The sequence below is a fragment of the Novosphingobium sp. genome (genome assembly GCF_041905565.1).
Classification (GTDB): domain Bacteria; phylum Pseudomonadota; class Alphaproteobacteria; order Sphingomonadales; family Sphingomonadaceae; genus Novosphingobium.
Genome location: NZ_JAYRKX010000013.1, coordinates 1 through 56,774, shown reverse-complemented (window position 1 = coordinate 56,774; position 56,774 = coordinate 1). Strand labels below are relative to the sequence as shown.

Sequence of the window (56,774 nt, the reverse complement as noted above, 5' to 3'; positions counted from 1 at the left end):
TCAGCAGGTGCCTGATCAGCAGTTCCTGCTTGCTGGGCATGGACACCGGCTCGACCTGTTCCAGCGGGAAGGGCAGGGTCTTCAGATCGCCGCGCGTCAGTCCCTCGGCCAGCAACTTGCCCATCAGCGGCGCCATGACGTTGCCCCAGGCGTTGAAGTACATCAGCCCATAGACCCCGCTGTTCAGTTCGAACACGCCGGGGAACTGGCGGTCGCGCATCGCGACGCGGCCGGTCCAGTAGCTTTCCCGGTCGATTTTCAAGCCGCGCGTTACCGGCCAGGTGCGGTGCAGCCAGCGCAATTGCGAGCGGAAGTGCCAGTCGGCATCGTGCGCGCCGCCGACCCGCGGAATCGACGAAAGGATCAGTCGGCCATGCCGGTCACGCACCATCGGGTTCAGGTCGACGGGCGCCTGGGCAAAGGTTCCGCCGCCGGGTAGCACATGGCCCAGCGCTTCGGGGGGCAACGGACTGGTGGTGATGGCATAGGCAGTGAGCGGGTAGAACGCCTGGCGCAAGGACGGGACGACCGCGCCGGGATAGGCATTGGTGCAGAATACCACGCGGTCGGCCACCACGCTGCCCCGGGCGGTGCGCACCCGCCAGCGCGCGTCCAGTCGTTCAAGCGTAAGGACTTCGCTCTGGCCGTGGACCTGCGCCCCAAGCTGCGCCGCCGCCGCGATCATCCCGGTGGTGAACAGGTAGGGATTGACCCGTCCGCCGTCCTCGAACAGCACCCCGTGCGGATAGGCATCGGTGCCCAGGCGCTGACGCATCTCTTCGGGCGAAAGCGGCACCGAGCGCTGGATTCCGGCCCGTTCCAGATAGGCGTGCTGGCGCATGAACGCGGCCTGCGCGCGAGTGCTGCGCATTCCGTGGACATAGCCCGATCGCACCGCATCGCAATCGATCCCGTGGCGGGCCGACAGATCGTAGGGGATCGTCAGGTGCTGGCGGAATAACTCGATAAAGGCCCGGCCTTCATCAGGAAAGTGCGCCATCGCCCCCAGATCGCGCAGGATCGGCAGGACATGCCCGGCATTGCGGCCCGAAGCCCCCCAGCCGGGCTGGCGCGCTTCGAGCACGGTCACCGCCACGCCGGCTTCGGCCAGGTGCAGCGCCAGCGACGCGCCAGCCAGGCCCGCGCCAACCACGACTACATCGGTGGCAGCATCGGCTTCAAGCGCCGGCCATTGCCGGGCGGCGCCCTGCGGCTTGGTCCAGCCGCTCAGTTCGACAGGCACTTCGCCGCGTTCGAACTCGGCTTTCGCTGGCATCGGGAAACTCCTGGAAGGTTGATTCATGGGGCAGGCTGGCGGGCGGGGCGGGGGACGATCAGCAGGCAGGCCAGGGCCGTCGCCAGCAGCAGGACGGTAAACAGGGTGAATGGCAGCTTGTAACTGCCGCCAAGTTCATACAGCCAGCCGGTCAGGCCAGGGGCCACGGCCCCAAGGAAGCCGTTGATCGTGAACACGATGCCGAGCAAGGTGCCATAGCTGCGGCGGCCGACCAGTTCGACCAGCAGCAGCGAGCCCGATTGTGCCGGCAGGCCCGCCACCCCGCCCCACAGGCCGACAAAGGCGATGGTCGCGGCGAGGCCGGCGGCGCTGTCCAGTTCCACCCCCAGCAAGGCCAGGGTGCCGATGGCCTGCATGGCGATGATCGCGGCCAGCATCCGGCGCGCGCTGAGCCGGTCCGACAGGTGGCCGCCCACCAGCAAGCCGGGCAGGCTCATGAAATTGGTCAGGCTGTAAAGCTGGATCGCGGTATCATGCTCGACGCCGTGCTTGCCGAGGAAAGCGATGGTGTTGAACATCACCCCGTTCATGCACAGCTGGCTGACGGTCAGCACCGCGGTCAAGAGCCAGAACGCCGGCAGCCGCAGTGCGGCGGCGCGCGCCAATCCGCCGCCATGGGCCTGATCCGCCGGGGCGCCTGGATCCGCCGTGGCCAGTCCGGCGGGCAGCAACAGGAACAGCACCGGGACCAGGCAGGCCGCCGCCACGGCCACGATGCGGAACGCGCCGCGCCAACCCGCCCCGTCAATCAGATGGCCGGTGGCGATCGGCATGGTCGTCGCCGCCAGCGAGCAACTGGCGATGAACAGGGCGATGGCCAGCCCGGGGCGCTGGTGGAAGGCGCTGGTCAACAAGGCAATGCCGGGCACGATCGTGGCAATGCCCGCACCCAGTCCGGCAATGCCCATCACGATCGCGAATTGCCACAGATTGGCGATCGATCCCGCGGCCAGCCAGCCTGCCGCCGCCAGAGCGCAGCCTGCCGCGAATGTGCCGCGCACGCCCAGCCGCTGCATGGCCGGTCCCACCATCAGGTTGCCGATGCTCATGCCCAGCAGCAGCGCCACCGGCCCTGCGCCCAGTTCGGTCTCGCTCCAGCCGAACGCGGCCTGCATCGCCGCGCCATAGACCGACAGCGAAGTCAGCATGGCCCCGATCATCACGAAGTCCGCCAGCGAAAGCGGCGCCAGCAGCAGCCAGGGATCGCGGCCCGGGCCGGGCTGCGCAGTCATTGCCGGTTGGTTCATGTCAGGCCTTCTCCCGTCGGCGCAGGGCATCGGTCGCGGCGCGGCGATGGTGGCACGGCAGGCCTTGTCGGGTCCAGCCGATGGTGGTTAAGAGCCGGCCATGGCACGTGGTAACATCAGGCCCGGTGGCCGCACAGAACGGGTAAGGCAGGTGGTTGCCGCCACAGTGCTGCAATTCATCAAGGACGGGACGAGCGACTTCACGATGAGCGACGTGTCCGAACGGTCGGGCATCGCGCGTTCGACGATCCATGCGCGCTGGCCCACGCGCGACGCGTTGCTGGCGGAAGCCTTGCGGGCGCACAATTCCCAGTTCCAGGTCGAGCGGTGCAGCGATTGGCGCGAGGACCTTCACCACCTTGCCCGGGCGTTCCGCGACTTTGCGGCCCGCCCCGACGAGATGGCGATCAATGCCCTGACCGCCTATCTGGGGCCGGGCTTCCTGTCGGAGGAAACCTATCGCCAATGGCAGTCGATCAGCGACGAAATGGCCGCCCCCCTGCGCGCCGCGCAGGCGGCAGGGGAAGTCAGGCCGGGCGTGAATCCGACGCTGGTCATCTCCACGCTGTTTTCCTCGATCACCGCATTGATCCTGATTGCCAAGGAAGCCCCGTCCGACCGCCACCTGGAGCAGCTCGTCGACCTGCTCATCCAGGGGTGCGACGCGCGGAAGTAGCGGCCGGCCGAATGCTTCCGATGCCATGCTGATCAGTAGGTGATCCGCGCATCGACGCCAAAGGTGCGCGACTTCTTGAACGAGGCGCTGGCGTAACCCAGGCCGCCGAAGTCGATCCCGAAGTCGATGTTGCGCTGGTCGGTCAGGTTGTCACCCCACAGCCCCACGGCCAGGCGGCTCTTGCCCAGCGCGATGTCGTCGAGCGCAATCCGCGCGCGCAGGTTGTGGTCGGGCCGCGAATGGATCTCCCGGTTGAATTGGCTGAGCCGGTCCAGCGTGAACCAGTAGACGGTGCTGCGATAGGAATAGTCGCTGCGCAGCGACAGCTTGCCGAAGCCCAGGTCGCGTTCGTACTGCATGCCCACGTGCGCATTGAACCGGGCGGCCTGCGACATGCGGGCTTCGCTGGCGATATTGCTCACCGCATCGGTGACCGGATCGACGAACAGGTAGGTCTTGTACTTCGGCGTGGTATAGCCAAGCGAGCCGTCGAAGGTCAGGTTCGGCGTCAACAGGGCCGTCAGTTCGGCCTCGATGCCGCGGTAGCGCACCTTGCCGGCGTTCACGATGGCGGAGGTGGCCCCGCCCGTTCCGGCCAGGAACTGCGACAGTTGCAGGTCGCGGTAATCGACGTTGAACACGGCCAGGTTCGTACGCAGGCGGCGGCCGAACCATTCGGCCTTCACGCCCGCTTCATAGGACAGGACCTTTTCCGGCGCGAACACGTTGATCCGCGAGGCGGCCGGATTGATCCCGCCAGCGCGGTAGCCGCTCGACACGCGGGCATAGCCCATCAGGTCCTGGCTGAACTTGTAGCTGGCCGAAACCAGCCACGACACGTTGTTATAGCTGACCTTGCCGTCCAGGCTGGGCTGGACGTCGCCGGCCAGGGTCAGCCACTTGCGGTCGTGCGTATAGCGCAGGCCGCCGGTCAGCTCGAAATCGCCGTTGCCGGGCGCATAGCTGAGCTGGCCGAACAGCGCCTGGGACCGCGCCTTGCCGTTGAAGGCCTGCACCGGCGCCAGATTGACGGCCGCAAAGCCGCCGGGCAGCACATAGGACAGGGTCTGGTAGTTCCCTTCGGACGACTTTTCGTCGAAGTAGAAGGCGCCCGCGACGTAATTGAACGCCCCCACATCGCCCAGCAGTTGCAGTTCCTGCGAATACTGCCGCTGGCGCTGGGTGGTATAGTTCTCGAACAGGTTCACCGGCTGCACCCCGGTCGGCACCACTTTGCCGGTGACGAACAGGATCGGGCTGAGCGTGAAACCGCGCAGATCACCGTTGCCCGCCAGACCATTCGCGCCATCCTGGCGATAGCTGCGGTAGGCGCTGATCGACTTGATCGTCAGGTGCGGGCTGACCTGCCAGGCCAGGGTCAGCGAATGACCCAGCACGCGGGCCTTGACGCTGAAGGTGGACTGCCCGGACGGGCTGACCGAGGGAACCTGCGCGCCCTGCCGCAGGCTGCTGGAGGAAAGCTGGAACGGGGCGCCGCCAAACGCCGCCGATTGCCCGAAATAGTCGCGCACGTCGCTGGTTGCCGCCACCGTCTGGAAGAAGGCCGGCACACCTTCGCGGTCGTTGTAGTCGAAGGCATAGTTGGCGGTCAGGTTGCCAAGATCGGCCTGCACGGCCGCGGTCACCGCATCGCTGCGCAGCGCTCCGGGATCGCGGTTCGACGGGGCCAGGGTGTTGTCGAAATAGCCATTGCGCTGGCGGTGGACGTAGGCAACCGACGCGCGCAGCGGGGTGTTGCCCAGCGTGCCGGTATCCAGCCGTGCCCGGGCGAACCAGTCATCGAACGTGCCGTAACCCATCTTGGCTTCGGCCCCCAGCGTCGCGGCGGGCTTGCGCGAGACCAGCTGGATCGCGCCGCCCACGCTGTTGCGGCCGAACAGGGTGCCTTGCGGGCCGCGCAGCACTTCGATCCGCTCCAGATCGACCAGGTCGAAAATCGCGCCGGCCGAACGGGCGATGTAGACCCCGTCGAGGTAGATCCCGACGCCCTGCTCGGACACCGCGCTGGGCGAGGCATTGCCGATGCCGCGGATGTAGACCGATGCCGCAGTGATCGAGGCGGGCTGCGCACTGATGACGAGGTTGGGAGTGAACTGCGCCGTGGCCACCACATCGCGCAGGTTCAGCTTGCTCAGCAATTCGCCCGAGAGGGCGGTAACCGCCACTGGCGTCGACTGCAGGTTTTCACGGGTACGCCGCGCTTCGACCACGATTTCCCCCAGCTGGGCGCTGTCTGCGGCCGCATCCGGCTTTGGCGCGGAATCCACGGTTTGCGCGTGGGCGATCCCGCTCGCCGCGATCCACGCCGCACCTGTCAGCAATCCCAACCGAATGATCTTTCCCGTCGCCATGAACTCGCTCCCTGCTGCCTGTTATCTGGCGGAAATCTGGCGTCCTGACCGCCGCTCCCAGGCCGGCTTATGACAGAACTCTTTCGCTCTAACAATACAGCTTGTAGCGTTAAGTGCTGTGCGGTACCATCGGGCGAGTAACCAGGATCGGAAGTCGGAAATGAGTGAACTGCCCATGGAAACCGCGAATTCCAGCCTGTGCGAAGCGCGCGAGATGGGGGGCTGGCTGTTCTGTTCCGGACAGATCGGCCTCAATCCTGACGGCACAGTTCCGGCGGATCCCGCCGCCCAGTTCGATGCGGCCTTTGCCGCGCTGACAAGGGTGCTGGAGCAGCACGGCTGCACGATGCAGGATGTCGCCGACCTGACCTCGTTCCATGTCGGCTACCCCGCGCACATGGACCTGTTCATGGCATCGCGGGCCAAGGCGATGACCGGCGCGCCCGCGGCATGGACCGCGATTGGCGTTGCCGCACTCGGCTATCCCGGCTCGCTGGTCGAGGTGAAGGCGATAGCCCGGTTACCCGAGCTTCGGGCCGATTTGACGACCGACGATTAACTGCAAGGCTGAAGCCGGAGCACTATCGGCAACCGCCGACCCAACGGTCATTTGGGCGCCCGGCGCTGCTGCCTGGAACTCGCCCTACGTTAATTGCCCGGTCGCTTCGAACATTGCGGGTCCATGCTAATCGGTCAACCATTCGGCTGTGATCTCGCCGCTATGCCCCTCGGGCGCCAGCGCGGCGCGCAGGGCTTCCAGCAGAGGCGGGAGCGCCTGCGTGAAGGCGTAGGGCGGGTTGACGATAAACAGCCCCGCGCCGTTATAGATGCCGGGCTGATCGCGATCGTACAACCAATGCTCCACCCCCAGCAATTTCGGGATGCCGAGCTTGCGTAACTGCTCCTTCCATCGCCAATGCGTGGCGCGGTCTTTCAGCGGAAACCAGATCACCGTCACGCCATGCGCCCATTTGCGGTGCGCAGCGGCGAGGGTCGCCGTGATGCGGGCGCGTTCGTCCGTCTGCTCATAGGGTGGGTCGACTACCACGACGCCGCGCGGCGTTCGGGTCGGCAGCATCGCCAGCCAGAACTCGTAGGCGTCGCGCTCATGCACGGCAGCGGATGTACCGCGCATCACGCCGCGCAGGGCATAGGCGTCCTCGGGATGCTTTTCGTTCAGGATCAGGAAATCCTGCGGACGCACAAGCTGCGCCAGAATCCGCGGCGAGCCGGGATAGAGGTGCGGCTCGGCCCCGTCATTCACCGCCTGCACAGCGGCGCGGTAGTCGTTCAGCAAGGGGTTCGCATCGGCAAAGGCCCGCAGCACGCCCTGCGTGGCCTCGCCGGTGCGTTGGGCTTGCTCACCGCGCAGGTCGTACAGCCCGCAGCCCGCATGAGTGTCGATCAGGGTCAGCGCGCTCTGCTTGTGCTGCAAGGCCCGCACGAGCGCGATCAGCAGACTGTGCTTCACGACATCGGCGCTATTGCCCGCATGGAAGGAATGGCGATAATTCATTGAAATTCAGAATCCTGACGACCTGCCTTTGGACGGGCTGCCGGGCGCGAAAGCCGCGCGCGCGGCGATTGAAGTGACCAATCCGGCGTTCGTACAGAGTCGGACGGAAAGCTTCAAAGCACTTCTGCGCAAGGCATCAAGCTCCGTGCGCATCAGGGGCGTTACGGAGAGAGATAATATGTGAGCCGTGATTCAATTGAGTCATGACTCAAATAAGCTATTGCTCAGATCATTCGCCCGTGCGATAGGCAGGGCATGGGAAAGGCTGACAGAATCGAATCTGCCGCAATGACCCCCGCCAAGGGCCGGGTCCGCGGTGTGTCGAAGAACTCTGCCGAGGCGCGGCGCAAGATCCTCGATTCGGCCACGCTGATCTTCGGTCGGCAGGGATTTGCCAGAACCAAGACCGATGAGATCGCTGATCATGCCGGCTATGGCCAGGCCACGGTCTTCTTCCATTTCAAGACCAAGGCCGGATTGCTCGAAGCCTGCCTGGAAGATGCGCTGGCCCGGGCAAAGGCCAGTCTGGTCCCCGCCGAGGGTTCGGGAACGCTGGACCTGATGCAGCGGCTTGACCGGGCGTTCGACAATTCGCCCACTGCCGACCTGTTCGCGCGGATGCTGGCCGAGTTCGGCGAAGATTCGGCCATCCATCCGCTCTATGCCGACTTTCACGAGCATCTGCGCCAGCTGATCGCGGCCGAACTGGCCCGCGAAACCGGCACAAGCGGGACAAGACCCTATCTTGCGGCGGCCGCCATCCTTTCGATGATGGTGGGTGTCCATGCCGAACAACGACTGGAAACCAAGCGCATCGATCGCGGCCAGTTCAGGGCACTTCTGATGGCCATAACGCGGCTGGTGATGGCCGATCTGGGCAAGCCCGACGGGGCAGGGTCATGAATTAATAATCTGATTTAACACGCATTATTGTCAATCAATCACTCGCCGCTTTGGCGGGAACGGGAAGGTTTTGTCTATGGCACAGGTCAAGTTGAAGCTTGCGCAGGCAAGCGGCATGGCAATCGCGGTGGCGCTCATGGCGCCGGCAGCAATGGCGCAGGACGCGCCCGCCGAAGATGGCGGTCTGGAAGAAATCGTCGTGACCGCGCAGCGGCGCGAACAGTCGCTTCAGGATGTGCCGATGGCCATCTCGGCGGTTTCCGGCGATACGCTGCGCGACGCCGGAGCCATCGGGATCGACGGCTTGGCAGCGATGATCCCGTCGCTGGCAACAGTCGCCAACAACCAGCCGCTTGCGCAGAGCTATCGCATCCGCGGCCTTGGCACCGACCCCAACATCCCGACGTTTGAACCCAGCGTCGCGCTGTTCATCGACGGTGTCTACATGCCTCGCACTGGCCTTGGCGTCGACGATCTGGTCGATATCGCCCGCATCGAAGTGCTCAAGGGACCGCAGTCCACGCTCTATGGCAAGAACGCGACGGCTGGCGTGATCAGCGTCGTCTCGGCGCGTCCGGCGAGCCAGTTTGGCGGCAGCGCCGAAGCCTCGCTCTCGGTCATCAAGGGCGGACGCAATGCCGTGGCCAAGCGCTTTGCCGGTTCGCTGACCGGCCCGCTGGGTGACCGGGTCCGCGTGCGCCTGACCGGCGTCTACTACGATGCCGAGCCGAGCTTTCGCAACCTGACGGCGGGCGCCGAACAACCCAACGAGATGAAGCGCTATGCTCTGCGCGGGCAGGTCGAGTTCGACGTCAGCGAGCAGGTGACCGTCAACCTTGCCGCCGCACGCAGCGAAGTGCTGGCCAGCAATGGCACGAATTCCGACTGGACGCGCGGCGTTGCCCCCGAACCGAGCTTCCTGCTCGACAACAACCCGGCGCTCAACGCCCGCTTCGGGGTGAGCGCGTGCCCGGACAACAACCCGTCCAACCGCGTCATCTGCACCACCGACCCCAACCGTTCGGACAGCAAGTTTGACACGGCCTCAGCCACGCTTAACGCCGATCTCGGCATGGCCACGCTCACGGCGATCACCGGCTGGTCGCAGTACAAGAGCAGCCTGCTGGCCACCGATATCGATCAGGTCTCCCTGCCGCTGTTCACGTTCCGCGATACGCAGCAAGGGGAGTCCTTCTCGCAGGAAGTGCGCCTGGTTTCCCCGACCGGGGGTGCATTCGAATGGCTGCTGGGTGGCTACTATCTCGACACCACCTTCGAGCGCGGCGATCGCGGCCGGACGGCGATGTTCGAAGTTCAGCAGGCCGCTCCGCTGTTTTCCATTCCCGGCGCGCCTTCACCGCTGATCGTCTATGGCCAGAACGGCGACAAGGGCTTCCTCGATTCCCGTTCCAGCTCGAAGTATTTCGCGGCGTTCGGACAGACGACCTATCGCTTCAGCGATCTGTTCGCCCTGACCGGCGGGCTGCGCTGGCAGACCGAAACCAAGAAGGCTTCGATCAACAACCGGGCGACCTTTACGCCCAATCCGAACCTGCCCGTCGGCCATCCGCTCGCGGGCCTCAATTTCCTGACCGCGGTCCTCGTTCCGGCGGCCACCTTCCCGGCGGGCGTGCCGATCAACGGCAACCTGCCCGACGTGAAGGATGACGGCTTTACCTGGAACGTCACGGCCAATGTCACGCCCAACGACGATACCTTGATCTATGCGAGCTATGCGCGCGGGACCAAGTCCGGCGGGCACAACATCGGCTTCGGCAATGCCGTGCCTGCCCAGCGCGGGTTTGGCGCGGAAATGGTCGACAACTGGGAGCTGGGCGGCAAGTTCGACCTGGCCGATCGCCGGGCGCGCATCGCGGTCAGCCTGTTCCGGTCCGACTATACCAACTACCAGAACGCCGGGTTCGTCGGCCTGCAATACCTGGTGAACAATGCCGACAAGGTGCGGGTCTCCGGGGTCGAAGCCGAAGGCACTTTCCGCCTCGCCCAGGGGCTGACGGTGAACCTTGGCGCCGCTTACATCGACGCCAAGTTCCGCAAGTACACCGGCGGGGCCTGCTGGTTCGGGCGCGCCCCCGATGCCAACCCCACGGCGACCGGGGCCTTCACCAGCTGCGACCTTTCGGGCCAGCAACTGCCGCTGGCACCCAAGTGGCGCATGACCGGCGGGCTGCAGTACGAGCACTCGGTCAGTGCCGGCGAGCTTTACGTCCGCACCGACATCAACTGGCAGGACAAGGCCAACACCAACACCGCCAGCCTTGATCCGCGCAACATGCAGGGGGCCTATGCCCTGCTGAACGCGCGCCTGGGGCTGCGGCTCGACAACGGACTCGACGTTTCGCTGTGGGCGACGAACCTGACCAACAAGACCGTGGTCAACCAGTCGGGCGTGCTCAGCTTCTTCGGCACGACTTCCGGCTACCAGAACTATCTGGGCGCGCCCCGCCAGTTCGGCATGACCGCGCGACTGGGCTTCTGAGCGATGCGCGGCGGAAAGACACGGGGCCGTAGCAGCCGATTGCTCCAGGCCGCCATGCTTTCCGCCCGCGATCCTGGCACCTATTGACAGCAAGGAACCAGACCCATGGCTATCATCGATTTCTTCGACCGCGGCTGGGACATGAACGGTCAGGCCGCCGCCTATATCCAGGGCGAACGCACGTTTACCTTCGATGAGGTCGGCGAACTGTCCTGCCGGGTCGCCAACACCCTGCTGGCGCTGGGTCTGCCCAAGGAGACCAAGGGCGCGGTCTGGTCGGGCAACGACGTGATGGCCTGGGCCTGCACGCTGGGCCTGTGGCGCGCGAACATGGTCTGGATCCCGGTCAATCCGCGCAACGCGGCGGATGACAACGCCTTCATCCTCGACGCCTTCGACTGCGAGGTGCTGTTCTTCCAGCAGGCTTACAGCGAAACCATTGCCGCCCTGCGCCCCGCCCTGCCAAAGGTGAGGCACTGGATCTGCATCGATGCCGACCTGCCGGACACCCCCGGCCTGGCGGCATGGTGCGGCAGCCAACCGGCCACCAAACCCGCTGTCGTCGCCGGGCTGGACGATGTCTTCATCATCATGCCGACGGGCGGCACCACCGGCGCGCCCAAGGGCGTGATGAACACCCACCGCGCGGCGCAGACCACGTTCGTCCATTTCATGCTGACCTGCACCTACCGCGACGGCACCCGCCCGGTGAACCTCGCTGCTGCGCCGATGACCCACACCGCCGGACTGCTTTCCCTGCCCTGCACGGCACAGGGCGGGACAGTGGTTGTGCTGGCGAAGCCTGACCCGATGCTGCTGGTGCAGGCGATCGGCCGGCACCGCGTGACCGAATTCTTCCTGCCGCCGACCGTGATCTATGCCCTGCTGGAAGCGCCGGGCATCGAGCAGGTCGATTTTTCCAGCGTGCGCTATCTGCTCTACGGCGCGGCGCCGATGTCGGTCGAGAAGCTCAAGAAGGCGATCGCGCTGTGGGGGCCGGTGCTGACCGAATCCTATGGCCAGAGCGAGGCGATGGGGTCCATCGCCACCCTGCGCGCGGACGAGCACATCGAGGCAGGCCAGCTTGCCAGTGATGAACGTCTGGCATCGGTTGGCCGTCCCAATCCGCTGGTCCGGGTCGAGATCATGGATGAGCAGAACCGCATTCTCCCGCGCGGCGAAACCGGCGAAATCTGCGTGCGCGGTGATCTGATCATGAAGGGCTATTACAAGGCGCCCGAAAAGACCGCTGAAACGATCATCGACGGCTGGCTGCACACCGGAGACATCGGCCACATCGACGCCGCAGGCTATCTCCACCTGACCGACCGCAAGAAGGACATGATCATCACGGGCGGGTTCAACGTTTACCCGGCCACGGTCGAGCAGGTGATCTGGAGCCATTCGGCGGTGCAGGACTGCGCCGTGATCGGCGTGCCCGATGCCAAGTGGGGCGAGGCGGTGAAAGCCGTGGTGGAACTCAACCCCGGCCAGAGTGTGACGGCGGAAGAGATCATTGCGCTGTGCAAGGCGCAACTTGGCAGCGTGATGGCGCCCAAGAGCGTCGATTTCGTGCCTTCGCTGCCACGCAGCCCGGTGGGCAAGGTGCTCAAGAAAGATCTGCGCGCTGCCTACTGGCAGGGCCATGAAAAGAAAATCTGAGAGGACGGGACATGACTGACATCTACATCGCGGGAATATCGATGACCGTCTTCGGTCGCCACTTCGAACGCAGTCTGGAGGACCTGGCGCGCGAGGCCGTGGATGGCGCGCTGAAAGACGCAGGCTGCGCCAAGGAAGACCTGGGCACAGCCTTCTACGCCGGGATCACCAACGGTCCGCTGCAGGGCCAGTTCGCCATTCCCGGCCAGGTCGTGCTGACCAAGCTGGGGATCGAAGGCATCCCGGTCTACAACATCGACAACGGCTGCGCGGCGGGGTCATCGGCATTTGCGCTGGCCGTGCAGAGCCTCAAGGCCGGTGTCACCGACGTCGCCCTCGCGCTGGGCGCGGAGAAGATGAACGTCGAGGACAAGCTCTCGGTCCTCAAGCTGATGGAAGCCGGCTGGGATGTCAGCCGGGTCGAGGAAAACTACGCCCGGCTGGTGAAGCTGGGCGAAGGGATTGTTCCGCCGGAAGGGTCGGAATCGGACAAGCCCTATTCCAAGTTCATGTCGATCTATGCCGCGCTGTGCCGCAATCACATGGGTAAATGGGGCACCACCCAGCGCCAGATCGCGGCGGTTTCGGCCAAGAACCACCAGCATTCGGTGCACAACCCCTGGTCGCAGTTCCGCAAGCCCTTCACCATCGACGAAGTGCTGGCCGCGCCGCCGATCACCTATCCGCTGACCCTGCCGATGTGTGCGCCGGTCACCGATGGCGCCGCTGCCGCGATCATCTGCACCGAAGAGGGCCTGAAGCGGATTGGCGCGGACCGCAACCGCTGCATCCGCGTGGCGGCCAGCGTGGTTCGCTCCGCCTCCAGCCGCAGCATCGACCAGCACGAGCTGAACCTCGCCCGTCTGGCCGCCAACCAGGCCTACGAGATTGCCGGCCTGGGTCCGAACGACATGCATGTCGCCGAAGTTCACGACGCCGCCGCCATGGGCGAGATCATCCAGGTTGAAAACCTGGGCTTCGTCGCGATGGGTGAAGGTGGCCCGGCGGCAGAGCGCGGCGATTTCACCATCGGCGGACGCCTTCCGGTTAACCCGTCGGGCGGGTTGGAATCCAAGGGCCATCCGCTGGGCGCGACCGGCATCGGCCAGCTGTACGAGCTGGTCACCCAGCTGCGCGGCGAGGCCGGCGCGCGGCAGGTTGAAGGCGCGCGCCACGCGATCCAGGAGAACGGCGGCGGCAATATCGGCGTCGAAGAAGCGGCAGTTGCCGTCCATATCCTCAGCAAGTGAACGGAGCAGACCATGCGCTTGATTGACCTGACCGTTCTGCTTGATCCCGCCAACCGCGAGAAACTGCCGCCCGCCCTGCAACACGCCGCCGGGGTGGTGGCGCCGCGGATCGATTACAACAACCCGGCTGAACAGGCGGGCAAGGACGAGTTCTGCGCCAGCCTGGGTTGCACCCATGCCGACCTGCCCGATGGCGAGGGCTGGGGCAGCGAGCACCTCAACGACTTCAACTCGCACTGCGGCACTCATGTCGATGCGCCGCTGCATTCCGGCTCGCACTGCGAAGGCAGACCGGCGCGCACGATCGACCAGATCGACCTCAACGAGCTCTACCGCCCCGGCATGGTGCTTGATCTGCGCCCCTGGGCCAGGGGCGGCGAATACATCACGCCGGACATGCTGGATCGCGCGATTGCAGCTGTCGGGCGGCCTGTCCAGCCGGGCGATGCCGTGTTGCTGCGCACCGGGCAGGAAGCGTTCACCATGGACGATCCGCAGTTCTACAATCAGCCCGGCATGTCGGCGGAAGCGACGCTGCATCTGACGGCGATGGGCGCCACGATCCTGGGGACGGATGCGGTTGGCTGGGACCTGCCCTTCCGCCTGATGAACGCCAGATGGCAGGAACAGGGCGACAAGGCCTTGCTGTGGGACGGGCACAAGGCGATCACTCGGCGCGAGGCCTTCATCGTCCAGCAGCTCTGCAACCTGGCCGCTCTTCCGCCCACGGGCTTCCACGTCGGGTTCTTCCCGATCAAGCTGGCCCGCTGCAGCGCTGCCCCATCGCGCGTCGTCGCCTTCGTTCCCGATTGAACCGGAGAAGCCCCGTGACCATTCCCCACATCCTGATCGACCTCGGTCACGGCCTGCGCTTCACCGAAAGCCCGCGCTGGCGCGGTGACCGGCTGTGGTTCATCGACATCCACGACAATGCGATCAAGTCGGTCAGCCTGGCCGGGGACCTGCGCACCGAACTCTCCCTTCCGTTCAAGCCCAATGGCCTGGGCTTCCTGCCCGATGGCTCGGTGGTGTTCAGCGATGCGCTGAGCCTCATGATGAAGCGCTGGGACGGCAGCATGGTGCAGGATCATGCCCACCTGACAGCGACCTCGGTGTTCTGCCTCAGCGATGCGATCACCGACGGCCAGGGCCGGACCTGGGTGGGAGACATCGGCTACAACTTCTGGAACCCCGATGCCCCGCCGGTGGACACCTGCACAATCGCGCGGATCGACCCGGATGGCACGGTGGCAAGGGCTGCGGCTGGCCTCGAATTCCCCAATGGAATGATCATGACGCCCGATGGCGGGACGCTGATTGTCGCGGAGACCAACGCCTTCCGGTTGACCGCCTATGACGTGGGCGCCGATGGCAGCCTGTCCCGTCGCCGGACCTTCGCGGACCTGCCCGCAGGTGTGCAGCCCGACGGCATCTGCCTTGATGCGGAAGGCGCCGTATGGCTCGCCAACCCGGCCGGCAGCCCCGCCGTGCTGCGCGTGCGCGAAGGCGGCGAGGTAACCGACACCATTGCGCTCGGCAGCCACGCCTATGCGGTCATGCTGGGCGGCCCGGAACGCCGCCACCTGTTCATCTGCACCTCGGCCAGCCACGATCCGGCCGAGATCGCCGCCAGCCCGAGCGCGCGCCTGCTGGTTGCCGAAGTCGCGGTGCCGGGTGCCGGCACGCCCTGATCCCTGATCGGCAAGAACGGACCCGCGCAGGCTGCGAGGGGCGCGCTGGATCCAGCTAGATCGCTAGAAGTCGCCGGTACCGAAGATCGCGGAGCTGATCGTCGGCGCGCCGGGGCCGCCGGCCAGCAGGCAGGTCCGCGCATCAGGCACGGGATTGGCCGATTCCCCGCGCAGCACCCGTACCGCCTCGACCGCGCAGCCGATCCCGTGCACGAAGCCCTGCGCAAAGTTGCCGCCCGAGGTGTTGACCGGCAGCTTGCCGCCCGGCGCGACCAGGTTGTCGAAACGGATCACTTCGGCGACGTTCTCGTAAGTGCAGAAGCCATGGTCGATCAGCGAGGCGACGCCCTGGGCGCTGAAATTCTCGTACAACTGGACCACGTCTATGTCCTGCGGGGTCAGGCCCGCCTGGCCATAGAGCCGCTCGCGGATCGCGCCGAAACCGGCGGTCGGATAAAGGTCCGCATCGTCGTTTTCGAGCAGGTCGCCCCACCCCTTCTGCGTGCCCTGCGCCACGGATAGCAGCTTGACCGGCGGTTTGCGCAGGTCCTTGGCCAGCTCGGACGAGACGAGGAGCAGCGCCCCGGCGCCGTCGTTTTCGCGGCTGCAATCGAACAGGCGGAAGGGTTCGGCGATCCACCGCGAGGTACGCGCTTGCGCGATATCGAACGGCTTGCCATAGGCGATCGCCTCGGGATTGCGGCTGCCGTGGAAGTAGTTGGCGCGGATCAGTTCCTCGCAGACCGACTGCGGAACGCCGTGGTATTCGAACAATCGCTGGGCGCGCATGGCGCAGATTTGCGCGGGTGCAACCAGCCCGGCGGAGACCATGTGGTCGTTGAGGTGGTGGGCCATGACCGCGGCGGAAAGGCGGCCGCTGCTGCCTTCGACCAGGGCGCGGAACACCACGACGGCGCGGGCCTGGCCGGTGAGGATCGCGGCAGAGGCGAGGCCGAAGGCCCCGGCCACCCCGCCGCCGCCGCCGCCCCAGACCTGGGCGGACCAGTTGAGTTCCTTTGTGCCGAGGTCGGGCATGAGGCGGACGGGTTCGTTCTTGTCATCGCCGTAGGAGACGAAACCGTCGATCAGCGCGGGGTCGAATCCGGCATCTTCGCAAGCATCCACAATGGTTTGGACCAGAACGCCGCGTTCCGGCAAGGGCGCGCTGCCGCGCTTGTACTGGCGGTAGCCGAGCCCGGCCACGGCAACTTTTCCGCGCGGGTCGATCATGCGCCAAGCCTCCAGCGAATGGCGGGAATCCGCGCCTCTCCGAACATGGTATGGTCAATCCGCCCGGTCACCGGCGCACCGATCCTGAGGCCGGTTTCATCGCCTTCGACCACGCCGATCAAACGCACCGAGAGGCCGTTCAAAGTGACCAAGGCGGTGCTGAACGGCAGCGGGAAGTGTTCAAGCCCGCCAAAGCGGTGGTGCGTGCGGGTATGGCTGAACACCTCGCCCGCAAGCTCGCGTTCCAGCCATTCGTGGTCCCACGAACCGCACATCCCGCAGCGCCACACCGCCGGCCAGTGCCAGGCCCCGCAGTGTGTGCAGCGCGGCAGCAGCAGCTTGCCCGCGAGCAACCCGTCCCAATAGGGCCCTTCCGCCCCGATCGGGCCGGTCGCCGTCTGATAGGTCGAATGGGACATCAGGCCGGGTCCCACTCCAGCGGCAAGGATTCGATCGCGATCACCGTGCCGATGCGAAAGCCGTGGCGCACGCCGGGCACGGCGCGGAAGGTGGGCACGCGCTTGAGCCATTCTTCCGCCAGGATACGCATTTCGGCGCGGGCCAGCGCGTGGCCCAGGCACAGGTGCGGCCCGGTGCTGAAATTGTAATGCGGCATGTCCGTGCGATCGATGTCGAAGCGGTCGGGATCGTCGAGCTTGGCCGGGTCACGCCCGCTTTGCCACAGCGCGCAGAGCACCATCTCGCCCGAGCGGAACGAGACGCCGTGCGCGTCGAAATCCTGCACCACCAGGCGCGGCGTGCCGATCACCCCGAACATCCGCAGCCCTTCCTCGGCAAAGCGCGGCATCAATTCGGGCTGCGCGGCCAGACGCGCCTGCAAGGCCGGATCGCCGGCGAGGTGTTGGAAGGTAAAGGCGGTGACATTGGTCACCGTGTCCATCCCGCCCAGGAACAGCACGAAGCACATCGCCAGGATCTCGTCCTGGCTGAGCTGGCGGCGACCGCCCATGTCGACGGTGAGGAAATGGGTGATCAGGTCATCGCCCGGCGTCTCGCGGCGATAGGCGATCAGTTCGTTGAAGATGCCGAAGATCTGCTGCGAACTGGCCTGGATCGCCTCGCTGGTGCGGGCCTTGAAATAGGTATCGGCGATGGCCCGGAATTCATGCAGCTTGTCCAGCGGCAGGCCCATCACTTCCATGAACACCGAGACCGGAAAGCGCGCCGCGACATCGTGGACGAAATCGCAGCTGCCCTTGTCCACGACGCTGGCGACGATATCCGCCGCCAGCGCGCGCATCCTGCCTTCCATTTCCGCCACCGCGCGGGGGCTGAACTTGGGCATCAGCACGTGGCGATAGGGCACGTTTTCGGGCGGATCGACGCTGAGCGGGATGAAGAACGGCGGATTTTCCACCCGCGGGATCTGCATTTCCCGCGCCGAGAACACCGCCGGGTTCTTGACCACTTCGGCGATCAGATCGTGGCGCTGGACCACCCAGTGCCCGCCGTTGCGCGGGCTCCAGAAGATGTCCGGCGCGCCCTTGAGCGCGGCGGAATAGGTCCCCTGCACGTCATCGCCGATGCGCGGATCGGCATAGATGTCGAAATCGAACACCTGTTCGGGGCGGACATGCGCGGGAATGACGGGGGCGAGGCTGGCCATGACGGTCCTTCTGCTCAACGAACCTTGGGAAGGGTGAGATGCGCGTCGCGGTATTCCTCACGCAGCGCGGGTTTGGAAATCTTGGCCGTGGCGAGGCGCGGCAGCGGTTCATCCCGCACGGCGACGTAACGCGGCACCTTGTAATCGGCGAGGCGGCGGTTGCAGTGCGCGATCAGCGCCGGAACATCGACCGGCTGCCGGGCATAGACCACCGCCAGCGGGGTTTCCTGGAAGCGGTCGTCATGCGCGGCGATCACCGCGACTTCCTCGATCCCCGGAAATTCCAGCACCGCGCGCTCGATCTCGGCAGCGGAAATGTTGAGGCCGCCCGACACGATGATGTCCTTCAGCCGGTCGATGAAAGTGATCAGCCCCAGCTCGTCGATCGTGCCGATATCGCCGCTGTGCAGCCAGCCATCGCGGATCGTTTCGGCGGTGGCCTGCGGGTTGTTCCAGTAACCCAGCATCATGCCGGGGCCGCGGATCAGGATTTCACCTTCCACACCGTGCGGCACGTCATTGCCCGCGCCGTCGACCACGCGGTGGTGGGTGAACATCCCGCCCCAGCCGACCTTTTCCGGGAACTGCCCGGCGAATTTCGCCGGCATCACCGTGGAATTGCCCCCGGCTTCGGTCTGGCCATAGGTCTGGCGGATGATCAGGCCCTTGGCCGCCCAGGTATCGAACAGCTTGCGCGTCACCCGCGCGCCGCCGGCCATGACCACCTTGATGTGCGACAGGTCGGCCTCGGCAAAGCCGGGGCATTCGGCGATCCGCTCGAAAAAGGCGGGCGCCCCGGCAAAGCTGACGATCGGTTCACTGGTCAGGATGTCGAGGAACCGCTGCGCCACGAACACCGGTTCGAGGTACAGCGTGCAGCCCAGCGCGGTGTAATGGACCACCTGCACCATGCCCGCCGAAGTCGCCAGCGGGGCAACAATGATCACCCCGCCGCCGTCGCGCATCGCGCCGTCTTCCATCGCGGAGGCCATGGCATAGTCCAGCATGGTGCGGTGCGAGAACATCACCCCCTTGGGTTTGGCGGTCGACCCGCTGGTCGAAATGATCACCACGCAGTTGTCGGGCGAAATATCGCGCACGGGGTGCGTCGCCCGGCTGTGGCGCAGCGCCGTGACCTCGTCGATTGCGTGAACGGGCACGCCGCAGTCCGCGAACTTTTCCGCCTGCGCGGCATCGGCAAAGATCAGCCGCGAGCCGTGGTCGGCGACGATTTCCGCCAGCTCGTGCGCGGTGAAGCGGGTGTTGAGCGGGGCCATGATCGCCCCGGCGCGCATCGCCGCAAAGGCCAGCACGACATATTCGATCGAATTGGCGGCGCAGGTGTTGATCCGGTCACCCGTTTCCACCCCGAGTTCGATCAGCCGGGCGGCCACCCGGTCGACCCAGGGGGTCAGCTCGGCATAGGTCAGCCGGTCCTCCCCCAGCACCAGCGCGGGGGTATCCGGGCGGCTTTTGGCCCACCATTGCAAGGCGCTGGGGATCGTCAGCATGGGCGCGCGCTCACTTTTCCAGCACGCCGTCGAGGATGTCGTAGTAAAGCGGGATCGTCGCTTCGAGCCCGGAATAGACCACCTCGTCGATTGCCCCGGTGCGCAGCCCGGCATGGCTGATTTCGGCCGCGTAGAAATCCTCGCCGCCGAACACGCCGATGATCATCTCGTAGCTTTTCCTGTAAAGTTCCGCGCCCTTGGGATTGTCGGGCGGACGGCGGGTGAGCATGAAATAGTCGACCGTGGTCTTGTCCGGCGCGGTCGGCATCAGGAACATCACCGAGATGTAATAGGGGCTGGTGACGATCACGCAGTTGGGGAACACGTTATAGGCGTGAGTGACCGAGGCGTGGATATTCTCGCCCGGAATGTCGAGGCAATCGGGCGTGAACTGCATCTTGCCCGAGATCTGCCGGATGTTGAGCCCGAGCCTATCGACCACGTTGGGCACGTCGGCAAACAGCGGGCCGACCGTGCGGGCGTGCAGCCGCTGGACGTGATAGCCTTCGAGGAAGGGTTCGAGCACCAGCTTCCAGTTGGCATTGAGGTGGAACTGCTTGTGCCCGTAAACGTGCAGATCGGGCAGCTCGAAGGCAGCGAAATCGGCGGCAAGCTGTTCGTCCACCCCGCTGAAATCAGGCTCGGCATGGCGGTCCAGCATCGCCCAGATGATCCCGCCGGCTTCGCGGCTGGGCAACTCGGCCAGGCCCCGCGCGCCCTTGTCTAGATTGACGAAGGTTTCGGGCCGCGCCGCACCGATCAGCTTGCCATCGGTGCCGAAGGTCCAGGCGTGATAGGGGCAGGTCAGGCGGTTGCCCTTGGCCACTTCGCAGCCGTCGAGCAGCTTGGCGCCCTTGTGGGTGCAGGCGTTGAGGAAAACGTGGGCCGCCCCGTCCTTGTCGCGGGTGACCAGCAGCGGCACGCCGTAGCCATCGTGGGCCACGCTGCTGCCGGGTTCGGCAATCCGGGCGGAAATGGTGATCGGCACGGCCTGGCGGCGGAACAGGCGTTCCTGCTCAAGCTGGAAGAACGCATCGCCGGTGAACATCGCGACCGGGCGGCGCGCCTCGATCGCGGGGACGTGGGCCTGGTCGTGCGGGGCGATGGCGCGGATCGCGCGCTGCTGGCTGGCGGTCAGCATGTCGATGGTCTGGAACAGCGGACGCTGGACCGGACTGGCGGCGGCGGTTGCGTTCATGGATTCGTTCCTTCTCCCGATGGCCCGAGCGTAACAGGCGGTTTATCTATTGCCAATAGATTTTATCAGCGCTGGCTGGGCGGGGTGGTGACCTCCAGTCCGTCGAGTTCGGGCGTGACCGTGATCTGGCACGACAGGCGCGAAGTGGGCCGGGGGTGGCGGGTATATTCCACCATCTCCGCCTCCATCGCGCTGGCGGGGGGCAGGCGCTCGACCCAGTCGGGCGCGACATAGACCTGGCAGGTGGCGCAGACCATCGAGCCGCCGCATTCGGCCTCGATCCCGGCGATGCCGGCGGCCTTGGCGCTTTCCATCAGCGATTGCCCGGCGCGCGCCTCGATCTCGGCCGCATTGCCCGCGTCATCGCGGAACACTATCCGTACCATCCATCCGCTCCTTTCCCTGTGCGTCACGGTTGCGCGCGCGTATTATCTATGTCAATTAGATAATGACCGCGAGGGATATGCGGCGCTGGAGAGGTGCATGGCTGATTACGATTACATCATCGCCGGGTCCGGCGCGGCGGGCTGCGTGCTGGCCTATCGCCTGTCGGAAGATCCGGCCAACCGCGTGCTGGTGCTGGAAGCCGGGCCGGCGGACCGCCATCCGCTGATCCACATGCCCAAGGGCATCGCCAAGGTGATGGCCGATCCCAGCCACATCTGGCCGCACGAGAGCCGCGCCGAAGCCAGCACCGCCAACAAGCCCGAGTACTGGGTGCGCGGCAAGGTGCTGGGCGGATCGACCTCGATCAACGGGATGATGTACGTGCGCGGGATGCCCGCCGATTTCGACGGGATCGCGGAACTGTCGAGCGAGGACTGGGGCTGGGAGCATATCGGCCAGGCCTATGCCGCGCTCGAGCATCACGAGCTGGGCGCGGCAGAAACGCGCGGCGGGGCCGGGCCGATCCGCATCACCCTGCCGACCCACCGCGACGCGCTCAGCGAGGCGCAGATTGCCGCCGGCCATGCGCTCGGCTGGGGCAGCAAGCTCGACATGAACGAGCCCGATGACGCAGTGGCGATCGGCTATGCCCCGCGCACGGTCTACAAGGGCAAGCGGCAAAGCGCGGCAACCGCCTTCCTGAAACCCGCGATGGCGCGCCCCAACCTGACCGTGCTGACCGGCGCCACGGTCGACAAGGTGCTGTTCGAGGGCAAGCGCGCCGTCGGCGTGCGGGCCATGGTAGACGGCCAGCCGCGCGAGATTGCCTGTGATGGCGAGGTGATCCTGTGCGGCGGGGCGCTGGCCAGTCCGGCGATCCTGGAGCGCTCTGGCGTGGGCGATCCGGCGCTGCTCGAACGCCTCGGCATTCCGCTGGTCCATGCCAATCCCCAGGTCGGCGAGAACCTGATCGAGCACCGCGCGATCCTGATCCAGAGCCGGCTGAAGGCGGACATCTCGCACAACAAGCAGTACGGCGGCTGGCGCGTGGTGAAGAACGCGCTCAAGTACTTCCTCGGCCTCGACGGGCTGATGTCGGCGGCGAGCTACGAAATCGTCGGCTGGCTCAAGACCGATCCGGGGCAGAACCGCCCCAACGCGCAGATCCTGGTCGCGCCGTTCAGCTTCAACATGGAAGATCGCACCCAGGTGGAAAAAGTGCCGGGGATGCACGTGACGGCCTATACCCTGCGGCCGACGTCGAAGGGCTCCATCCACATCTCGACGACCGATCCCGAGGCGGCGGCCAGCCTTTCGGCCAACCACCACGCCACCCAGCAGGACCGCGACGAAATGGTCGCGCTGGTCCGCGCGGTGCGGCGCTATCTGGCGACCGAGCCGCTCGCCTCGCTGATCGCCGAGGAGACCTCGCCCGGCCCGGCCTACCAGAGCGACGACGAGATCCTCGCCGCCTATGACCAGTTCGGGACCTGCGGCTATCATGCCGTGGGCAGCTGCCGCATGGGCAAGGACGAAGCCTCGGTGGTCGATCCGGCGCTGCGGGTGCGCGGGGTGGAGGGCCTGCGCGTGATGGACACCGCGATCATGCCGGTGATCCCGTCGGGCAACACCAACGGCCCGACCATGGCCATGGCCTGGCGTGCCGCCGACCTGATCCTGCGGGACCGGGCCGGCGGCTGATCCCGAGGGCTATTCGGCGGCCTTGGCCATCACGCTTTCGATCCCTTCGTAGAACTGCGGGATCGGCGCTTCCATGCCGCAGTAGATCACGTCCGGCACCGCGCCCGAAGCGAGGCCGCGGTGGCACAACTCGCTCGCCTTGAAGTCCTCGTTGCCGAACACGTCCTGGATGATCGCGAAGGACTTGGCGTAGAGTTCCTCGGCCTTGGGATTGTCCGGCGCGCCTTCGGTCAGCATGTAATAGTCGACCCGGCTGTGACCCTCGTCCACCGGCATGATCACCATGACGCTGGTGTAGTAGGGGCTGGTGATCACCACCGTGTTGGGGAACAGGTTGTAGGCGTGGGTGATGTAGCTGCGCACGTTGATGTCGGGATCATCCAGCACTTCCGGCGCATAGTTGCCCCGGCCCGAGGTCTGCCGGGTGTGCAGCCCGAACCGGTCCACGACGGAAACCACATCGGCGAACATGTCCATCCCCTGCGGCCCGATCGAGTTCACGTGCAGCCGCTGGACGTGGTAGCCTTCGAGGAACGGCTCCATCACCAGCTTCCAGTTGGCGTTCAGATCGAACCGGCGATGACCGTAAACGTGCCAGTCCGGCAGGCCGAGATGCTCGAAATCGCTGGCGATCTGATCGTCGAGGATCGACCAGTCGGCTTCGGCTTTGGGATCGAGGACGCCCCAGATCAGCCCGCCGCTTTCCCGGCACGGCAGGCGGGTCAGCGGGCGCGTGCCCTTGTCGAAATCGGCGTAGGTTTCCTCGCGCGGGACGCCGATCAGGCGGCCGTCGAGGCCGAAGGTCCAGGCGTGGTAGGGGCAGGAAATCGTGCTCCACTTCTTGACCACGCAGTCCTCGATCAGGGCCGCGCCCTTGTGGGTGCAGGCGTTGAGGAACAGGTGGACCTGGCCCTTCTTGTCGCGGCTGATCAGCAGCGGAATGCCATAACCATCGTGCGCCACGACCATGCCCGGATCGGGCAGCCGGGCGGACGGCGCGACCACCACCGGCTTGGCGCGAAAGATCTGCGCCTTTTCCATCTGCCAGTAATCGCCCGACAGGAAGATATCGACCGGGCGGCGCTCCAGCATGCGCGGCGGCTTGGCCTGGTCATGGCGCGGAATGCGGCGAATCGCGTCGATCTGGCTCTCGCTCAGGGCGCTGAGCGGAATGCCATAGCGGCGGCGCGGCTGGTCTTGCGAATCGGTCATGCGGACGGTCCTTTCCCTGCGGGACGGGTTCCGCCCGGCCCTGGCAGCTTTATCTAATAGTGATAGATAAAGGCCCGTCCTTGACCGTGATCAAATCGCCCCGGCGCCGGTTCAGCCGTCCAGCCGGCCGCGCCGCGCGAGGTGGAAATTCTCGCTGCCGAAGCTGCGTTCGATCACCGTGGCGCGCTTGAAATAGTGCCCGATCGCCAGTTCATCGGTCATGCCCATGCCGCCGTGCAGCTGCACCGCGTTCTGGCCGATGAAGCGGCAGGCCTGCGCCGTGGTGATCCGGGCAGCCGAAGCCGCACGGGCCCGCGCCGCGCTATCGCCGTCCAGCGACTGGCAGGCGAGCAGCGCGGCCGAACGGACCAGTTCCAGCTGCAGGTGCATGTCGACCATGCGGTGCTGCAGCGCCTGGAACGAGCCGATCTTCTGCCCGAACTGTTCGCGCTGCCGGGCATAGGCAACCGTATCGTCGACCAGCCGTTCAAGCAGCCCGCTGGCTTCGGCGCTGGCGGCGGCAACCGCGCGGTCGCGCCATTCGTCCAGCAGCGCCAACGCGCCACCTTCCGGCCCGATCAGGGCATCCGCGCCGACCTGCACCCCGGCAAAGGTCACGTCGGCGGCGCGCCGTTCGTCCAGCATGCGGTATTCGTGCAGCGTCAGCCCGCTGGCATCCACCGGGACCACGAATAGCGACAGGCCCTGCGCATCGCCCGCCGCGCCCCCGGTCCGCACCGGCACCAGCAAATGGGTGGCCCAGGGGGCGGCAACCACCACCTGCTTTTCGCCGGTCAGCGTCCATCCGTCCGCGTTGCGCATCGCCGGCATGGCGATGGCCGCCAGATCATCGCGCAGCCCCGCTTCGCCCAGCGCCATGGCCAGCCGCACATCGCCCGCGATCACCTCGGCCGCCAGCGCCTGCGCCGCCGCGCCGCCATGGCCAAGCAGCGGAGCGCACTGGAACAGCGTTTCCGCCAGCGGTTCGGGCAGCAGCGCGCGCCCTGCCGCTTCCATCACCACCAGCTGGTCAAATCCGCCGCCGAATCCGCCCAGCGTTTCGGGCAGGCCCACGCCCAGCACGCCCAGGTCCTGCGCCAGCCGCTGCCACAGCTCGGGCCGCCAGCCCGGTTCGCCGCGCAGGGTGGCGGTGCGGGCCGCCAGATCATTGGCCTGGGCCAGCAGGCGGTCGAGCCCGCTGCGCAATTGCTGCTGTTCTTCGCCCGCTTCGAATTGCATAACCCGTCCCATCGGTGTGTTTGACCTCTTTATCTAATGCTATAAGATAAACTGCGTGGCAATCAAAGGGAGGGCGTGATGGATCTGGCATGGAGTGACGAGGATCGCCGCTTTGCGCAAGAGGTGCGTGCGTTTCTCGATACGGAACTGACTGACGAGCTGCGGGCCGCCGGGCAGTGGATGACCAGTGTCTATGCCGATCACGAAGCCGGGATGGAATGGCAGCGGCGGCTGCACGCGCGCGGCTGGGCGGCAATCAACTGGCCCAAGGCGCACGGCGGGGCGCAGCTCAGCGTGACCCAGCGGTTCATCTTCGCGCGCGAATGCGCGCTGGCCGGGGCGCCGCCGCTTTCGCCGATGGGCATTGCGATGTGCGGCCCGGCGCTGATCGGGCACGGCAGCGCAGAACAAAAGGCCCATTACCTGCCCCGCATCCTGACGGGTGAGCATTTCTGGTGCCAGGGCTACAGCGAACCCCATGCCGGATCGGACCTGGCCCCGCTGAAGATGAAGGCGGTGCGCGACGGCGATCACCTGGTCTGCACCGGCACCAAGATCTGGACCACCCACGCCAATGTCGCCAACTGGATCTTCTGCCTGGTCCGCACCGGGCAGTATGACCGCCCGCAGCTGGGCATCACTTTCCTGCTGATCCCGATGGACAGTCCCGGCGTCACCGTGCGTCCGATCGTGATGACATCGGGCGAGCATATCCAGAACCAGATCTTCTTCGACGAAGTGCGCGTGCCGCTCGCCAATGTGGTGGGCGAAATCGACCAGGGCTGGACCGTGGCCAAGTACCTGCTGGAATTCGAACGCGGCGGCAGCGCCTATGCCCCGGGGCTGCAGGTCCGGCTGGCCCGGATCCGCGAGATTGCCAGGAAAAGCGGGCTGCTGGACGACCCGCTGTTCGCCGCGCAGGTGGCCGCAGCCCAGGTCAGGGTCGACGTGCTCGAAGTCTATGAACTGCGCGCGCTGACCGCTGCCGCGCGCGGTGGGCGTCCGGGGCTGAGCGGGTCGGTGATGAAGATCCTGGGGACCGAGCTCAGCCAGCACCTGACCGAACTGGCGCTCGAAGCGGCCGGTCCCTATGGCCTGGCGTTCCAGCCAGAAGCCGGGGCGGCGGGCGGGCCCAACCTGATCCCGCACACGCCGGGCCTGCGCGGAACGCGCGAAGCGGCGATTGCCCCGCTCAAGTACTTGAACGACCGGGCCGGCTCAATCTATGCCGGTTCGAACGAAATCCAGCGCAACATCATTGCCAAGGCCCAGTTGGGCCTGTGACAGTCTAGGGGAACCACAGTGCCGGCAACCAGGCAGCAACGCACCCGCGCGGGCCGGCCGCTCAAGCCGCTGATCACGCGCGAAGCCGCCGTGGCCGCGGCGATGGCCGTGATCGACCGCGACGGGCTGGAAGCGCTGAGCGTGCAATCGGTGGCGCGGGCGATGAAGGTGTCGGCCCCGTCGCTCTACTATCATTTCAAGGACAAGGACGAGCTGCTGCAACTGGTCGCGCGCGAGCTGCTGCGCCAGATCGGCAAGAGCACCAGCCCCGAGGCGAGCTGGGAAGAACGGATGATCGGCCTGTCGGTCGCCACGCTGCGGGTGATCCTGGAACATGCCAATGCCGCGCCGCTGATGCTGCGCTTCTTCCCGCGTTCGCTGATGCTCTCGGCCTATGAAAACTCGCTGGTCGACACGCCCTATGCGGCGGAACACCAGATGGTGGTGGTCGAAGCGATCGAGAAGCTGACCTACGGCACCGCGCTGTTCGCGGCGGCGGCGGAAACCTATCACCTGCCGGCGATGCCGGCCTTCGACGTGGAACGCTATCCGCGCCTGGCCAAGGCGCTGCAGGCCGGACCGCAAGACCAGCTGGCGATGTTCGAGGAATCGCTGCGCGCACTGCTCGACGGGTTCAAGACGCGCTACGGCTGAACGGCAAGGTCGCCCCACCCCTTGCGTCATCCCGGGCTTGACCCGGGATCCAGCTGTTCTTCAGCGACGCTGCCCTTCCCCGAACGGCCGAGCAGGCAGCTGGCCCCCGGATCAAGTCCGGGGTGACGAGGTATTCTTGCAGGCCGCATCGCACGTTCAATGAAACGCTGCGCGCCACGGCGAGGTAACGCCGGTCAGGCCAGCGTGACGTAGATTTCCGCCTCGATCACCCAGTCGCCGCTGGCCGACTGGCGCCACTTGGCCGAATAGTCACCCGCGGCGATTACCTCTCCGCTGGCGCTGGAGGTGCCGTGCCACTTGCCCTGTTCCAGCGCGATCGGCTCCACCGCCGATACGGTGATGCTGTCCGGAATGCGCGCATAGATCAGGCGCGGGCTGGCGGCGAAATCGCGCTTCCACACCTGCAGCTGCGCCTTGCGGCCGGAAAGCACCGCGCTGTCGGTGCCCGTGACCAGCACCGCGCCCGGCGCCAGCAGCGGGCCGATCGCGGCGAGGTCAGCCTCGGCCAGCGCGCGGTTGAATGCGGCGCGGCGCAGGCGGATGGCAAGATCGGGTGACGTGGTCATGGCCGCTCATGGCCAGAGCGGGGCCGGGGCGTCAATGCCCCCGGCGTCCGAACAAGAAAGGGGCGCGGACGGCCTCGCCATCCGCGCCCTTGCATGGGGTGGGTGATCAGAACTTGAAGCCGACCTCGACGAACACTTCGCGCGGGTTCTCGACGAAGGCCGACATGTCGGCCAGCACGCCGGTCCCGGCGGTGCCGGTGCCCGTGCCGCCGGCGAAGGGAATGTCGTTGGCGGCGGTCACGACCAGCTTGTTGGTCAGGTTGCGGCCGATCAGCGACACGCTCCAGCGATCGTCCGGGCCCTTCAGGCGCAGCGCGGCGTCGAACTTGGTGAAGGCCGCCTGGACCGCATCGGGCCGCAGCGTATCGGTGAAGTTGTAGCGCGACGTGTGGGTCATGTCGCCCGACAGGGTCAGGCTCATGCCGTTGTCGGCCAGCGGCATTTCATAGGCAAAGCCCAGCGCGCCGCCGAACCGGGGCGCCTTGGGCGGGGTGCGGCCGCTGTAGTCCTGGCTGGTGAAGGCGCCGCTGGCCGCTTTCAGCAGGTTGCAGCCCGCCGCCACGGTCTGCCCGCCATAGCACTGGCCGACATAGCCGTGGTAGGTCGCCTTGTTATAGGCCGCCGCGCCGTGGAAGCTGAGGCCCGAGAGGCCCGGCACCTTCAGCGTGAAGTCCGCTTCGACCCCCTGGGTGCGCAGCTTGCCGGCGTTGGCCACGACCTGGCCGATCGTCACCGGATCGAAGTTCTGCACCTGCAGGCCGATGTAGTCATAGAGATAGGCCGTGGCGTTGAACGCCAGCGCGCCATCCAGCAGGATCGAGCGCAGCCCCACTTCGCCGCCCTTGGCCTCTTCCGAGCCATAGTGCGCGGCGGCGACCGTCGCGGCGGCGGTCAGCGTCTGCGAGATGTTGAACCCGCCCGACTTGAAGCCCTGCTTGTAGGCGGCATAGACCGTCAGGTCGCGCGACGGCTTGTAGCGCAGCGTGACTTCGGGCGAGAGGTTGGTGTCGCGGAAACGGTCCTGCAGGCGCATGTTGCCCGGGAAGGCGGCGGCGAAGGCGAGGTGCCCCGGCAGCGACTGCTGGAACGAATTGCGCGATTCCACGCTGTAACGCGCGCCGCCCGACAGTTCGAGCTGCTCGGTCACCGCGGCGGTCAGCTGGAGGAAGGCCGACATCGAATCCGAGCTGAAGCCGTTGTCGCGCTTGAAAGTGGTATAGGTGTTGGTCACCGGGCTGATCGGCACCGGGAAGATGTAGGCATCCGTGTTGAACACGAACTTGCCGTGCGAATAGAACACCCCGAACAGCGCATTCAGCGCGCCGTCGAACTTGGTCTGGAAGCGCAGTTCCTCGCCGAACTGGCGGTAATCGGCCAGCTGGCTGAAGGTTGCCGGATAGGCTTCGCCCGAGACGTTGTTGAGGTCGTTCTGCTTGAAGCGGTAGTACGAGGTGATCGAGTTGACGTCCATCACGTCGCTCGTCAGCTTGGCGTTGAGCACCGCGAAGCCCGACTTCAGCCGCGAATACATGTGCCCATCGCCGGCATAGCGGTAATTGGCAGCGGCGACCGCCGTGGGGATGGTCGAGCTGTCCGAGCGGCCATCGATCTTGCAGTCCGCGTTCGGGCTGGGCGGAATGCCGTTGGCAGTAAAGGGCACGAGCCGTCCGCCGCCGCAGATCCGTTCGAGCGAGTCGGTCGGGCCGCCGTCCTTCTGGTCGGTGTAGCCGGTCTTGAGCACGAAGCTGAGGCTGTCGGTCGGCGACCAGTCAAGCGTCACGCGGCCGCTCAGCGTGCGCCCGCCGCCGCGCCGGTCGGAATTGCGCTGGCGGGTCATGCCGAGCGGATCGGTATAGCTGGGGGCGGCGGTGTTGGTGAAGGCGCCGTCGCTGTCCGACACGCGGAACGCAAGGCGCGCCTTGAGCGTGTCGCCGAGCGGGCCGGAAATGTAGCCATCGGCATACTTGTCGCGCGCTTCGAAGCCATAGCCGCCGCGCAGGCCGGCCTCGAACTGGTCGGTGGGGTTGTTGGTCGACACGCTGATCAGGCCGCCGGTGGTGTTCTTGCCGAAGAACAGCGCCTGCGGGCCTTTCAGCACTTCGACGCGCTGGACGTCATACTGGCTCAGGCCGATTTCGCGCCCCCGGCTCATCGGCATGCCATCGACCACGAACGAGACCGACTGGTCGAACCCGGCGCTGAGCGCGGTCGAGCCGACCCCGCGCAGGAAGATGCTGGCCGAGGAACCCGACGCCGCCTTGCCCGCGATCATGGTCGGCACCTGGGTGGCGATGTCGGAAAAGCGGGTGATCGCCTTGTCTTCCAGCTGCGCCCCGCCAATCGCGGTGATCGCAACCGGCGCATCGACCAGGCGTTCGTCCTTGCGGCGGGCGCTGACGATGATCTCGGCCTGGTTGTCGGCAGTGACCTCGTCCGCCGGCGCCGCCTCGGCCCAGGCCGTGACCGGCGTGAACAGCGAAGTGGACAGGGCGAAAGCGGCAATCTTCAGGCGCAGCGACATATATCCCTCCCGGTTCCGGCCGTGCTCCGGCCGCTCGGCGCCGGCCGCATCGCGCGGTCCGGTCACCATGATCCTCTTGTGCCGCGATGTTCCCCGGAACATTTTCTAATGTCAATAGATAATCCGCGCTGGCGCCGATAGGGCCTTTCAAGCCGCTGTTTTATCGTGATTATTGGCAAGGCCGTGAATCAATGGTCGTTAGGCAAATGGGCTCGCACCGCGATCGCGCCAGCGCGGCTGACGGGGGCAAACGCAAACCGGGGGCCAGCGCGGCGCGCTGGCCCCCGGCTGTCCGGCGGGCTCCAGGATCAGGAAAATAGGGTCAGGCCCCCTTGGCCACACCTTCGAGGCGGCAGAATGGCGAACAGATCGGACGGAAATTCCCGCCGGGAAGGCTGGTTGCCTTTCTAAGGGAATTTCCGTTCGAGATGGAAGCCATTCTGCCGTCCCGCAGGGATTTGGCCAAAATGGCCTCTCGCAGCGTCAAGAAGTCTTGAAATATCGACATATTCCTGCGCCTTCTCTCCTCGCGACAGGCCATTTTGACTCAAACCTCGAAGGTGCGGCCAAGGGGGCCTGACCCTATAGCCGAGTCCGGACCATCAGCCGCACCTGCTGGCCGCCCAGCGTGTGCAGGCTCATCCCCGATGTGCCGTATTCGATGCTGATCGAGACCCCGCCCGTCAGGGCTTCGAGCCCGGCGGTCAGCGCCACGTTGTCCGCTTCGTTGCTGGCGCGAACCAGCTGGTACAGCGTGCCCGGGGTATCGCTGTAGGCGATCGCCTGGTCATAGCTGCCGTTGAAGCGGTGGCGGTATTCGGCGCGCAGCTTGGGCCGCAGGATGCCCCAGCTTTGCGCATAGTCGCGTTCCGCCCGCAGCCCCAGCACCGCAACCTCGCGCTTCTGCTGCGACTTGGCGAAAGTCAGCGCGAAGGGATTGGTCCCCACTTCGCTGAACCCGTCGAGGTTGATGTCGTAGTAATCGAACCGGGCGTAACCGGCGAGCAAGACTTCCCGCAGGCGGGTTTCGCCGGTCAGCGCCACCGACAGGAAGCCGACGTCACCCTTGCGCTTGCTGGCGAGGATGTTGCCGTTGACGGTGACATAGCGGCGGTTGTCGAGCTCGACCCACGAGTAGCCGCCCAGCGCATCGAGATAGAGCGAACCGACCGGGTTGAAGCTGGCATAGGCCAGGGCCGTGGTCGCATCGCCCTTGGCATGGGTGCCGTTGAGGCCAACCCGTTCGTCCGAGAAGCCGAGGCCGAAACCGGCGCCCAGGATCAGGCGGTCGGACAGCTTGGCATCTAGCCCCAGGGTGATCGCTTCGCTGTCGAACCGGTTCGAACCGTTGCGGTCGAAGTCGATCGCACCGGCCGCCCACAGCCGCAGGCCGTGGTCGCAGGTGGCCTTGTCCTTGGCGTCTTCAGCCTTGGTGCCGGCATTCACCGCGCCGCCATTGGCCGCGTTCGGATCGCCCACCGACTGGCCCGGCAGGCGCCGACCAGTGGTGTCCTGGGTGACGCGCAGCTGGTTGTCGATGCTGCAATCGAAGGCCGAGTGCAGGCTTTCCATGTGCCGCATGACATTGTTGACCTGACCTTCGGCAAAGCGGTTGGCCTGGCCGAACTGGGCGTCGATCAGGCCGATCACTTCCCGGTCCTTCGACGGGTCGGGACGGGCCGAGATCGCCAGGGTGTAGACCCGGTTGCCGTAGTTGCCGAGCGAATCGACCGCACCGATGGTGACCACGAAGGCCCCCGTCACGCGCGGCGTCCCGCTGATCACGCCACTCGCGGTGTTGAGCGACAAGCCGGTGGGCAGCGCCCCGCCCAGCACCGCGTAGGTGTAGGGCGCGACCCCGCCGCTGGCAACGACCGTGACCGAATAGGGCACGTTCACCATGCCCCCAGGCAGGGTCGGCGGATTGATCGCCAGCACCGCACCCGGATCGATATGCAGGGTATAGGCGCGCAGCCCGGTGTTACCGGCCGAATCGGTGGCCGTGACAGTCAGGTTGAAATCCCCGGTCGCATTGGGCGAACCCGACATGATCCCGCCGCTGGTCATGGTCAGCCCGGCCGGCAGCGCCCCCGCGGTGATTGCGAAGGTATAGCCGGTGCCGGTGCCGCCCACGGCAGTGACGGTGGCGCTGTAGGGGGTGTGCCAGTAACCGAACGGCAGCTCGGTGGGCAGCACGGTCAGCACCTGGCCGGCATTGATCGCCACCGTATAGGCGCGGGTGCCGGTGTCGCCATCGACGTCGGTGGCGGTCACGGTGAAGCCGTAGGTGCCAACCGAAGTCGGCGTGCCCGAGAGCACCCCGGCGGCGCTGAAGGTCAGCCCCGGGGGAACCGTGCCGGCCGTCACAGCATAGGCATAGGGCGCCGCGCCGCCCGAGGCCGTGACGGTCTGCGGGGCATAGGGCGTGCCGTTGGTGCCATCGGGCAGGGTGGCCGGATCGATCGTCAGCGTGTGGCCGACGATCTTGACCACATAGGCCTGGGTCGCGGTGTGAGCGCCCGAATCCTGCACCTGGACGGTGAAGGAGAAGGTGCCGCGCGCACTGGGCGTGCCCGCCAGCACGCCGGTATCGGCCGCCAGCGTCAGGCCGGTGGGCAGCGCGCCCGCGGCCACGGTGAACTGATAGCCCGTACCAGTCCCGCCGGTGGCCGAAATGGTCTGCGAATAGGCCGTCAGGATCGTGCCGTCAGGCAGGGTGGGCGGGCTGATCACGATGGCGCCGATCGGCTGGATCACCAGCGTATAATCGCGGGTGCCGGTGTTGCCGGCGGAATCGGTGGCCTTGACGGTGAAGGTATAGGTGCCGGGCGTGGTCGGCGTGCCGGCCAGCGCGCCCGAGGCGGCCAGCGTGATCCCGGCCGGCAGGGTGCCGGTGGTCACCACGAAGCTGTAGCCCGTGCCCGTGCCGCCGCTGGCGGTGATGGTCTGGGCATAGGGCGAATCCTCGACCCCATTGGGCAGGACCGGCGGCGCGACAGTCAGCACCGCGCCCGGCTGGACCACCAGGGTATAGGCCCTGAAGCCCTTGTTACCGCCCGAATCCGTGGCCGTGACAGTGAAGCCATAGGTGCCCGCCGTGGTCGGCGTGCCGGTGAGCGCGCCCGAAGTGGCCAGCGTCAGGCCCGGAGGCGGGGCACCGGCGGTCACGGCAAAGGTATAGCCGGTGCCGGTGCCGCCCGTGGCGCTGATGTTCGCCGTATAGGGGGTGCCGTTGGTGGCTGGCGGCAGCGTGGGCGGATTGACCACGATGGGCGGCACGCCGATCGTGACGGTATAGGTCCGCACCCCGGTGTTGCCCGCCGAATCGGTCGCCAGGACGGTGAAGGTATAGGGGCCCGCCGTGGTCGGCGTGCCGCTCAGCGTGCCGCTCGCGCTCATCGAAACGCCGGCCGGCAGGCTGCCGCTGGCCAGGGTGAAGACGTAGCCGCTACCGGTACCGCCAACCGCGCCGATCGTCGCGCCATAGGTGATCCCGACCGTCCCGGTGGTGGGGATGTCGCCCAGCGTGATCACGCAGTTGCCGTTGCCCCCGGTGGAGGTCATGTTCATCTGGAAGTGGGCCTGGCCCGTAAAGTCGGCGACTGCCCCGCCGGCGGCCGTGATGCGGACATCGAAATTGTGCGATCCGTTGGTGTGTTCGCAGCTCGCCCCGGTGACCAGCCCTGTTGGTGACAGGGTCAGCCCCAGTGGCAGCGCCCCTCCGGTCAGCTGGAAGGTGTATGGCCCCGCCGCCGTGCCGGTGCCGCTGGGCTGGATCTGGAAGCTGTAGGGCGACCCGTTCTGCCCATTGGGCAGGATCGTGGCCACGGTGATGCCGTTGATCGTGTGCTCGCCCGCGGCATGGGCCGCCGCAGACCAGGCAAACATCGACAGGAACAGGATCAGTACCTGGACCAGGGCACTCAAGCGCTTGCGGAACATCGCCGTCTCCAGAGGCTGTCTGGCGAGCCTGGCAACGGGGCAAACGGGGCAAACGGGGCTGCCCACGCCGGAACACGTCCGGCATGGCAAGCCGCGTCCATCCTCTCCCGAAGACAGGCGCACCTTACGGATTGACCTGATGCTGGGGATGCAGGGTTAACGCGGCAGCAACAATTTCGTGAATCTACGCAAGCACCGCCGGGCGGGCCGCTCCGGCCCGGCCTGGCTCCCCTGTAGTTCTACGAGGGCGGCCGGTGGGCCGGGGGTCAGCCCGCCGTGGGCTCGGGCCGGGCCAGCGCGCTGACCAGCAGCTTGTCGATCTTGCGCCCGTCCATATCGACCACTTCGAAGCGCCAATCCTGATCGGCGAAATACTCGCCTTCCTTGGGCAGGCGTTTCAGCACCGACAGGGCAAAGCCGGCGGCGGTGGCATAGTCGCGGTCGCCCGGCAGCTCGATCCCCAGGCGGTCGGCCAGCAGATCCGCCGGCATCGCGCCGGACACCAGCAGCGAACCGTCCTCGCGCTCGACCAGCATCGGCGAATCGCCCGCGTCCTGGTGGCTGGCGAAATTGCCGACGATCGCCGCCAGCAGGTCGGCCGGGGTGACCACCCCTTCGAGGTGGCCGTATTCATCATGGACCAGCGCCATCGACACGCCCGACTGCTGCAGGATGCGCAGCGCGTCCATCGCGTCGAGCTGGTCGGGGATGATTTCGGCCTTCTTCATCAGCCGCCCGATCTGCAGCCGCTTGCCCGCCAGCAGCACCGCCAGCACTTCCTTGACCTTGACCACGCCGACGATGTTGTCCGGGCTGCCATCGGCCACCGGCAGCAGCGAATGCGGGCTGTCCTTGATCGCGGCGCGGACTTCGTCCTCGCTCGCCTTGCGGTCGATCGTGTCAAGCTCGGTGCGCGGGGTCATCAGCTCGCGCACCGGGCGGTCGGCCAGCCGCATGATCCCGGTCATGATCGCGCGCTCGTCCTCCTCGATCACGCCGGACCGGGTCGCCTCGGCGAAGACGACCTGCAATTCCTCGGCCGTGAGGGCGTGTTCGCCCTTGTGCCGCACTCCCATCAGCCGCAGCAGCAACGCGGAGGAGGTGTCGAGCAGCCAGACGAACGGCGCGGTGACCCGCGCGACCACGGCCATCGGCACGGCGGCGGTCACCGCGATTCCTTCGGCCGCGCGCAGGGCAACCTGCTTGGGCACCAGTTCGCCCACCACCAGGCTGGCATAAGTGGTGATCGCGATGACCACGGCAAAGCCGGCTTCGGGCGCCCAGTGCGGCGGCAGGCCCAGCGCTTCCAGCCGCTCACCCGTGGGGCCGCCCAGGCTGGCGCCGGAATAGGCGCCGGCGATGATGCCGACCAGGGTGATGCCGATTTGCACGGTCGAGAGGAACTTGCCCGGATCGGACGCCAGCTCCATCGCGGTGCGCGCGCCCTTGCTGCCGCGTTCAGCCAGCACTTTCAGCCGCGCCGGGCGCGCCGAAACGATCGCCAGTTCCGACATCGAGAACAGGCCATTGAGCAGGATCAGGCCTGCGATGATGATAACGTCGGTCCAGGGAAACGGGTTCACCCGGCGGGCGATAGCAGATTCCTGCGCCAAGGCGAAGGGGGCGCGGGCCGGAACGTGGCCAAGCTATTGACAGGACAAGCGGTCAAGATTCTGTTCAGGTTACCGGGCCCACAGCTTCCGGCAAGTGCTGTACTGGAAAGGGGATCGCATCATGGCTTTCAACAAATCGCGCTGGCTCGTCTCGGGCTTTGCCGCCGCTTCGCTGCTGACGGTGTCGGCCTGCGTGACCGACCCGAACACGGGTGAGAAGAAAGTGTCGCGCACCGCGATCGGCGGGGTTGGCGGGGCCGTGGTCGGCGGCCTGCTGGGCGGGCTGATCGGCGGCAAGACGGGCCGCATCGTCGGTGCCGGGATCGGCGGCGTGGCCGGCGGCGTGGTCGGCTACAAGATGGACCAGCAGATCAAGACGCTGAAGGAACAGACCGCCGGCAGCGGCGTGGACGTGTCCGAAACCGATGGCGGCAAGGCGATTCTGGTCAACCTGCCCGACGGCGTGACCTTCGACGTCGGCAGCGCCAGCCTCAAGCCCGAGTTCCGCGCCACGCTCGACAAGGTGGCGCAAAGCCTCAAGGACTATCCCGACAGCCTGGTCGACGTTTACGGCCACACCGATTCGACCGGATCGGACGCCTTCAACCAGACCCTGTCGGAAAGCCGCGCCCGCACGGTGATGAACTACCTGATCACCCAGGGCGTGCCCGCCGCGCGGCTGCGCAGCCAGGGCTTTGGCGAAACCATGCCGGTCGCGTCGAACGACACGCCCGATGGCCGCGCCAAGAACCGCCGCGTCGAAATCAAGATCGTGCCGGTCACGGTCGAGGAAGTGCAGGCCGCACGCTCCAACTGATCCCGCTCGCCGCCCCGGGCGCTTGTCCGGGGCGGCGGCGCTCAGCCTTCGGCGGACAGTTCGCGGGCGCGGTCCGCCAGCCGGTCGACCGCCGCCTGGTGGATGCCGGGCGACGAGACCAGCACGCCAAAGGCGCGCGGATCGCGCTTGTTGTAATTGAGCGGGCCGCCGAACACATCGGTCACCGCCGCCCCCGCCTCGCGCGCGATCAGCGCGGCGGCGCCGATGTCCCATTCATAGCCCCAGCGCAAAGTCGCCACCAGGTCGGCCTCGTCGGCGGCGACCATCGCCATGCGCAGCGCGATCGAATTGGGCCGGGCGACCGGCACCAGGTCGGCATCGCCGTGGGGCACCGCCTCGGCCGGAACGCGCGCGCCGGGCAGCACGGTGCGCCGGCTGGCCACCAGCCGCACGCCGTTGCGCCAGCTGCCCCGCCCGGCCTCGCCCTGCCAGAATTCCTCGCGCGCGGGGGCCGCCAGCATGCCGAGCAAGGGCCGCCCGCTGCTGACCAGCGCGACCGACACTGCCCAGCCCGCCCGGCCGCGGATGAAATCGCGCGTCCCGTCGATCGGGTCGACCAGCCAGATCAGCCCGCCTTCCAGCCGTTCGGGCGCATCGACCGTTTCTTCCGACAGCCAGCCCGCCGCCGGCAGCAGCAGCCCCAGCTCGCGCTTCAAAAAGCCGTCAACCTCCAGATCGGCCGCGCTCACCGGGTTGCCCGGGTCCTTTTCCCAGGTGTGCAGCGCATGGCCATGACCCGGCCAGCGCGACAGGGCGATTCGCCCCGCCTCGCGGACGATCGCTTCCAGGCGGTCCCGGTCAATCAAGGGAACCGTTCAGGCCATTTTGCCGAATACCTGCGAACAGCTCGCAACTAGCGTTCATATTTCTATCCTAGGACCCCCATCGGGGCCTTTTCAAGCCTGTCACTCTATGCTTATGCGGCGGCGCACAAAGGCCTTGCGGCCGCTTTTCCCCTGCGGAGTCCTGAACAGATGAACATTCACGAATACCAGGCCAAGGAACTGCTGGCCAAGTTCGGCATCGCCATTCCCACGGGCATCCCCGCCCTGTCGGTCGAAGAAGCCGTCGCCGCTGCCAAGCAGCTGCCCGGGCCGCTCTATGTCGTGAAGAGCCAGATCCACGCCGGCGGGCGCGGCAAGGGCAAGTTCAAGGAACTCGGCCCCGATGCCAAGGGCGGCGTCCGCCTGGCCAAGAGCATCGAGGAAGTGGAAAGCCACGCCAAGGAAATGCTCGGCAACACGCTGGTGACGATCCAGACCGGCGACGCCGGCAAGCAGGTCAACCGCCTGTACATCACCGACGGGGTGGACATCGGCAAGGAATACTACCTGTCGATGCTGGTCGATCGCGCCACCGGCCGCGTCGCCATGATCGCGTCGACCGAAGGCGGGATGAGCATCGAGGACGTTGCCCACGAAACCCCGGAAAAGATCACCACCATCACCATCGACCCGGCCGAAGGCTTCATGCCGCACCACGGCCGCGCGCTGGCCTTCGGCCTGAAGCTGAAGGGTGACCTGAACAAGCAGGCGCAGGTGCTGGGCAAGCAGCTGTACGACGCCTTCATGGCGCTCGACTGCGCGATGATCGAAATCAACCCGCTGGCCGAATCGGACGGCAAGCTGCTGGTGCTCGACACCAAGATGAGCTTCGATTCGAACGCGCTGTACCGCCACCCCGACGTGATGGAACTGCGCGACGAGACCGAGGAAGACCCGGCCGAAATCGAAGCCAGCAAGTACGACCTCGCCTACATCAAGCTCGATGGCAACATCGGCTGCATGGTCAACGGCGCGGGCCTGGCCATGGCGACGATGGACATCATCAAGCTGAACGGCGAATTCCCGGCCAACTTCCTTGACGTGGGCGGCGGCGCCTCGAAGGAAAAGGTCACTGCCGCGTTCAAGATCATCCTCAAGGATCCGGCGGTGAAGGGCATTCTCGTCAACATCTTCGGCGGGATCATGAAGTGCGACATCATCGCCGACGGCATCGTTGCCGCGGCGAAGGAAGTGAACCTGTCGGTGCCGCTGGTGGTCCGTCTCGAAGGGACCAACGTCGAACAGGGCAAGCAGATCCTCGAAGGGTCGGGCCTGCCGATCGTTTCGGCCAGCGACCTGGGCGATGCCGCCCAGAAGATCGTGGCGGAAGTGCGCAAGGTCGCCTGATCGACCTGGCCCCGACAAGGGCCACTGCAAAAGGCCGGTTCCGCCAGGCGCGGGACCGGCCTTTTTGCTGCCCGGCTGGCGGCGGCGACGGCCAATTCGTAAGCACTGCTGACCATCGCGGGCACAAATCGGACCTGCCTCAAGGGACATGGCCCGATTCACCCCTTGACCCCATGTGAATGCGCGGCAATGGCGGGTCGCGTCACAGCTTTAATCGAACGCCTAATCGCTGGTTGACGTTTACGTAAACGACAACTATGCGGCGGTGCAGCATCAAGAGGAAAGGCTTGCAAGCATGAAAGCCCTGGTCTGCGTGAAGCGCGTGATCGACTATAACGTCAAGCCGCGGGTCAAGTCCGACGGCACCGGCGTCGATCTCGCCAATGTCAAGATGAGCATGAACCCCTTCGACGAAATCGCCGTCGAAGAAGCGATCCGCCTCAAGGAAAAGGGCGTGGTCACCGAAATCGTCGCGGTTTCGGTCGGGCCGGCCAAGGCCCAGGAAACGCTGCGCACCGCGCTGGCGATGGGTGCGGACCGCGCCGTGCTGGTCCAGGTCGACGATGGCGTCGAAGTGGAACCGCTGGCCGTGGCCAAGATCGTCAAGGGCATCGCCGATGAGGAAGCCCCGGGCCTGATCATCACCGGCAAGCAGGCGATCGACGACGACAGCAACCAGGTTGGCCAGATGGTCGCCGCGCTGCTCGGCCGTCCGCAGGGCACTTTCGCCAACGAACTCGCCGTCGAAGGCGATGCGGTGGTCGTGAAGCGCGAAATCGACGGCGGTCTGGAAACGGTCAAGCTGGCGCTGCCGGCGGTGATCACCACCGACCTGCGCCTGAACGAACCGCGCTATGCCTCGCTGCCGAACATCATGAAGGCCAAGAGCAAGCCGCTCGCCACCAAGGCCCCGGCTGACTACGGCGTCGATATCGCGCCACGCCTCAAGACCCTCAAGGTCAGCGAACCGCCGGTGCGCAGCGCCGGGATCAAGGTGGCCGACGTGGACGCCCTCGTCGCCAAGCTCAAGGAAATGGGAGTCGCGTAATGGCTAAGACGCTCGTTTGGGTCGAACACGACAACGCCTCGGTCAAGGACGCCACCCTGTCGGCCGTGACCGCCGCCAGCCAGCTGGGCGAAGTGCACCTGCTGGTCGCTGGCCACAACTGCGGCGCCGCCGCCGCTGCCGCCGCGCAGATCGCCGGGGTGGGCACGGTCCACGTCGCCGATGACGCCGCCTATGCCAACGCGCTGGCCGAAAACGTCGCGCCGCTGGTGGCCGGCCTGATGGCGACGCACGACGCTTTCGTCGCGCCCGCCACCACCACCGGCAAGAACGTTGCGCCGCGCGTCGCCGCGCTGCTCGACGTGATGCAGATCTCGGACATCCTGTCGGTTGAAGGCCCCCAGACCTTCACCCGCCCGATCTATGCCGGCAACGCCATCGCCACCGTCGAATCGAGCGATGCCAAGCTGGTGATCACCGTGCGCGGCACCGCCTTTGCCAAGGCGGACGCGACCGGCGGTTCGGGCAGCATCGAAGCGGTTGCCGCCGGGGCGGATTCGGGCCTGTCGACTTTCGTCGGCTCGGAAATCGCCAAGAGCGAACGTCCGGAACTGACCAGCGCGAAGATCATCGTTTCGGGTGGCCGCGCGCTCAAGGACGCGGAAACCTTCACCGCCACCATCTTCCCGCTCGCCGACAAGCTCGGCGCGGGCGTGGGCGCCAGCCGCGCGGCGGTTGACGCGGGCTACGTCCCCAACGATTTCCAGGTCGGCCAGACCGGCAAGATCGTTGCGCCGGAAGTCTACATCGCGGTCGGCATCTCGGGCGCGATCCAGCACCTGGCGGGGATGAAGGATTCCAAGACCATCATCGCCATCAACAAGGACGAAGACGCGCCGATCTTCCAGGTTGCCGACATCGGCCTGGTTGCGGACCTGTTCAGCGCCGTGCCGGAACTGACCGGCAAGCTCTGAGCCCAGGCGCTTCGCCAGACGGAAAGGCCCTGCTTCGGCGGGGCCTTTTCTGTTTGGGCTACCAGCGGTTGTGGACCCGTTCGGCAAAGCCGGTCAGCCCGGCGAACTCCAGCACGGTGCCATCATCGCAGGTGGCCTTGCCCGAAAAGTGGCCGAAGACCTGATGCTGGCTGGTGCGGAACAGGCCAAGGTCCACGGTATCATGCCTGTCCACGATCGGATCAAAGCGCATTACCAAGCGCCGGTCACTGCTGGTGAAGTGCCACGGCGCGGCGTCGAGCGGGCCTTCGGGCAGATGCCAGGTGACCTGGTCCAGCTTGTGCGCGCGGCCATCCACGAACAGCATGTTCTCGCTCGCCGCCGAAGTATCGCCAAACCCGCAGCCGATGTTGAACCCAAACCGCCGCCCCTGGTGCAGCCCGCTGGCCGAAGCCCAGAACCAGGTGTTGTCATAGGTCCAGACCCCGCGTCCCCAGTCGAGCACGGCAAAGGCGCTGGCGGGATCGAACACGATCTGCTGATCCCCCAGCGTGACCGTGCCGGCGGCAGGCAGGCAGTTCAGCTTCTGGTTGTAATAGAATGCGCGCGGCGCATCGGGGAACGGGGTGGCAATCACCATCCGGTCGTCGTCGGGCTGGCGCAGCACCACCTCGCCCGACAGGCCCCGGCCCCGGTCGAATCCCGGCGCGCTAAAGGTCAGGCGGCGCTCGCCCGGACGCTGCTCGAAAGCGATCCGCACCTCGCCCTGCCGCTGGTCGATGCTGCCGCTGTCCGCGCTGGCGGGCAGGCGCATCCGGCCAAACGGAAACGGCCTGACCGCGCCGTGGTTGATCGCCGTGCCTTGTTCCAGATCGATCCACGACAGCCCGAGGAATCCCAGATAGCCGTTGTCGGCCACGGTCAGGGCCAGGGCGTGGGCATCGGTCTGGATGCAGTAGTAATCCCATTCCTTGATCCGCCAGCCGCTGGCACGGATCATAGCGCGATCATACTGGCGCACTTCGGCTGTGGAATAGCCGGGGTCGATCAGGCGTCCGGTGCTGTCCAGCAGCGGCCCCGGCTGCATCCGGTGTTGCATGGTGATTCCCCTCCCCGCCCCGGTCAGGGCAGCCGTTCGTACAGCACCAGCGCCGGGCCGGTTTCACCCTGGTGCCGGCCATAGCGCACGAAGCCCAGCTTGCCCGCCAAGGCATCGGATGCTGCGTGGCCTTCCTCGATCATGCAGGCGATCCGCTGGCGACCGTGGGCGGCGTCGAACCAGGCGAGCGCGGCTTCCATCACTTCGCGCGCCACGCCCAGGCCCCAGTGGTCCTTGTGGACGATCCAGCCAGCCTCGGCGACATCGTCCAGCCCCTGGCCAAAGCCGCGATGGCTGCGGAACACGCCGCAGTTGGCAATGATCCGGTCAGCCCCCCGCGGCCGAACCATGAAAGTGCCATAGCCGTGCAGCGCCCAGGACCCGGCGTTGCGGTGCAGGCGGTTGAAAGCGTCCATCTCGCTCGGCACGAACGAGCCGAGGAACCGGCGCGTCTCATCGTCCAGCGTCAGGGCATAGAGATCGGGCAGGTCGCGCAGCGCCGGTTGCCACAGCTCGAACCGCGCGGTGGAGAGCAGCGGCGCGGTCACAGCAGCACATCCACCGCGTGGATCGCAACCCCGGCCAGCCCGCCAACCAGCGTGCCGTTGATGCGGATGAACTGCAGGTCGCGGCCGACCGCGCCCTCGATCCGGTCGGTCACGGTCTGCGCGTCCCAGCGCTTCACCGTTTCCGACACCAACCGGACGATCTGGTCGCCATAGCGGCTGGCGATGCCGACGACAGTACGGCGGGTGTAGCGGTTGATCTGGCGCTGCAAGGCGGGATCATCGCGCAGGTGACGGCCGAGTTCCGTCAGCGCTTCGGCAATCTGGCCGCCGCTTTCGCCCGCCGGGCGGCGCAGCCGCGCCAGCATGCCGGTGCGCAGCCGTTCCCACACCCCCTGCCACCAGCGCGACACAGCCGGGTTGGTCATCAGCTCGCTTTTCAGCCGCTCTACCCGCTCGCGCAGCTCCGCATCGTGCTGCAGGTCATCGGCCAGCTTGGCCAGCCCTTCCTCGACCTTGCCGCGCAGCGGATGCGCGGGATCGACGATTACTTCGGCGAGCAGCTTGTACAGCCCGTCGAGCACCGAATTGGCCAGCGTTTCATCCAGCCCGGTCCAGCGCAGCACGGCATTGGCGCGGCGGTGGATCAGCTCGCGGATCAGTTCCTCGTTGTCTTCCAGCGTCAGTCCGGTCCAGCGGACCAGCGATTCGATCACCGGCATGTGGCGCTTGTCGGCAATCGCCGCGGCCAGCATCTGGCCGATCAGCGGCGACACTTCCAGCCGGTCGATCTGGCGAAACAGCCCGCCGCGCACCTGCGTGCCGAGCCGTTCGGGATCGAGCGATTCGAGCACCTGGGCGAGCAATTCGGCTGCCCCGTCGCGCAGCCGGGTGCTGCCGCCGCGCGTGGGATCGGCCAGCCAGTCGCCCGCCGCGCCGGCCAGGTTCATCCCCGCCAGCCGCCGTGCGACCACTTGCGGGGTGAGGAAATTGTCGCGCAGGAACACCGCCATCGTATCGGCGATGCGGTCCTTGTTTTCCGGGATGATCGCGGTGTGCGGGATCGGCAGGCCAAGCGGGCGGCGGAACAGCGCCGTCACCGCGAACCAATCGGCCATGCCGCCGACCATGCCGGCTTCGGCAAAGGCCAGCAGCCACGGCCACAGCGGATGGCTGTGCTGGAAAGTGCGCGCCAGCAGGAACAGCGCGGCCATGGCCACCAGCAGCGCCGTTGCCGTGCGGCGCATGCGCAGGGCGCGGTCCGGCGGGGCCGCCGGGGCGGGGGCGCTCCGGCTCACTCGGCCGGGAAGCCCTCTGCCGCGGCGGCGGCCTGGCGTTCGCGGCGCGCCTCTGCCGGGTCATAGCTGAGGAACATGCGGCGCAGCTTGGGCCCCAGCCGCTTTTCCACCCCGTCGGCCAGGCTGAAGCCCGCGGGCACGATCAGCAGGGTCAGCGCGGTCGACAGGATCAGCCCGCCGATCACCACCGTGCCCATCGGCGCGCGCCAGGCCCCGTCGCCGGTCAGCGAGACGGCGGTCGGCACCATGCCCGCGGTCATCGCCACCGTGGTCATGATGATCGGCTGGGCGCGCTTGTGCCCGGCTTCGACGATCGCTTCGAACTTGTCCGCGCCGCGGCTCATTTCCTCGATCGCGAAGTCGATCAGCAGGATCGAGTTCTTGGCAACGATCCCGAACAGCATCAGGATGCCGATGAACACCGGCAGCGAAATCGGCTGGCCGATCAGGAAGATCGCGATCAGCCCGCCCAGCGGCGCCAGGAACAGCGAGGCCATGTTGACCAGCGGCGACACCAGCCGGTGATACAGCAGCACCAGCACCGCGAAGACCAGCAGGATGCCCGAGACGACCGCGATGGTGAAGCTGGTGATCAGCTCTTCCAGGAACTTGGTCTGCCCGGCGGCCTCGTTCGACACGCCATTGGGCAGGTTCTTCATCAAGGGCATTTCCTTGACCTTGGCCATCGCCTCGCCCTGGTAGACCCCGGGGGCGAGGTCAGCCGAGATGTAAGTGCGGCGCTGCTGGTTGTAGCGCTGGATGCTGACCGGGCCGGAACCCATCGAGATTTCGGCGACGCTGGCCAGCGGCACCGATCCGCCGCTGGCGGTGGGCACCGGCAGGTTCTGGATGGTCGACAGGTCGCGCCGCGAGCTTTCCGCCAGCCGCACCCGGATCGGCACCTGGCGGTCCGACAGCGAGAACTTGGCGGCGTTCTGGTCGATTTCGCCGATCGTGGCGATGCGGATCGCCTGGCTGAGCGCGGCGGTGGACACGCCCAGGCTGGCGGCCAGGTCCAGCCGCGGGGTGATCACCACTTCGGGGCGGCGCATGTCGGCGCTGACGCGGGGCGCGACCAGATCCGGCATCTTGCGCATTTCCTCGGCCAGCTGGTTGGCGGTGGTTTCCAGCACTTCCGGATTGCTGCCGGTCAGCATCACCACCACCGGGCGGTTCGGCCCGTTCGACGGCGGCCCGCCGCCCTGTTCGACAAAGCTGATCCGCGCATCGGGGATCTGCAGCAGCTTGGGGGTCAGCCGGCGTTCGATCTCCTGGCTCGTGCTGTCGCGATCCTTGCGATAGGTGATGAACAGGCTGGCCTGCCCTTCGCGGATGCTTTCCGGGGCAAGGTAGACATCGGGATCCTGGAACAGGATCTCGGTCACCTTGTCGGCCACGGCCTCGGTCTGGGCCAGGGTCGTGCCGGGGACCATTTCGATCGAGATTTCGCCGAAATCGCTGTTGATCTGCGGGAAGAACTGCTTCGGCGTGGTCACCAGAAGCACGCCGGTCAGCATCAGCGCGAACAGGCCCACGCCCAGCATCCACACCCGGTGATCGCGGAAATAGGTCATGATCCAGCGGGTCCGCGCGGTCAGCGGATGATTGTCCCAGCCGCGCAGCTTGCCCCAGATCATCCCGACCACGAAAGTCAGCAGCATGATCGCGATGTAGGCGCCGATCCAGGTCAGGAAGGCCATGCCCAGCGACACGTCGGGCGCCGGGGTGCCATCAGGGCGGGCCTGGAGCCGCGGGGCGACCTGGCTGGCGATCGCGGCGAGGAGGCCCAGGCCCAGCGCCGGCAGGTGGAACGCGAGCCGCGAATGGACATGGGCCAGCCGCGCCCGGTCCGCTTCGGCCGCGCTCTTGTCGAGCGACCAGCGCAGCACGTTCAGGTAGCGGTCCATCCACGGGCCGCTGCCGTGTTCCTCCTGCCCGTGGGCTTTCAGGAAATAGGCCGCGACCATTGGCGTGATCATGCGCGCCACGGCCAGGCTGAGCAGCACCGAGATGACCACGGTGAAGCCGAAGTTCTTGAAGAACTGGCCCGGAATGCCCGGCATGAAGCCCACCGGCAGGAACACCGCCGCGATCGAGAAGGTGGTGGCGACCACCGCCAGCCCGATTTCGTCAGCCGCGTCGATCGACGCCTGGTAGGCGCTTTTGCCCATGCGCATGTGCCGCACGATATTCTCGATCTCGACGATCGCGTCATCGACCAGCACGCCGGCCACCAGGCTGAGCGCGAGCAGCGACATCTGGTTGAGCGTGAAGCCCAGCCAGGTGCTGAGGAACCAGAAGGTCGGGATCGCCGACAGCGGGATGGCGATGGCCGAGATGACCGTGGCGCGCCAGTCGCGCAGGAAGAAGAACACCACCACGACCGCCAGGATCGCCCCTTCGACCATGGCCGAAATCGAGCTTTCGTACTGCTGCTTGGTATATTCGACCGAAGTGAACAGCGTGGTCACCTTGACCCCTGGGTTCTCCTTCTCGATCTTGGCGATTTCCTTGGTCGCATCGTCGAACACCGACACGTCGGAGGCGCCGCGCGCGCGCGCGATCGAGAAGGTCACCACCGGCTTGCCGGCGTTCTTGGAAATCGCGCTGATTTCCTTGTAGCCGTCCTTGACCTCGGCAATGTCGCTCAGCTTGATGAACCGCCCCGCGCCCAGCGAGATTTCCGCCTGCGACAGGGTATAGGCATCGGCCGCGTTGCCCAGCACGCGGACCGACTGGCGCGAACCGCCGATTTCGGCCTTGCCGCCCGCCGCGTTGAGGTTGAGCCCGCGCAGCGCCAGGTTGACCTGGCTGGCGGTGACCCCCAGCGACTGCATCCGCGCCGGATCGAGCGTGACCATGATTTCACGGTCCACCCCGCCGCCGCGCTTGACCGCGGCCATGCCCGGGATCGCCTGGAGCCGCTTGGACACCGTATCATCGGTGAACCACGACAGCTGCTCCATGGTCATGTCATCGGCCGCGATCGCGTAATAGGCGATCGGGAAGGACGAGCCCTGGACCTTGAACACCTGCGGTTCGAGAATCCCGTCGGGCATGTCGCCGCGGGCCTGGTCGACCGCGTTCTTGACCTCGTTCACCGCCTCGTTGACGTCGACGCCGATCTGGAACTGGATGCCGGTGGCGCTCATCCCTTCGGACGCGGTCGAGCCGATCGATTCGATCCCGTTGATCGTCCGCACCGCGGCTTCGACCTTCTGGGTGATCTGCTTTTCGATTTCGGTCGGCGCGGCGCCGGGCTGCGAGATGATGACCCGCACGACCGGAAATTCGATGTCCGGATCGTTCTGGATCTGCATGCGCGAGAAGCTGACCACGCCGGCCAGGATCAGGCCGGCGAACAGCACGATCGGGACGATCGGGTTGCGGATGCACCAGGCCGAGATGTTGCGGAAATTCATGTCGGTTCAGCTCCGCTCGCCCGGCAGGGTCACTTGCTCACCAATTGCGGCTTGATTTCCTGGCCCGGGGCCAGGAAGGCCCCCGAACGCGCGACAATCCGCTCGCTGCCGGTCAGGCCGGCGACCACTGCGGTGCCGTTGCCGGTGATCAGCCCGGTCTTCACGTCGCGCCGCTCCACCTTGTTGCCCTTGCCCACGACATAGACGTAGCTGCCCTTGGCGTCCGACAGGATCGCGCTATCGGGCAGCATCGGGGCGACCACGGTGCCCGCCTTGATCACGGCATTGGCAAAGCCGCCCGGGCGCAGTTCCGGGGCATAGGCCAGCGCGATCCGCGCGGTGCCCTGGCGGGTGGCGGGATCGACCACCGGCGACACCTGCCAGACCTCGCCGGTGAAGCTGGTCGTCGCGCCGACCGGAGTGACCGCGGCGCTGACGCCCTGGCTGATCTTGGCCAGGTCCACTTCGCCCAGCAGCGCCTTCATTTCCATTTCGCCGCCCTTGGCCAGGCGGAACAGCACGCCCGAGCCGCCGCTGACGACCTGGCCCGGTTCGACCTTGCGTTCGAGCACCAGCCCGGCGGCGGGGGCGATCACGTTGAGCCGGCGGGTCTGCGCCTGGAGCACGCCCAGCTGCGCCCCGGCGACCTGGACCTGCGCGGCGGCGGCATCGCGCGAGGCGCGCAGGCGATCGACATCGGCCTGCGAGACGAAGCCCTTGTCGACCAGCTTGAGCGCACGGTCGAAATTGGCCTGGGCCAGCGCGGCATTGGCGCGGGCGACCTGGATCTGCGCGGCCTGGCTGGCCTGCTGCTGGGCCTGGACCGAACGGTCGATCACCGCCAGCACCTGGCCCGCGCCGACCCACTGGCCGGGTTCGACCAGCACCGAGACCACCTGACCGCCTTCGCCCGGCACGCCGACCGGCAATTCGCGCCGCGCGGCGAGCGAGCCGCTGGCGTTGATTTCACCCTGGATCGTCGCGCTGCCGGGCGAGATCACGCTGACCAGCGGGACCTGCGCCTTGGCATCGGCGGCGCCATCGCCCGCGCCGCGATGGCTGAGCCAGTAGATCGCGACCAGCGCCACCAGCACAACCGCGGCGATGATCCACAGCCGCTTGCGCGAGGCCTGATCCTCCTCGTCCGGTTCGAGCAGGGGATTGACCACGTCCGTCGCGGTGCCATCGCCTTCGGCCTGGGTTTCGATCCGCGAGTCATAATTCATTGCCGGCATCGCCTCTGTCTTGCTCCGTCCGGGCCGCCCGCCAGACAAGGCGGAGCGCAAGCGCGGGCAGAGCTGTATTACTATGCTATATCACCAACCGCAAGCCCCGGGCTTCCGGCATGGTTCCGCATTTGATCCCGCCGAATAGGCGCGCGTGAGTGCAGGCGCAACGCAAAGCTCGGCAAAGTGCTGATGCGCTTCGGCAAACGCCGCGTCACTGTGTCCCTTCGGGCACAGCGGGCCGGGCATCCGCGCGCAAGGCTAGCGCAGGCGCCCGCGCTGGATCAGGTTGGCCGCGGCCAGCAGCAGCACCGCGCCGGCCAGGCCGGCAAGCAGGACCCGCCAGTCGAACGGATCGCCATCGAGCCGGACGCCGCCGGGCACCAGGCCCAGCGCAGCGCGGCCCAGCGCCGAACCCAGGCAGCCGACCACCACATTGGCCATGACGCCCATCGCGGCATCGCGGTTCATCACCAGGCTGGCCAGCCAGCCGATGATCCCCCCGCTGATCGCGGCCAGCAACAGATCGAACATGCCCTTGCGCCTCCCGGCCACGAATCAACAGCGCCCAGCCTATCCGGGCCGGGCGCTGCTGGAAACCGGGACTTGCGCCCCGGTGTGGTTCAACAGGCGTGGATCAGTACTTGAGCTGGCGCTCGTACAGATCGCGGTAGTGCTGGATCCGCGTCACGCGCAGGCCCTGCATGCCCGACCGGTCGACCGCGCGCTGCCAGCTGGCGAATTCCTCCAGCGTCAGGCCATAGCGTTCGCACACCTCGTCGATCGTCAGCAGGCCGCCATTGACCGCCGCGACCACTTCGGCCTTGCGCCGCACGACCCAGCGGGTGGTGTTGGGCGACGGAAGCGAATCGATCGTCAGCGGCTCGCCAAGCGGGCCGATTACCATCGCGGGTCGGATCTTCTGGTTCTCGATCATGTTTATCCTCGACCGCCGGCAACGGGTTGACCGGCGCTGCCGCATCCAATGCCCGCGGGGATTTTTCCATCTGCTGAACTCATAGGGTTAATGCCGTGTGAGGCATAATCCCCGGATTGACCCGCGACCCTGGCCCAATCCGCGAAGGAGCCCGAAAGCAGCACGCCCGCCGCACCCCCGTCCCGCAGCGCGCGCCGCGCGGCATGGGCCGCGGCGAGTCGCGCATGCAGGCCGGCCCAGTCGAACTGGTCGGCAACGCACGCGCTGCCGCCACTTCCAAGCCGGTCCCGCAGGCTGGCAATAAGCTGGCTTCCGATCTCCATGAGCAGGCTTGTAGACCCAGCTTGGTCAAGATCAGGTAAAGCGGCGATTTACCTTGTGTTGAGATTGCCTAATGAATTGCCCCGCCCGCCCCCCGGGGTGTAAGGGGGCGCCGCCATGCCCCAGAATCCCGCCATTTCCCCTGCTGCAGAGCTGTTCCAGCTGGCCGAGCCGCTGGCCGGCAAGCGCATCGTCGTCGCCATGTCGGGCGGAGTCGACAGCTCGGTCGTGGCCGCGCTGGCCGCGCGCAGCGGCGCCGAAGTGATCGGGGTGACGCTGCAACTTTACGATTACGGCGCCGCCACGGGCCGCAAGGGCGCGTGCTGCGCGGGCGACGACATCCGCGATGCCCGCGCCGTGGCCGACCGGCTGGGAATCGCCCATTACGTGTTCGATCACGAAAGCGCCTTCCGCGAGGAAGTGGTCGAGCGCTTCGCCGACGATTACCTTAACGGCCGCACGCCCATTCCCTGCATCCGCTGCAACATGGGGCCGAAATTCACCGACCTGATGACCATGGCGCGCGAGCTGGGGGCGGACTGCCTGGCGACCGGGCATTACGTGCGCCGCGTGATCGGCCCGGCCGGGCCGGAACTGCACCGCGCCGCCGATCCGGCCCGCGACCAGTCCTATTTCCTTTACGCCACGACCGAGGCGCAGCTTGATTTCCTGCGCTTCCCGCTGGGCGGCCTGCCAAAAAGCGAAGTGCGCCGGATTGCCGAGGCCGAAGGGCTGCGCGTCGCAGCCAAGCCCGACAGCCAGGACATCTGCTTCGTCCCCGATGGCGACTATGCCAAGGTGGTCCGCGCGGTCCGCCCGGAAGCGGAACTGGGGGGCGAGATTGTCCACGCTGAAACCGGCGCGGTGCTGGGCGCGCACAAGGGGATCATCCATTACACCGTCGGCCAGCGCCGTGGGCTGGAAATCGGCGGCCAGGCCGAACCGCTCTACGTCACCGGGATCGACGCCGCGCAGCACCGCGTGCTGGTTGGCCCGCGCCGCCTGCTGGCGGTGGGCGCGGCGCGGATCGGCGAGACCAACCGCATCGGCCCGCTGCCCGGCGGCCCGCTGCTGGCCAAGGTGCGTTCGCTGGCCAAGCCCGTCCCGGTCACGCTGGAAGGCGAACTGGGCGAAGGCCGTAGCGTGACGATCCGCTTCGCCGCGCCCGAATACGGCGTTGCGCCGGGCCAGGCGGCGGTGCTCTATAGTGGGGACCGCGTGGTTGGCGGCGGCTGGATCGAGGCAACCGAACCGGCGGTTCTGGCCGACTAGCAGCCCTGCGCGATCAGGCAGCGGCCACCGATCTCCACCGCATCAAGGCTCGCGGCCTGGCCGCACTGCCCCGGCAGGATCGTTTCACCCGCGATTCGCACCGCGCCGTCCAGCGGGATCGCCAGGACCGGGCCGTCGAACCGCGCGCGGGTGGCCGCATCGGGCGGGCCGTCCAGCCGGTCGAGCCGGAACAACGGGCCATCGACCAGTACCACATGACCGCTGCCGGGCACCTGCCGGTGCAGTGTCGGCGGATAGGGCTGGCAGCGCGCCACGGCCATGCCGGCTTCCAGATGCAGTTCGCGCGGGCGGCCGTAATCGTACAGGCGATAGGTGATGTCGCTGTTCTGCTGCACCTCGATCAGCGCCACGCCCGCGCCGATCGCGTGGACCGTGCCCGCCGGGATGGAAAAGAAATCGCCCGTCTGGACCGGATGCCAGGTCAGCAGCTTTTCGATGCTGCCATCGCGCGCGGCGGCCCGGAGTGCTTCGGCGGAATGCGCCCGGTCGAACCCGATCCCCAGCCGCGCGCCCGGCTCGGCATCCAGCACCAGCCAGCACTCCTCCTTGCCGCGCTGACCTGCCGGGGCCTGGTCATCCGCAGGGTGGACCTGAACCGACAGCGCCTCGCTGGTGAAGATGTATTTGACCAGCAACTGGTCAAGCAGCGGCTGCGGTTCGAACCAGACTTCGCCGATACGCTGCCCTGCCGGGATCACGAACGGCGCAGGCAGGCTGGTGCGCCCCCACGGCCGGTCGACCATCCGGATCGGCAGCAATGCGCTCACTGGTGGACGGCGCCGTGCAATTTGCCGACCTTCTGCGCCCCGTCGTGGGTGGTCACCAGCACATCGTTGCCGTCGATCACGATCACCACGTCGCTCAACCCGATCACCGACACGCGCGGCCCGTCGCTATCGACCAGCACGTTGCGGCAATCGACCAGTTCGACCGCGCCGCGCGGGCTGTTGCCATCGGCGTCGCGCTCCACCGCCGCGTGCAGTGCATCCCAGCTGCCGATGTCGGACCAGCCCATGTCGGCCGGGACCATCGCCTTGTGCGCGGTCGGCTCCATCACCGCATAGTCGACCGAGATCGACGGCGCCTGCGCAAATTCCTCCGCGCCGGGGAAGAACAGGTGCCCTTCGCTGTGCCCGGACGCCACGGCGGCGCGCGCGGCGGCCAGGATCGCGGGCGCATGAGCCTCAAGCTCGCGCAGGAAGGTACCGACCCCGAAGGCAAAGATCCCGCCATTCCACGCATAGTCGCCAGAGGCGATGAATTGCCGGGCCCGCTCCAGGTCGGGCTTTTCCACGAAGCGCGCGGTGCGGAAGCCGTCCGCGCCGATCGGCTCGCCCCGCTGGAGATAGCCGAACCCGGTTTCCGGGCTCTGCGCCTCGATCCCGATCGACACCAGCCAGCCCTGCGCGGCCAGGCCGGCCGCGGCCAGCGCGGCGCGGCGGAAGGCGGCGGGATCGGCAATGTGGTGATCGCTGGGGCAGACCAGCATCACGGCGTCTTGCGGCAGGCGCAGCGCCGCCAGCGCGATCGCGGCGGCGGTGTTGCGGGCCGATGGCTCGACGATCACCTGCGCGCCGGCGGGATCGTGCAGCTGCGCTTCGATATGGGCGACGTGGGCGGCGCCGGTGACCACCACGGGCGCGGCAAAACCCGACGCGGGGTCGCAGCGCGCCAGTGTCGCCTCGAACAGGGTGCTGTCGCCCACCAGCGGCAGGAACGGCTTGGGCTTGGTCGCACGGCTACGCGGCCACAGCCGCGTGCCGCTGCCGCCGCAAAGGATGACCGGGAAAATCTGCAAGTCGTTCATCGCCCTCAAATCCGACCCGGTCTCATGGTTAACCGACCCTCTCTTGGCCCCCCGTTAGCACAGGCGGATTAAGATTTGAAAATACTGCCCGCAGCCGCGCAAATTATTCGTGCCATGCCTCCAGCCGGCAACCCTCACCCTCGCGGTAGGTCGCGGTTTCGCGGGCCAGCAGCGGGAACCGGGCGGTCACGCTCTTGGCCTCGGCATCCTCGCTCAGCATGACCAGTTCCATCCCCGGCTCGAAATCCTTGCGGCAATCGCCCAGCGCCCGCCCTCCTTCGAAGCGGCACGAACAGGCGACCCGCGCACCGTAAGCCGCACCGATCCGGGCATAGCCGTGCAGCGGCGCCCAGAACCACGCCAGCAGCGCAGCGCCGACCAGGACGAGCGCCAGGACCAGTCGATTGATGCGCCGCCGGGGCGGGGTTGAAGCGGTCTGCTTTGCGGTTGCCATTGGCCAGCCTTTGGGCAAGTGATGCGCGCCATGCCGACACGCCGCCTGCCCCTTATCCTGCCCGCGCTGCTGCTGCCAGCCCTGATCGGCTGCGCCCGCCCGGCCGATGGCCCGCCCCCCCTTGCCCCCGAGGCGGTCAAGGCGGTGGTCAAGCAGCCCGGCGTGCCGCGCGAGGCGCTGGCCCGCGCGGTGGACGCGCTGTTCAGCCAGCCCGAAATGGCCGAAACCCGCGCCGTCGTGGTCCTGAAGGACGGGCGGATCGTGGCCGAACGCTACGCCCCCGGCTATCACGAGAACACCCGCTTCGTCTCCTGGTCGATGGCCAAGACGATCACCGGGGTGATGATCGGCCAGCTGGTCAGCGACGGGCGGCTGCGGCTGGATGAAAGCGCGCCGATCCCGGCCTGGCAGCGCCCCGGCGATCCGCGCGGCGAGATTACCCTGCGCCAGTTGCTGCAGATGCGCTCCGGCCTGCAACATGTCGAGGCGGAAGGCCCGCCCTACCTGACCGACACCGCGCGGATGCTGTTCCTCGACGGGCGCGATGCCATGGCCGCCTATGCCGAGGCGCAGCCGCTCGAGGCCGAACCGGGCAAGAAGTGGGAATATTCGAGCGCGACCACGGTGATCCTGGCGGACCTCGCCGCCCGCGCGCTGAGCGCGACCAACGATCCCGCCGAACGCCGCCGCCTGGTGGGCGATTACCTGCGCACCCGGCTGTTCGAACCGCTGGGGATGAAAAGCATGGTCCCCGAATATGACGCGGCCGGCACGCTGATCGGCGGCAGCCTGATCCACGGCACCGCGCGCGACTGGGCCCGCTTCGGCGAATTCCTGCGCAACAAGGGCGCGGTGCGCGGCGCGCAGCTGGTGCCATCGGGCTGGATCGAGTTCATGACCACGCCCAGCCCGCGCAACCCCGGCTACGGCGCGCAGATCTGGCTCAACCGCCCGCAGGCCGGTGACGGTTCGGTGCAGTGGCCACGCCTGCCGGCCAGCGCCTTTTCGATGAACGGCCATCTGGGGCAATATGTGCTGGTCGTCCCCGGCACGGGGCTGACCGTGGTCCGCCTGGGCAAGACCGATGATGGCCAGCACGAACCGGTCCGTGCCGCCATCGCCCGGATCGCGCAACTCTACGCGGGGAAGTAGGGAGTTTTTCCAGCTGACGCCGGTCCAACAATCCGGCTTTGCGCCAGCGGGAAAATCGGTCGTAGTTGGTTGTCGAGAGACTATTGCGATCAGGCGGGGGAAGCGATGTCAGGTGCAATTCGACAATTTTTCGCGATAGCGGCGGCGATTGGCTCAATATCCACCGCTTCAATCTGCCATGCTGACACTGGCACCGGCCCTTACCCGCGCAAGGCTGATGTGCTGGAAGCCACAAATGCGCCTGCGCTGGATACGATTGGCGATGACGTCGTTCGCTTCAGCTCGACGCCAGCGCTTGGCGGCCGGGGCGTCATAATCGAGATTCATCGACGAGATGCTGAGTGGGCAACTGGGACAATGACGCTCCTGATGGGACATCCATCGCATCGTTGGGTGACCACCGCGACGCTAGCCATCGAAATGACGACGCCCCGATTTGAAGCGCTGTCTCGCCAAATCGACGCTCAACTCCGACGCAAACAACCCCAGCTCGAAGATACGAAGGGGGAACTTGTCGTCTGCACTGACGGGCCCGGCTATGTCACCGAACGGCTCGGCGGTGAAGGCAGTCAATGGTCGAGCGGTTTTTGCGGCGACCACCCCAACAATCGCATCGCCGAACTGATCGCGCCCATTGCTCACGGGGCACTCGAGCGGTGGTTACCCGACTTTATGCGGCAGAGTTCAATACCGCACTAGCCGCGCTCCACTATGAGTTTGCGGTCTCACCCGCCTTGTCCGGATCGATCCCGGCCAGCAGGTCCTTGCTCGACAGGTCGGTCGGATCAACATGGCCTTCCGGATCGGGATGGATCAGGATCTCGATCCCCGGAAACTCCGCCATCAGCTTCATCTCGATGTCGTCCATCACGTCATGCGCGGCGCGCACCGTCATCTGCGGGTCGACCGCAACGTGGAACTGGACGAAATCGCGGTTGCCAGACGTGCGGGTGCGCAGGTCGTGCAGCCCGCGCAGTTCGGGGTGGCGGGCGACCACTTCCAGAAAGCGGTCGCGCTTTTCGGCGGGCCATTCGTGGTCCATCAGCTGCTCGATCGCTTCCTGCGATGCGCCCCAGGCGCCCCAGCCCAGCCACAGCGCGATCGCCAGGCCAAACACCGAATCCGCCCCGCGGATCCCGGCGTACTGGTCCAGCGCCAGCGCCGCGATTACTGCCAGGTTGAGGAACAGGTCCGACTTGTAGTGGACGTTGTCGGTGCTGATCGCCAGGCTGCCGGTGCGGCGGATCACATAGCGCTGCCACAGCAGCAACAGGATCGTCGCGGCCATGGCAATGCCGGACACGATGATCCCGCCTTCCGCGCCTTCGGGGCGCGCCCCGGCGAACCACTGCTGTACCGCGCGCAGCGCCAGGCTGAGCGCCGAAATCGAGATCAGCACCACCTGGAACATCGCCGCCAGCGCCTCGGCCTTGCCGTGGCCGAAACGGTGGTTCTGATCGTCGGGCTGGGCTGCCACCCAGACCCCGGCCAGCGTCGCGATCGAGGCGACGAGGTCGAGCACAGTATCGGCCAGGCTGCCCAGCATCGCGGTCGAACCGGTCGACAGCGCGGCCCAGGCCTTGAGCCCGACCAGCAGCAGCGCCACCGCGATCGAGGCAATGGCCGCACTGCGGTTAAGGGCGTTGGCGTCCGTCATGGGAACAGCAGCGTGCTCGCCCAGCCGCCTTCGGCCAGCCGGGTGAACCGGCGGCGTTCGTGCAGGCGGAAGGGGCGGTCCATCCAGAATTCGAACGCGCTGGGAGTCAGGCAGAAGCCGGTCCAGTGCGGTGGGCGCGGCACCTGCCCGACCAGGTGGCGCGCCGTCGTCTTCGCAATCCGGGCCAGGAACGTGGCGCGCGAATCGAGCGGGGCGGACTGGTCGCTGGCATGGGCACCCAGCTGCGAATCGCGGCTGCGGCTGGCGAAATAGGCATCGGCCATCGCATCGGGCACCGGGGCGATGGTTCCTTCGATGCGGATCTGGCGGCGCAGCGACTTCCAGTGAAACAGCATCGCCGCCTGCGGGTTGGCGAGCAATTCGCCGCCCTTGCGGCTGTGGCTGTTGGTATAGAACACAAAGCCGCCGTGCGGGCCCAGCAGGTCGGCCCCGTGATCCTTCATCAGCACCATCCGCACCGATGGCATGGCATCGGGCGTCGCCGTGGCAACGGCCACCGCCTCGGGATCGTTGGGCTCGTGCTTCTTCGCTTCGGCGAACCATTCGTCGAACAGCGCAAAGGGCGCGGCATCGGGGATGGCATTGGCGACCTGGGTTTCATCCATGCGCGCATCATAGCCGTGCTGCGCCTGCGAAGAAAGCGCGAGTGTCTCGCAATTCCCTTTCCGGCATATGCCGGTGCGGGAAGGATTCCTTGTTGGGTGCGCTGATCGCCTCCGCGATCAGCTTGGCCTGGCCGGCCCGCTCCCCCGGCCCAACCACCCACAGGGTACCTTAAACGGGTGGTTGGGCC

General features: G+C 66.8%; 47 protein-coding genes (1 of these 47 running past the window's edge). 18 read left to right on the top strand and 29 right to left on the bottom strand.

Features of this window, described 5'->3' with window-relative positions:
* Both ACE3N9_RS11525 and ACE3N9_RS11520 read right to left on the bottom strand, forming a co-directional pair.
* Positions 1-1,276, bottom strand: partial view of an NAD(P)/FAD-dependent oxidoreductase gene (locus ACE3N9_RS11525; RefSeq protein ID WP_374283872.1) — the 5' portion only. Its footprint begins 41 nt before the window's first position; the window shows 1,276 of its 1,317 coding nt (coding positions 1-1,276); it begins with the start codon at positions 1,274-1,276; its stop codon lies beyond the left edge, outside the window.
* 23 nt (positions 1,277-1,299) lie between these two features.
* Positions 1,300-2,544 carry an MFS transporter gene (locus ACE3N9_RS11520; protein ID WP_374283871.1) on the bottom strand — a complete coding sequence of 415 codons (1,245 nt, stop codon included), beginning with the start codon at positions 2,542-2,544 and terminating at the stop codon, positions 1,300-1,302.
* Positions 2,545-2,695: 151 nt separating this feature from the next.
* On the opposite strand from ACE3N9_RS11520, the gene ACE3N9_RS11515 reads away from it, so the two are divergent.
* The gene (locus tag ACE3N9_RS11515; protein ID WP_374283870.1) at positions 2,696-3,220 is read left to right on the top strand and encodes a TetR/AcrR family transcriptional regulator; all 525 of its coding nucleotides are present in this window, start codon (positions 2,696-2,698) and stop codon (positions 3,218-3,220) included.
* Positions 3,221-3,252: 32 nt separating this feature from the next.
* Here the strand turns inward: ACE3N9_RS11515 and ACE3N9_RS11510 are convergent, their stop codons facing one another.
* Positions 3,253-5,568, bottom strand: coding sequence for a TonB-dependent receptor (locus ACE3N9_RS11510; RefSeq protein WP_374283869.1), 2,316 nt, complete (start codon positions 5,566-5,568; stop codon positions 3,253-3,255).
* 184 nt (positions 5,569-5,752) lie between these two features.
* Here ACE3N9_RS11510 and ACE3N9_RS11505 point away from each other — a divergent pair, with 184 nt between their 5' ends.
* Positions 5,753-6,151: a Rid family hydrolase gene (locus ACE3N9_RS11505; protein WP_374283868.1), complete on the top strand. Its 399-nt coding sequence runs from the start codon at positions 5,753-5,755 to the stop codon at positions 6,149-6,151.
* A gap of 126 nt (positions 6,152-6,277) precedes the next feature.
* On the opposite strand, the gene ACE3N9_RS11500 is transcribed toward ACE3N9_RS11505, so the two are convergent.
* On the bottom strand, positions 6,278-7,108 hold the full coding sequence (locus ACE3N9_RS11500; protein WP_374283867.1) for a 23S rRNA (adenine(2030)-N(6))-methyltransferase RlmJ: 831 nt from the start codon (positions 7,106-7,108) through the stop codon (positions 6,278-6,280).
* A 288-nt stretch (positions 7,109-7,396) separates the two neighbouring features.
* Between ACE3N9_RS11500 and ACE3N9_RS11495 the strand changes: the two genes are divergently transcribed.
* From ACE3N9_RS11495 to ACE3N9_RS11470, 6 genes are all read left to right on the top strand, one after another.
* Positions 7,397-8,011: a TetR/AcrR family transcriptional regulator gene (locus ACE3N9_RS11495; RefSeq protein WP_374283866.1), complete on the top strand. Its 615-nt coding sequence runs from the start codon at positions 7,397-7,399 to the stop codon at positions 8,009-8,011.
* Between the two features lie 115 nt (positions 8,012-8,126).
* A complete protein-coding gene (locus ACE3N9_RS11490; RefSeq protein ID WP_374283865.1) occupies positions 8,127-10,511 on the top strand; it encodes a TonB-dependent receptor in 2,385 nt (794 codons plus the stop codon).
* A gap of 105 nt (positions 10,512-10,616) precedes the next feature.
* Positions 10,617-12,173 (top strand): class I adenylate-forming enzyme family protein, encoded by a 1,557-nt coding sequence (locus ACE3N9_RS11485; protein WP_374283864.1) that lies wholly within the window; start codon positions 10,617-10,619, stop codon positions 12,171-12,173.
* Positions 12,174-12,184: 11 nt separating this feature from the next.
* Positions 12,185-13,423 (top strand): thiolase family protein, encoded by a 1,239-nt coding sequence (locus ACE3N9_RS11480; protein WP_374283863.1) that lies wholly within the window; start codon positions 12,185-12,187, stop codon positions 13,421-13,423.
* A 12-nt stretch (positions 13,424-13,435) separates the two neighbouring features.
* Entirely contained in the window at positions 13,436-14,236 is an 801-nt protein-coding gene (locus tag ACE3N9_RS11475; RefSeq protein WP_374283862.1) for a cyclase family protein, read from the top strand.
* 14 nt (positions 14,237-14,250) lie between these two features.
* Positions 14,251-15,114, top strand: coding sequence for an SMP-30/gluconolactonase/LRE family protein (locus ACE3N9_RS11470; RefSeq protein WP_374283861.1), 864 nt, complete (start codon positions 14,251-14,253; stop codon positions 15,112-15,114).
* A gap of 63 nt (positions 15,115-15,177) precedes the next feature.
* Here ACE3N9_RS11470 and ACE3N9_RS11465 read toward each other — a convergent pair whose 3' ends face one another.
* The 6 genes from ACE3N9_RS11465 to ACE3N9_RS11440 form a co-directional block, all read right to left on the bottom strand.
* On the bottom strand, positions 15,178-16,344 hold the full coding sequence (locus tag ACE3N9_RS11465; RefSeq protein WP_374283860.1) for a transporter: 1,167 nt from the start codon (positions 16,342-16,344) through the stop codon (positions 15,178-15,180).
* A complete protein-coding gene (locus ACE3N9_RS11460; protein ID WP_374283859.1) occupies positions 16,341-16,763 on the bottom strand; it encodes a Zn-ribbon domain-containing OB-fold protein in 423 nt (140 codons plus the stop codon). The genes ACE3N9_RS11465 and ACE3N9_RS11460 overlap by 4 nt, the downstream gene beginning before the upstream one ends.
* Positions 16,763-17,971, bottom strand: a complete 1,209-nt coding sequence (locus tag ACE3N9_RS11455; protein ID WP_374283858.1) for a cytochrome P450 — start codon at positions 17,969-17,971, stop codon at positions 16,763-16,765. Before ACE3N9_RS11455 ends, ACE3N9_RS11460 begins: the two co-directional genes overlap by 1 nt.
* Before the next feature lie 14 nt (positions 17,972-17,985).
* Positions 17,986-19,482 (bottom strand): class I adenylate-forming enzyme family protein, encoded by a 1,497-nt coding sequence (locus ACE3N9_RS11450; protein WP_374283857.1) that lies wholly within the window; start codon positions 19,480-19,482, stop codon positions 17,986-17,988.
* A gap of 10 nt (positions 19,483-19,492) precedes the next feature.
* Positions 19,493-20,680 (bottom strand): aromatic ring-hydroxylating dioxygenase subunit alpha, encoded by a 1,188-nt coding sequence (locus ACE3N9_RS11445; protein WP_374283856.1) that lies wholly within the window; start codon positions 20,678-20,680, stop codon positions 19,493-19,495.
* 65 nt (positions 20,681-20,745) lie between these two features.
* Positions 20,746-21,066 carry a 2Fe-2S iron-sulfur cluster-binding protein gene (locus tag ACE3N9_RS11440; RefSeq protein ID WP_374283855.1) on the bottom strand — a complete coding sequence of 107 codons (321 nt, stop codon included), beginning with the start codon at positions 21,064-21,066 and terminating at the stop codon, positions 20,746-20,748.
* Positions 21,067-21,163: 97 nt separating this feature from the next.
* Here ACE3N9_RS11440 and ACE3N9_RS11435 point away from each other — a divergent pair, with 97 nt between their 5' ends.
* Complete coding sequence (locus ACE3N9_RS11435; protein ID WP_374283854.1) at positions 21,164-22,768, top strand: GMC family oxidoreductase; 1,605 nt, start codon at positions 21,164-21,166, stop codon at positions 22,766-22,768.
* Between the two features lie 9 nt (positions 22,769-22,777).
* Here ACE3N9_RS11435 and ACE3N9_RS11430 read toward each other — a convergent pair whose 3' ends face one another.
* A complete protein-coding gene (locus ACE3N9_RS11430; protein ID WP_374283853.1) occupies positions 22,778-23,980 on the bottom strand; it encodes an aromatic ring-hydroxylating dioxygenase subunit alpha in 1,203 nt (400 codons plus the stop codon).
* 111 nt (positions 23,981-24,091) lie between these two features.
* Positions 24,092-25,219 (bottom strand): acyl-CoA dehydrogenase family protein, encoded by a 1,128-nt coding sequence (locus ACE3N9_RS11425; protein WP_374283852.1) that lies wholly within the window; start codon positions 25,217-25,219, stop codon positions 24,092-24,094.
* Between the two features lie 78 nt (positions 25,220-25,297).
* Here ACE3N9_RS11425 and ACE3N9_RS11420 point away from each other — a divergent pair, with 78 nt between their 5' ends.
* Both ACE3N9_RS11420 and ACE3N9_RS11415 read left to right on the top strand, forming a co-directional pair.
* Positions 25,298-26,503, top strand: coding sequence for an acyl-CoA dehydrogenase family protein (locus tag ACE3N9_RS11420; RefSeq protein ID WP_374283851.1), 1,206 nt, complete (start codon positions 25,298-25,300; stop codon positions 26,501-26,503).
* An 18-nt stretch (positions 26,504-26,521) separates the two neighbouring features.
* Positions 26,522-27,157 (top strand): TetR/AcrR family transcriptional regulator, encoded by a 636-nt coding sequence (locus ACE3N9_RS11415; protein ID WP_374283850.1) that lies wholly within the window; start codon positions 26,522-26,524, stop codon positions 27,155-27,157.
* A 194-nt stretch (positions 27,158-27,351) separates the two neighbouring features.
* Here the strand turns inward: ACE3N9_RS11415 and ACE3N9_RS11410 are convergent, their stop codons facing one another.
* The 4 genes from ACE3N9_RS11410 to ACE3N9_RS11395 all read right to left on the bottom strand — a co-directional run bounded on the left by ACE3N9_RS11410 (position 27,352) and on the right by ACE3N9_RS11395 (position 35,790).
* Positions 27,352-27,744, bottom strand: coding sequence for a DUF4440 domain-containing protein (locus tag ACE3N9_RS11410; RefSeq protein WP_374283849.1), 393 nt, complete (start codon positions 27,742-27,744; stop codon positions 27,352-27,354).
* Positions 27,745-27,850: 106 nt separating this feature from the next.
* Positions 27,851-30,265 (bottom strand): TonB-dependent receptor, encoded by a 2,415-nt coding sequence (locus ACE3N9_RS11405; protein WP_374283848.1) that lies wholly within the window; start codon positions 30,263-30,265, stop codon positions 27,851-27,853.
* A 582-nt stretch (positions 30,266-30,847) separates the two neighbouring features.
* Entirely contained in the window at positions 30,848-34,207 is a 3,360-nt protein-coding gene (locus ACE3N9_RS11400; protein WP_374283847.1) for a putative Ig domain-containing protein, read from the bottom strand.
* A gap of 266 nt (positions 34,208-34,473) precedes the next feature.
* Positions 34,474-35,790 carry a hemolysin family protein gene (locus ACE3N9_RS11395; protein WP_374283846.1) on the bottom strand — a complete coding sequence of 439 codons (1,317 nt, stop codon included), beginning with the start codon at positions 35,788-35,790 and terminating at the stop codon, positions 34,474-34,476.
* 151 nt (positions 35,791-35,941) lie between these two features.
* On the opposite strand from ACE3N9_RS11395, the gene ACE3N9_RS11390 reads away from it, so the two are divergent.
* Positions 35,942-36,637, top strand: coding sequence for an OmpA family protein (locus ACE3N9_RS11390; protein WP_374283845.1), 696 nt, complete (start codon positions 35,942-35,944; stop codon positions 36,635-36,637).
* Between the two features lie 41 nt (positions 36,638-36,678).
* On the opposite strand, the gene ACE3N9_RS11385 is transcribed toward ACE3N9_RS11390, so the two are convergent.
* On the bottom strand, positions 36,679-37,464 hold the full coding sequence (locus ACE3N9_RS11385) for a 3'(2'),5'-bisphosphate nucleotidase CysQ (RefSeq protein ID WP_374283844.1): 786 nt from the start codon (positions 37,462-37,464) through the stop codon (positions 36,679-36,681).
* 168 nt (positions 37,465-37,632) lie between these two features.
* Between ACE3N9_RS11385 and sucC the strand changes: the two genes are divergently transcribed.
* The 3 genes from sucC to ACE3N9_RS11370 all read left to right on the top strand — a co-directional run bounded on the left by sucC (position 37,633) and on the right by ACE3N9_RS11370 (position 40,809).
* The gene (gene sucC / locus ACE3N9_RS11380) at positions 37,633-38,829 is read left to right on the top strand and encodes an ADP-forming succinate--CoA ligase subunit beta (protein ID WP_374283843.1); all 1,197 of its coding nucleotides are present in this window, start codon (positions 37,633-37,635) and stop codon (positions 38,827-38,829) included.
* 295 nt (positions 38,830-39,124) lie between these two features.
* On the top strand, positions 39,125-39,877 hold the full coding sequence (locus ACE3N9_RS11375; protein WP_374283842.1) for an electron transfer flavoprotein subunit beta/FixA family protein: 753 nt from the start codon (positions 39,125-39,127) through the stop codon (positions 39,875-39,877).
* Positions 39,877-40,809 carry an electron transfer flavoprotein subunit alpha/FixB family protein gene (locus ACE3N9_RS11370; RefSeq protein ID WP_374283841.1) on the top strand — a complete coding sequence of 311 codons (933 nt, stop codon included), beginning with the start codon at positions 39,877-39,879 and terminating at the stop codon, positions 40,807-40,809. Before ACE3N9_RS11375 ends, ACE3N9_RS11370 begins: the two co-directional genes overlap by 1 nt.
* A 58-nt stretch (positions 40,810-40,867) precedes the next feature.
* On the opposite strand, the gene ACE3N9_RS11365 is transcribed toward ACE3N9_RS11370, so the two are convergent.
* The 7 genes from ACE3N9_RS11365 to ACE3N9_RS11335 all read right to left on the bottom strand — a co-directional run bounded on the left by ACE3N9_RS11365 (position 40,868) and on the right by ACE3N9_RS11335 (position 49,276).
* Complete coding sequence (locus ACE3N9_RS11365; RefSeq protein ID WP_374283840.1) at positions 40,868-41,887, bottom strand: DUF2804 domain-containing protein; 1,020 nt, start codon at positions 41,885-41,887, stop codon at positions 40,868-40,870.
* A 23-nt stretch (positions 41,888-41,910) separates the two neighbouring features.
* Complete coding sequence (locus tag ACE3N9_RS11360) at positions 41,911-42,435, bottom strand: GNAT family N-acetyltransferase (protein ID WP_374283839.1); 525 nt, start codon at positions 42,433-42,435, stop codon at positions 41,911-41,913.
* Positions 42,432-43,640, bottom strand: coding sequence for a DUF445 domain-containing protein (locus ACE3N9_RS11355; protein ID WP_374283939.1), 1,209 nt, complete (start codon positions 43,638-43,640; stop codon positions 42,432-42,434). The genes ACE3N9_RS11360 and ACE3N9_RS11355 overlap by 4 nt, the downstream gene beginning before the upstream one ends.
* Positions 43,641-43,687: 47 nt before the next feature.
* Entirely contained in the window at positions 43,688-47,113 is a 3,426-nt protein-coding gene (locus ACE3N9_RS11350) for an efflux RND transporter permease subunit (RefSeq protein WP_374283838.1), read from the bottom strand.
* A 29-nt stretch (positions 47,114-47,142) separates the two neighbouring features.
* Complete coding sequence (locus ACE3N9_RS11345; RefSeq protein ID WP_374283837.1) at positions 47,143-48,339, bottom strand: efflux RND transporter periplasmic adaptor subunit; 1,197 nt, start codon at positions 48,337-48,339, stop codon at positions 47,143-47,145.
* Between the two features lie 261 nt (positions 48,340-48,600).
* Positions 48,601-48,873, bottom strand: coding sequence for a GlsB/YeaQ/YmgE family stress response membrane protein (locus ACE3N9_RS11340; RefSeq protein WP_374283836.1), 273 nt, complete (start codon positions 48,871-48,873; stop codon positions 48,601-48,603).
* Between the two features lie 103 nt (positions 48,874-48,976).
* Positions 48,977-49,276 (bottom strand): DUF1153 domain-containing protein, encoded by a 300-nt coding sequence (locus ACE3N9_RS11335; RefSeq protein ID WP_374283835.1) that lies wholly within the window; start codon positions 49,274-49,276, stop codon positions 48,977-48,979.
* A 438-nt stretch (positions 49,277-49,714) separates the two neighbouring features.
* Between ACE3N9_RS11335 and mnmA the strand changes: the two genes are divergently transcribed.
* Positions 49,715-50,869, top strand: coding sequence for a tRNA 2-thiouridine(34) synthase MnmA (gene mnmA, locus ACE3N9_RS11330; protein ID WP_374283834.1), 1,155 nt, complete (start codon positions 49,715-49,717; stop codon positions 50,867-50,869).
* Here mnmA and ACE3N9_RS11325 read toward each other — a convergent pair.
* From ACE3N9_RS11325 to ACE3N9_RS11315, 3 genes are all read right to left on the bottom strand, one after another.
* The gene (locus ACE3N9_RS11325) at positions 50,866-51,657 is read right to left on the bottom strand and encodes a class I mannose-6-phosphate isomerase (RefSeq protein ID WP_374283833.1); all 792 of its coding nucleotides are present in this window, start codon (positions 51,655-51,657) and stop codon (positions 50,866-50,868) included. The two genes, mnmA and ACE3N9_RS11325, sit on opposite strands and share 4 nt — an antisense overlap.
* Positions 51,654-52,697 (bottom strand): mannose-1-phosphate guanylyltransferase, encoded by a 1,044-nt coding sequence (locus ACE3N9_RS11320; protein ID WP_374283832.1) that lies wholly within the window; start codon positions 52,695-52,697, stop codon positions 51,654-51,656. The genes ACE3N9_RS11325 and ACE3N9_RS11320 overlap by 4 nt, the downstream gene beginning before the upstream one ends.
* A 103-nt stretch (positions 52,698-52,800) precedes the next feature.
* Positions 52,801-53,151: a hypothetical protein gene (locus ACE3N9_RS11315; RefSeq protein WP_374283831.1), complete on the bottom strand. Its 351-nt coding sequence runs from the start codon at positions 53,149-53,151 to the stop codon at positions 52,801-52,803.
* 30 nt (positions 53,152-53,181) lie between these two features.
* Here ACE3N9_RS11315 and ACE3N9_RS11310 point away from each other — a divergent pair, with 30 nt between their 5' ends.
* Together ACE3N9_RS11310 and ACE3N9_RS11305 are read left to right on the top strand one after the other, a co-directional pair.
* A complete protein-coding gene (locus tag ACE3N9_RS11310) occupies positions 53,182-54,303 on the top strand; it encodes a serine hydrolase domain-containing protein (RefSeq protein ID WP_374283830.1) in 1,122 nt (373 codons plus the stop codon).
* Between the two features lie 105 nt (positions 54,304-54,408).
* Positions 54,409-55,002: a hypothetical protein gene (locus ACE3N9_RS11305; RefSeq protein WP_374283829.1), complete on the top strand. Its 594-nt coding sequence runs from the start codon at positions 54,409-54,411 to the stop codon at positions 55,000-55,002.
* A 10-nt stretch (positions 55,003-55,012) separates the two neighbouring features.
* Here the strand turns inward: ACE3N9_RS11305 and ACE3N9_RS11300 are convergent, their stop codons facing one another.
* Together ACE3N9_RS11300 and pdxH are read right to left on the bottom strand one after the other, a co-directional pair.
* The gene (locus ACE3N9_RS11300; protein ID WP_374283828.1) at positions 55,013-55,960 is read right to left on the bottom strand and encodes a cation diffusion facilitator family transporter; all 948 of its coding nucleotides are present in this window, start codon (positions 55,958-55,960) and stop codon (positions 55,013-55,015) included.
* Positions 55,957-56,586: a pyridoxamine 5'-phosphate oxidase gene (gene pdxH / locus ACE3N9_RS11295; RefSeq protein ID WP_374283827.1), complete on the bottom strand. Its 630-nt coding sequence runs from the start codon at positions 56,584-56,586 to the stop codon at positions 55,957-55,959. Before pdxH ends, ACE3N9_RS11300 begins: the two co-directional genes overlap by 4 nt.
* Positions 56,587-56,774 lie beyond the last annotated feature (188 nt).

What these genes read in the sequence shown, in the direction of transcription:
- ACE3N9_RS11365 (WP_374283840.1), bottom strand. Translation starts at nt 41,887, where the DNA reads ATGCAACACCGGATGCAGCCGGGGCCGCTGCTGGACAGCACCGGACGC.
- ACE3N9_RS11370 (WP_374283841.1), top strand. Translation starts at nt 39,877, where the DNA reads ATGGCTAAGACGCTCGTTTGGGTCGAACACGACAACGCCTCGGTCAAG.
- ACE3N9_RS11440 (WP_374283855.1), bottom strand. Translation starts at nt 21,066, where the DNA reads ATGGTACGGATAGTGTTCCGCGATGACGCGGGCAATGCGGCCGAGATC.
- pdxH (WP_374283827.1), bottom strand. Translation starts at nt 56,586, where the DNA reads ATGGATGAAACCCAGGTCGCCAATGCCATCCCCGATGCCGCGCCCTTT.
- ACE3N9_RS11375 (WP_374283842.1), top strand. Translation starts at nt 39,125, where the DNA reads ATGAAAGCCCTGGTCTGCGTGAAGCGCGTGATCGACTATAACGTCAAG.
- ACE3N9_RS11315 (WP_374283831.1), bottom strand. Translation starts at nt 53,151, where the DNA reads ATGGCAACCGCAAAGCAGACCGCTTCAACCCCGCCCCGGCGGCGCATC.
- mnmA (WP_374283834.1), top strand. Translation starts at nt 49,715, where the DNA reads ATGCCCCAGAATCCCGCCATTTCCCCTGCTGCAGAGCTGTTCCAGCTG.
- ACE3N9_RS11410 (WP_374283849.1), bottom strand. Translation starts at nt 27,744, where the DNA reads ATGACCACGTCACCCGATCTTGCCATCCGCCTGCGCCGCGCCGCATTC.
- ACE3N9_RS11465 (WP_374283860.1), bottom strand. Translation starts at nt 16,344, where the DNA reads ATGATCGACCCGCGCGGAAAAGTTGCCGTGGCCGGGCTCGGCTACCGC.
- ACE3N9_RS11300 (WP_374283828.1), bottom strand. Translation starts at nt 55,960, where the DNA reads ATGACGGACGCCAACGCCCTTAACCGCAGTGCGGCCATTGCCTCGATC.
- ACE3N9_RS11305 (WP_374283829.1), top strand. Translation starts at nt 54,409, where the DNA reads ATGTCAGGTGCAATTCGACAATTTTTCGCGATAGCGGCGGCGATTGGC.
- ACE3N9_RS11390 (WP_374283845.1), top strand. Translation starts at nt 35,942, where the DNA reads ATGGCTTTCAACAAATCGCGCTGGCTCGTCTCGGGCTTTGCCGCCGCT.
- ACE3N9_RS11310 (WP_374283830.1), top strand. Translation starts at nt 53,182, where the DNA reads ATGCCGACACGCCGCCTGCCCCTTATCCTGCCCGCGCTGCTGCTGCCA.
- ACE3N9_RS11430 (WP_374283853.1), bottom strand. Translation starts at nt 23,980, where the DNA reads ATGACCGATTCGCAAGACCAGCCGCGCCGCCGCTATGGCATTCCGCTC.
- ACE3N9_RS11485 (WP_374283864.1), top strand. Translation starts at nt 10,617, where the DNA reads ATGGCTATCATCGATTTCTTCGACCGCGGCTGGGACATGAACGGTCAG.
- ACE3N9_RS11450 (WP_374283857.1), bottom strand. Translation starts at nt 19,482, where the DNA reads ATGCTGACGATCCCCAGCGCCTTGCAATGGTGGGCCAAAAGCCGCCCG.
- ACE3N9_RS11475 (WP_374283862.1), top strand. Translation starts at nt 13,436, where the DNA reads ATGCGCTTGATTGACCTGACCGTTCTGCTTGATCCCGCCAACCGCGAG.
- ACE3N9_RS11355 (WP_374283939.1), bottom strand. Translation starts at nt 43,640, where the DNA reads ATGCGCCGCACGGCAACGGCGCTGCTGGTGGCCATGGCCGCGCTGTTC.
- ACE3N9_RS11345 (WP_374283837.1), bottom strand. Translation starts at nt 48,339, where the DNA reads ATGAATTATGACTCGCGGATCGAAACCCAGGCCGAAGGCGATGGCACC.
- ACE3N9_RS11520 (WP_374283871.1), bottom strand. Translation starts at nt 2,544, where the DNA reads ATGAACCAACCGGCAATGACTGCGCAGCCCGGCCCGGGCCGCGATCCC.
- ACE3N9_RS11320 (WP_374283832.1), bottom strand. Translation starts at nt 52,697, where the DNA reads ATGAACGACTTGCAGATTTTCCCGGTCATCCTTTGCGGCGGCAGCGGC.
- ACE3N9_RS11420 (WP_374283851.1), top strand. Translation starts at nt 25,298, where the DNA reads ATGGATCTGGCATGGAGTGACGAGGATCGCCGCTTTGCGCAAGAGGTG.
- ACE3N9_RS11505 (WP_374283868.1), top strand. Translation starts at nt 5,753, where the DNA reads ATGAGTGAACTGCCCATGGAAACCGCGAATTCCAGCCTGTGCGAAGCG.
- ACE3N9_RS11495 (WP_374283866.1), top strand. Translation starts at nt 7,397, where the DNA reads ATGACCCCCGCCAAGGGCCGGGTCCGCGGTGTGTCGAAGAACTCTGCC.
- ACE3N9_RS11350 (WP_374283838.1), bottom strand. Translation starts at nt 47,113, where the DNA reads ATGAATTTCCGCAACATCTCGGCCTGGTGCATCCGCAACCCGATCGTC.
- ACE3N9_RS11435 (WP_374283854.1), top strand. Translation starts at nt 21,164, where the DNA reads ATGGCTGATTACGATTACATCATCGCCGGGTCCGGCGCGGCGGGCTGC.
- ACE3N9_RS11480 (WP_374283863.1), top strand. Translation starts at nt 12,185, where the DNA reads ATGACTGACATCTACATCGCGGGAATATCGATGACCGTCTTCGGTCGC.
- ACE3N9_RS11405 (WP_374283848.1), bottom strand. Translation starts at nt 30,265, where the DNA reads ATGTCGCTGCGCCTGAAGATTGCCGCTTTCGCCCTGTCCACTTCGCTG.
- ACE3N9_RS11335 (WP_374283835.1), bottom strand. Translation starts at nt 49,276, where the DNA reads ATGATCGAGAACCAGAAGATCCGACCCGCGATGGTAATCGGCCCGCTT.
- ACE3N9_RS11445 (WP_374283856.1), bottom strand. Translation starts at nt 20,680, where the DNA reads ATGAACGCAACCGCCGCCGCCAGTCCGGTCCAGCGTCCGCTGTTCCAG.
- sucC (WP_374283843.1), top strand. Translation starts at nt 37,633, where the DNA reads ATGAACATTCACGAATACCAGGCCAAGGAACTGCTGGCCAAGTTCGGC.
- ACE3N9_RS11500 (WP_374283867.1), bottom strand. Translation starts at nt 7,108, where the DNA reads ATGAATTATCGCCATTCCTTCCATGCGGGCAATAGCGCCGATGTCGTG.
- ACE3N9_RS11455 (WP_374283858.1), bottom strand. Translation starts at nt 17,971, where the DNA reads ATGGCCAGCCTCGCCCCCGTCATTCCCGCGCATGTCCGCCCCGAACAG.
- ACE3N9_RS11400 (WP_374283847.1), bottom strand. Translation starts at nt 34,207, where the DNA reads ATGTTCCGCAAGCGCTTGAGTGCCCTGGTCCAGGTACTGATCCTGTTC.
- ACE3N9_RS11340 (WP_374283836.1), bottom strand. Translation starts at nt 48,873, where the DNA reads ATGTTCGATCTGTTGCTGGCCGCGATCAGCGGGGGGATCATCGGCTGG.
- ACE3N9_RS11425 (WP_374283852.1), bottom strand. Translation starts at nt 25,219, where the DNA reads ATGCAATTCGAAGCGGGCGAAGAACAGCAGCAATTGCGCAGCGGGCTC.
- ACE3N9_RS11460 (WP_374283859.1), bottom strand. Translation starts at nt 16,763, where the DNA reads ATGTCCCATTCGACCTATCAGACGGCGACCGGCCCGATCGGGGCGGAA.
- ACE3N9_RS11490 (WP_374283865.1), top strand. Translation starts at nt 8,127, where the DNA reads ATGGCAATCGCGGTGGCGCTCATGGCGCCGGCAGCAATGGCGCAGGAC.